We start from the raw sequence: 52,516 nt of genomic DNA, 5'->3' as shown, positions 1-52,516 counted from the left end.
TTCTAATTTGTTCCACATTTTGTCATCAATAACAAATCTTGACATCCATTTGCTCCATTTTCACTATGGAGGCTTTTTATCAGATTTTTAATAGTTTGAAAAACTTTAAAAACACGCCCTAAGTTCAACAATAAAGATTCTTATTTGGATCGTTCGGAATATGTCTTGGATTTCTCGGGTTATCATCTTGGATTTCTCGGGTTTTAATATTGGATTTTTCGGGTTATCATTAGCTATTTTTCAAGAGATATTATATATTGACAACATGTTTCCTATTATATGAATTCTAATGTTTGAAAGAAAATTAACCTCTATTACTACTGAGTTACTAACTGAATTCAGAATTGTTTATTTAACCGGACCACGGCAAGCAGGCAAAACAACTTTAACAAAAATAATTGCCCAAAATAGCGGGTTTGAATATATTTCTTTTGATAATCAAACCATTCTCCAATCAGCTCAAAACGATCCAATTGGTTTTATACATTCCTTGCATAATAAAAAAGTCGTTTTGGACGAGTTTCAATATATACCTGAATTAATTCCGGCCATAAAACATGCATCAGATAACCTGCCAGCTAATGTGAAAGGAAAATTCCTATTAACCGGATCAGCAGATATTTTTCGCTCAGGGAAAACACAAGAAGCCTTACCTGGACATATGGCGAGATTAGAACTATATCCACTCTCATTATCAGAAAAATACAAAACTGATTATAATATTGTCGATTTATTATGTAATGAAAATTTTAACTTAAATAACCTAACGCTACTTACCCGCGCCGACTTAGCCAATTTTATTCTCGAAGGTGGGTATCCCGAAGTTCAAGATAAAAGCTCAAGAGCAAAACAAATATGGTACAAATCTTATATAGAAGGTCGTCTTTTTAAAGATTTCGAGACTCTATATCATGCTAAAGGTAACTATCGTTCTAAACTTGAAGCCCTTATTCCTTATTTAGCGGGAATCTCGGGCAATCTACTTAAATATTCAAATATTTCAAACGACTTAGGCGAAGATGATAAACTGGTCAAAGCATATATCGAAGTTTTAGAATTGATGTTTATTATTAAAAGAGTCCCTGCTTATTTAAAAAATAAAGCAAAGCGACAAGCCATTACAATACCCAAAATGCAGACAATAGATACAGGACTTGCCTGTAGCCTTTTAGGTATAAAAAATGAAGAGCAATTACTGAATAGCCCTCATTATGGAGGGCTATTAGAAAATTTAATTTATATGGAGTTGCTCAAACAAAACGGTTGGTCAGAAGAAAAGGTAGAGTTATTACATTTCCGTGATAAATACAAAAATGAAGTGGACATCGTCATGGAAAGGGATAATCATCAGATCATTGGAGTTGAAATCAAAGCATCAGCAACTGTAAACATGCACGACTTTAAAGGATTAATAAAATTGGCAGAATTTAATCCTTCAAAATTCCAATATGGTGTCATATTTTATTCTGGCAAAGAAATATTACCTTTCTCTCAGAATGAAATTAAATTATTCGCCCTACCAATAAGTTTGTTTATCAAATCGGATACAAAGAAAGATGATGTTCAATAAATCAATAATGTATATCTAAAAAAAAGAGCCTCCGAAGAGGCTCTTTGCCCTAGGCTGAGTCCTTGGGGAAGTAGAAACATAATTATACGCATGTATTTGTTAACCATCAAATCACTTCTAAAGAACTGTCGAGTAATTGTCGGTGGTCTTCCTCAGAAGGCTCTATTATTACCTACATTACAAGACATCTGTCTTACTAAAAAATCTGAAATGCGGTGCATTGGCTTCCGTGACCCTGTAAATAATTCTGTGTAACTGGCAAGGGTTAAACAAAATCAATTAATTGCCCTGGACACTCGATCATAAACCGTTTTAAAGCGGCCTTCCAGTTTCTAATGGGCATAGTCCATTTTTTGGAAGCATCTATTATAGCAAGATACACGACTTTTTTAGCGGAGTCGTCAGAAGGAAACAGCTTTCTTTTTTTAATAGCCTTTCGAATCACACTGTTCAATGACTCAATAGCATTTGTTGTATAAATAGCCTTGCGAATGTCCTCTGGATAATTAAACAAGGTATTAAGATTATGCCAGTGACTGCGCCAGGAGCGGCTTATCTGGGGGTATTTATTATCCCAGCGCTCAGAAAACTGCTCTAGGGCCAGCAATGCCTCGTCTTCAGTTACTGATTTGTAGATGAGCTTCAAATCAGCGATGACAGCCTTGTAATCTTTCCAGGGCACATATTTAATGGCGTTGCGCACCATATGGACAATGCAAAGCCGGATTTTTGTTTCCGGAAATACAGTGTTAATAGCATCGGCAAAGCCTTTAAGGCCATCAATACAGGCTATAAGAATATCTTTGACCCCACCATTTTGCAGCTCTGTCAGCACATTAAACCAAAATTTGGCACCTTCATTTTCATGCCCAGAAGTTCTTTCTGACCTTCAAGATTAACACCAAGCGCAAGATAAATGGATTTATTAATAACCTGTTTATCCTGCCGGATTTTAACCACAATGCAGTTCAGATAAACGATGGGATAAACAGCTTCCAAAGGACGAGATTGCCACTCAATAACACGCTCCGTTACCGCATCCGTTACTTTGTATATCAAGGCCGGAGAGACATCAGCATCGTACATTTCTTTGAAGGTTGCAACAATTTCCAGGGTTGTCATGCCCTTGGCATGAAGACTAAGAATCGTATACCCTTATTTTCCTGAACTCATTTACTCTACAAAGGTCGATGAACGGATTCCAAGATATCACCATACATATATGATTCACCATGCTGCAATATTAGGTAACCTATTTTCAGCTAAATTATTATACTGAATTCCGATGGTATTTTTTCCGAAAACAGCAACCTTTGAGAAACTTGCTCCCCGCTAAAGAATTAGGATTTCAATGGATTTCTTATGGAATTTCGGGATAGCGCTTTGGATAATTCGGGAGAACAAACTGGATTTTTCGGAATAAACAACGATATACTTTAACCATAGATAGTAATTATCCTAATTTATCAGGCGATTAAATGTTTGATTTAAAGTTTTTGAAACATTATATGTTGCGCGAGGTGACTATCGTCCCAAGTTGAAATCACTAGGACCGTATCTGGCAGCACTTGCCGGTAATCTTATTAAGTACGCCAACATTTAATGATCTGGCCAAGAAGACAAACTTATAAAAGCATACATTGAAATTCTTGAATTAGTGTTCATCATTAAAATCGTTCCTGCTTACTTAAAAAACAAGGCTAAACGACAAGCGATTACCATGCCAAAACTGCAAATGATTGATACTGGTCTTGCATGTAGTCTTCTCGGCATTAAAAATGAAGATCAATTAATAAATAGTCTTTATTTTGGCGGACTTTTAGAAAATTTGATTTTCATGGAATTATTAAAGGAATAACTTGTGAATTTAAAACGCGCTCTTTATACCATCCTTCTGTGTGGAAATCTTGGTATTGTAAATGCAACTGTTTGTAATGAAGTCCCAGGTGGTGTGACTTGTGGCAAAGGAATAGCTGATAACTTGTACGGAAATGGCATCGTTAATGTTCATGGAACAACTGTAACAGGCCCCACTTCTGTGAACGGATTATTGCACGCAGAAGACGTAAATTTTGCCTCGTTAGACGTAAATGGTAATGTCAAACTTATTCATTGTACCATTAATAAAATCTCCAACATTAAAGGTACTCTTAATGCCACATCTACACAATTTGAAGATTCCTTAGAAATTTATTCCAATTCAACCAAGTTTATTAATAGCAAAGTGAGCAGTAATTTGTATGTGCGCAGAATAGACACTCAAAAACAGATTGTTTACTTGGATAATTTCTCTGAAATCTCTGGAGATATAATTTTTGCAGGCGGACATGGTGAAGTAATCATTCGTGGTAATTCTAAAATTGGTGGGAAGGTCGTTGGTGGAAAAATATTATTTAAATAAGTATCCGTATCGGATGTACGTGCAGGGCAAGCAAGACCATTGCATAGCTGTTTTCCGATCGTTTATTTGGATGGTATTGTTGTTAAAGTAAAGACGGATAAAGGCATTATTAACAAGTGCGTCTATTTAACGTTAGGTGTTTAATACAGACGGCTACAAGGAGCTTCTGGGCATGTGGATTAGTCAAAATGAAGGGGCTAAATTTTGGCTTAATGTACTCACCGATATAAAAAATCGTGGCCTAGATGAGATATTTATTGCATGTATTGATGGACTTACTGGCTTCCCGAAGCCATTGAAATTGATTATGCAAAAATTCATAGGATTTCTAGCGTTCATATGGATTTTTACAAGCCCTATATGTCACATCCAAACAGCTACATTCTGCATGGCACTAAATTCTGTTATAAGTTTGTTGGAAGCCGCTTTGATTCATTAATCGATGAGTTTTAGAGTAAATAATAATCTTTATTATTCAGTGGCAGCTATGAGAATCATGAACAAGTGGCTCTAATTTATTAAGCAATGCCAATGCTGCAAAACGCCCCATTTCTTCCTGCGGATAAAAATCCATGGCGACTGCGAAGCCAATATGCTCCTCTGGGGGTAAAGTTAATTTTTTAGACAAAACAGCCTTAACCTTATTAATCATCGCTTGCATTGCTACATCATCAATTGATGTGAAGTGTAATTTGCGGCTCGATATCATTTCTTTTAACGTAACATGCAACGCATATTTCAACATTTCCATAGCATAAGCAATGATAGGATTTTCATTATTAAGGTGCAGTGGGTTAGGGTTTATCTCATTATATAAATGAGTAAATTCATAGTCATCTGCGGAAAAATCACCGGTAACTAGATCATTTTGTGAGGCATGGATAGATTGGCATCTGAAGAAGAAAAAAGTGATATTTTCTTCGTTCAGCGCCGTTATTTTAATACAACCTTGGAACACAAAAGGTTCTTTCCATACAGCAACCAACACAAGAGTTTCTACATTAATCATATGCTTCTCTGAATAAGATACGCTGCGTAAGCTGTTTTATGTTGTAGGAAAATTTAGCTTTTCATACAACCCATGCAACCATCACTTTCGCACCAAACGTTTATCCATGAATAAACGTTAAGATTACTTACCCGGACAAGCCTTAAAACAACCGGTCTGGTGATCATCCACCATACCGACTGCCTGCATGTAAGCATAGATTATCGTGGAACCGACAAAACTCATCCCGCGTTTTTTCAAGTCTTTGGAAATAGCATCGGAGATTGAAGTACGGGTGGGCACATCCTGCAAACTGACATAGCGATTTATCAGCGGATTGCCGTCTACGAAAGCCCATAAATAGGCAGAAAAAGAACCAAATTCTTGTTGCATGGAGTGGAATATCCGTGCATTTTTACGCGCAGAAAATACTTTTAACCTATTACGGATAATGTCTGCGTTATTTAAAATACTCTCTAATTCTGCATCAGACATTTCCGATACTTTTACTACATCAAAATCCTTAAATGCTGCACGGTATCCCGCGCGCCTTTTCAGTATGGTGTACCAGCTCAAACCGGCTTGTGCGCCCTCAAGAATAAGCATTTCAAAAAGCCGCTTATCATCATGCACGGGCACTCCCCATTCTGTATCGTGATAACAGACATAATCAGGCTTATCCAATGGCACCCAATCGCATCGCTTCCTATCAATAGCCTTTAAAGGTTTTTCCATACATCATTCTCCAAATACATCACCACCCTACAACCTAGGATGGCGGGTTCATTAGCAAGGGATTTTATATGCGAAACCATGAGCAAATATCACAATAATCCCGCGGGTGACGCATAACATTGCCCGCTCAACCAATGACGGACACTAAACAATTTTTATTGCGCAAAAGAAGCCCCAGCTACTCTTTTGGCAAATATACCGCGCTTTTTGAACTGGCTCCGCTATTTCACAAGGGTAAGAACAGCTGCCATCCTTCAATCCATATTGAAAAAACAAATAGGAATTAATTTGTTACAGGATTTAAGATCCATTCATGATCTTCATCCGGGACAAATACAGTCGTAGCGGTTGTACCCCCACCTGTATAAACCAGCCAGCCATGAGGTACGCTTAGCCGATAAAGACCGACTCCCCATGCAGGGCTTGGTATCGCTTCCCATGGGCTGCTTACTACTTCTGATGAGGGTGACTTGGAAAAAGACAACGAGGGCAAGATAAGCAGAATAGCCAATATTTTTTTCATAAAGTTCATTTAAAAATAAAACTTGGCGACGATTATATCGGAGTGGAAATAGGATTCAACATCAGCAAAAATTTACTCAAGCCAATTGTCTTTCTTCCCTGCCAGGTATCCGGAATATGCTTTTAATCAATGGGAGCATACGAATTTCTTTTCAATTTAAGTTGCTCACTTTTTACTTGTTCATTTATTTCAACGCGGATAAGATAATTTTCAGAGTATGAATTAAACGGCGCTCCTGCTCTTACCTGTTCATCCTCCCATTTCAAGGCTGAAATCTTTAATGATAGGGAAATTATTCATCCATATGTTAAAACTCTTCACCATCATGTCCTGCTTATTGCTCAGCGCCTGTATGGTGGGTCCTGATTATAAAGAGCCTAGAAAAAAAATTGCTGGCACATGGCTTCCTGACAAACCGGTCTTTAAAGGGAAACCTCTTCATAATGCCGATTGGTGGAAAACTTTTAAAGACCCCACCCTTACCGCTTTAATCCATAATGGCTATCACAATAATCTATCTTTACAAATTGCAGGAGTGCGGGTTTTACAAGCCCGCGCGAAACTTGCGCAATCCGTTGGGCAACTGTATCCACAACAGCAAGCGTTGATTGGCAATTATACGTATAACCGCATTGGTGGCGGTATGTTGCAAGATGTAATTCCCTCTACTTTTGATACGGCATCTCTGGGCTTTACCGCAAGTTGGGAACTGGATTTTTGGGGAAAATACCGCCGGGCTATTCAAGCCAATGATGCTTCTTTTTTAGCATCCGTTGCGGCTTATGACAATGCCCTGGTCAGCCTCACGGCAGATATCGCAAGTAGCTATGTTAAAATTAGAACGAATGAGCAACTGATTCGGATAACGAGACAAAACCTTGAATTGCAAACTATTTCCTTGCAAATTGCCAAATCACGGTATAAAGGCGGGCAAACCAGTTTATTGGACGTTGAACAAGCTGAAACACAATTAGCTGAAACGCAATCTACCTTGCCGACTTTACTTAGCGATCTTCGCATACAAAAAGATAAGCTTGGGGTTTTGTTGGGTATTACCCCGGATGCTGTGGATAAGCTTTTAGTAAAAAGCCAAGGTATTCCCAAAACCCCAGCCATGGCGGCGGTAGGCATACCCAGAGAAACTCTGGCACAACGCCCAGACATTTACCAAGCCCGCATGGAAGCTATAGCTCAATCAGCCAACATTGGCGTAGTAAAAGCGAGCCTTTACCCAGCTTTTACTCTTGCCGGGACTTTTGTGTTTGCTGCCAACAATATTGATAATAATTCTCTAAGCGATATGTTCAACTGGTCAAATCGCGCGATTACCGCAGGCCCATCTGTTACCTGGCCATTATTGAATTACGGTCAAATTACCAATGCGGTACGCATGCAAGATGCTGCATTTCAACAAGCTTTGTTAAATTACCTGCAGGCAGTCTTAAAAGCACAACAAGAAGTACAAGATAACATCACCCGTTACATCGAAGGACGAAAGACAGAAGCTTATCTCATTAAGGCCAGTCAGTCTGCCACGCAGTCAACCAAACTAGCTTTAATCCGTTATCGTCAAGGAGAAGCGACCTATACCACAGTAGTTGATGTTGAGCGGCAAGAGTTAAGAGTGCAAAGTTCACTTATCAATGCTCGCGGAGAAGTCGCCCAGGCACTCATAGCGCTTTACCGTGCCTTGGGAGGGGGCTGGCAAATTCGCTGTGGCAAGGATGTTATACCGCAACAGGTTAAGGCCGAGATGGCTGCGCGGACAAATTGGGGTAATTTACTGGAACCGCAACATCATCTACCACCGGTTACAAGTTCGCAAAAAATAAAGCAATTGTATTTACCTAATTGGTGAAGCCATGAATTTTAATAAAAAATTGACATTGAAAACGACAGCCGTCATTGGGGTCATCGTGTTGCTGGCGATTTATTTTATGCTTCACCCCAGAAATAAAAATATTGCGCCAACACCCCCTACTGCGGTCGTGGTTGTCAAGAAACCACAATGGCTTAAGCGCACAGAATACATTACCCAAACCGGGAACACCGTGGCTTTTAATTCAGTAAATTTAGTCGCCCGCGTGGAAGGATATTTGGAAGAAGTTAAATTCGTGGATGGAGCAGCGGTTAAAAAAGGCCAAGAATTATTCATCATTGAACAAGAACCCTACAAACAAAAACTGGAAGAAGCGCAAGCGTCAGTCGCAGCGCAAAAAGCAGCATATGCTTATGCCAAAGCTGAATACGAGCGGCAACGCCAAATGTATAAGGAGAATGCAACGTCGCTTAAAAACGTGGAAAAATGGGAAGCTAAAAGCGAAGAATCAAAAGCTGAAGTAGCAAAAGCCGAAGCCAATGCAGAAGTGGCGGCCATCAATTATAGTTATACGCGCATCACCGCACCGTTTGACGGAAGAATTGGCCGGCATCTCATTGACCCTGGAAATTTGGTCGGGCATGGCGAAACGACGAATTTAGCTGTTATCGAACAAATAGACCCGATCTATGTATATTTTAATTTAAATGAACTGGATTTAATTAAGCTGCGCGAAGCGGCGAAAGCCCACGGATTTAAGCCTGCAGAAATTACTAAAATTCCCGTGTATGTAGGCATGCAAAATGAAGCCAATTTTCCCCATCAAGGAAAACTGGATTTCGTAAACACAGGTCTTAATTCCTCTACAGGGACCATTGAATTCCGTGCCTTATTAACGAATAAAAATTATCCTCTTTTGCCAGGTCTTTTTGTGCAGGTGCGAATACCGATTACCAAACCCATGCCACAGTTAACGATACCGGATACGGCTATCCAATATGACCAAATTGGGCCTTATGTGCTCACGGTTAACCAAAACCATGAAGTAATCATGAAACGTGTGGTTTTGGGCAATCTGGATCAGGGAGTGCGCGCCATTTCAAAAGGATTGAACGCCGAGGATAATGTCATTGTGGACGGCATACAAAATGCCGTGCCTGGTTATCCTGTCACACCTAAAACCCAAGCAGAATAAGCCAATACTATGAATGTGGGATAACTGGAAATGATTTCTAAATTTTTTATTGAACGGCCCATACTGGCAAACGTCATCGCCTTGTTACTGGTTTTTCTGGGAGCAATAGCAATCTGGGTTTTACCGGTAGCGCAATATCCAGCCATCGTACCACCCACTATTCAAGTCACCACGACTTATCCGGGTGCAGATGCCAAAACACTCATCAATACCGTAGCTCTTCCCATTGAGCAACAAGTCAATGGGGTTGAGAACATGTTATACATGCAGTCAACCAGTACGAATAGCGGCAACTATAACCTAATTGTAACCTTTGCTATCGGCACCGATTTAAATTTCGCGCAAGTCTTGGTGCAAAATCGGGTGCAAGCTGCCATGGCACAACTACCTGTACCAGTACAAAAACAGGGAGTTTTGGTGCAACAAAAATCAACCGCCATTTTACAATTTATTACCCTCACCGCAGAACATGACGAATATGATGGCTTGTTTTTAAACAGTTACGCAACGATCAACATGCAAGACGAACTGGCGCGCCTTCCTGGTGTGGGGAATGTGGTTATCTTCGGCTCGGGCAATTATGCGATGCGCGTCTGGCTTGACCCAAAGAAAATGTATGCTTTTTCACTAAATCCAAGCGATGTATTAAATGCAATCAGTAAGCAAAACAAGGAAGTTTCCGCTGGCCAAATTTCCGCCCCTCCTACAGTAGGCACCCCATCCTATCAATTGACAGTCAATGTGCCGGGCCAGCTCGCTAACCCGGAACAATTCGGCAATATTATTGTCAAAACGATTGAAACAGGCCCAAACGAGCAAGCCAATGCCAGCAGCAGTGCGCAAATCGTGCGCATCAAAGACATTGGGCGCGTTGAGCTAGGCTCTTCCAGTTATAGTCAGCTGGCAAAATTGAATGGAAAGCCTACGGCAGCCATTGGCATTTTCCAGCTACCGGGTGCCAATGCATTGCAAGTGGCACAAGAAGTGCGAAAAACAGTCGCCAAAATGGCTAAAAAATTTCCACCCGGAATGCAGTATTCCATTCCCTTTGACACCACCATGTTTGTTAAAGCTTCGGTAGATGAAGTGTATAAAACCTTATTTGAGGCAGGAATTCTAGTCTTATTAGTTATTGTGGTTTTCCTGCAAAATTTCCGGGCTACCCTGGTACCAGCAACCACAGTTCCTGTCACCATCATTGGCACATTTTTTGCCATGATGCTCATGGGTTATAGCATTAATTTACTCACCCTGTTTGCTTTGGTATTGGCAATCGGCATTGTGGTTGATGATGCCATTGTGATTGTGGAAGGAGTCACTCAACACATAGAACGCGGCATTCCTCCCAAAGAAGCTTCTATTTTGGCAATGAGAGAATTATTTGGCCCCATCATCGGGATTACTCTGGTATTGATGGCCGTATTTGTACCTGCGGGATTCATGCCTGGTTTAACGGGAGCCATGTATGCACAATTTGCGTTAATTATTGCAGCCACGGCACTCATCAGTGCGATCAATGCGATGACGCTAAAACCCACTCAATGCGCACTATGGCTGAAACCATTTGATGCGAACAAACCAAAAAATCTTTTTTTCAAGACATTTGACAGAATTTACAACCCGCTCGAAGCTCGATACGTACGTTTTATCGACCGCCTCGTCCATCGCAGTTTTCAGGCAGGAATAATCGGAGCCATTTTAATAGCGCTTGCTATTTTTGGGTTAACCCGCATTCCTACTGGTTTTATACCTATGGAAGATCAGGGATATTTAATTATGAATGTATTATTGCCTGATGGAGCCACCTTAAACCGCACTGAAAAAATTCTAGATGAATTGCATAAAAAAGTAGCTGCAATACCAGGAGTCGAAAACGTAATTGCCATCGATGGGATTTCTCTTCTTGATAACAATTCAAGTCTGGCTAATGCGGGTGTTTTATATGTGATATTTAAAGATTGGAGCTTACGAGGTAAGGGGGAAGATTTGCAATCGCTTTACACAAAGTTAAACGATATTGCGCTTCATACCTTGAATGCAAAAGTATTAGTGGTTGTTCCACCCCCTATCCAAGGCTTGGGATTATCGGGAGGCTTTCAAATGCAAGTTGAATTGCAAGATGGAAGTTTCAACTATCAAAAACTGCAGCAAATTACCGATAAAATGATTAACGCCGGTAATGAGCAACCTGCTTTGCAAAGACTGATGACTTCTTTCCGTGCTTCTGTGCCGCAAGTAGCGGCGCCATTTGATCGTTTAAAAGCGGAAGCATTAGGCGTACGCATTGGTGACGCGTTTGACACGCTGCAGACTTATCTAGGCTCTTCTTATGTGAACCTTTTCACTAAATTTGGACAAGTCTTTCAAGTGTACGTGCAAGCCGATGCTTCGTCGCGCACCAGCATCGAAGACATCCGTAACTATTATGTAAAAAATCAAGCTGGCGCCATGGTACCTCTCGGTACCTTAACAGATATTAAGCCGGATGTGGGTCCTGCGATTATCTCACTTTATAATTTGTATCCTTCCAGCAACATTACCGGTGTAGCTGCTGCAGGGTATAGTTCAGGGCAAGCCATGCAAACCATGGAGGAGCTCGCCAAGAAAGTACTGCCACCCGGATTATCCTATGAATGGACAAGTACGGCGTATCAGGAAAAAATTGCCGGAAACATGAGTTATTTTATTTTTTTTCTTTCCCTGATTTTGGTTTATTTAATTTTAGCAGGTCAATATGAAAACTGGCTTACACCTGCCTCAATCATTTTAAGCGTGCCGCTGACTTTAATGGGTACGGTTTTGGCCTTATCAAGCCTTGGACTTGCTAATAATATGTATACCCAGATTGGTTTGCTATTGTTAATTGCACTGGCTGCGAAAAATGCCATTTTAATTGTTGAAATGGCAAATGAACAACGGCAAATACACAATAAAAGCATTCTTGAAGCTGCTGTCATTGGCGCCAAAACGCGTTTTCGCCCCATCCTTATGACTTCTTTTGCATTTATTATGGGTGTACTGCCATTAGTGTTTGCCACAGGAGCAGGGGCGAATGCGCGCCGCTCAATTGGTATTGCAGTATGCAGTGGCATGCTGGCTTCCACCTGCCTTGCGGTTGTATTTGTTCCTATCTTTTACGTTATATTAAAAAGCTGGCAGGAAAAACATCATGCAAAAAAAAGTAAGAGTACTACAGAGAGCATAACTCTTAGACATTAAGTTCAAAGCGGAAGAGGAGCTAGTTACTTAGTCTTCCTGTTAACCAATCACTATAGGTGAGCCATGGGTAAATTCTTAGGGTTACATGAAATCTTAGATTATGACCTTTATCTCCGCGGGATATTCATTACATTGTATGCCATTGTTATTTTCAGAATGAATTTATCCAGACTCTATGGTAATCATACTCCTTTGGATTTCATCATTTACATTATTTTAGGAGCGATATTAGGCGAGGCGATCGTTAACAACCTCCCACTTTTGCCCTCTATCCTAGTATGCAGCTTGATTGTTCTACTTTATCGGGCGCTAGCCTACATCACTTATAAAAGTCATACAATCGGCAAATACATTAAAGGCGACAAAGTTCCCATTATTCGTGATGGCAAATACATAAAAAAGAATTTGCAATGCTGCCGAATTACCCCAAACGATATCCTGCAAGCGTTAAGACTTCAGTATGGAATAAACACTATTAAATCAGTTAAGCATGCCATGCTCGAACGCGGAGGCCAAATTTCTTTTCAAATGAAGCCTACCTCGCATAAAAAATCTAACTCAACCGCTAAATAATTCACCCACATGAATTAAACATAAATTTGAAGGGAAAAAATTGACTACTATTTTTGCAATGGTTGAATATACTGGCATCAAATATGAGCGTTTGCTTAAAAAGCTGACCCAACCCTTGCAACACTTTGGGATTAATTGTTTTTGCTATCAATTTGTCTCTCCTAATGGTGCCTTGACGTGGTCAATGAGGGCACCCCAGTTTAAGCAGCATTCTTTGATTCTTAAGCCCCTATGTTCAAATTCAAATTGATTTGGAAATTTTCTGATTCATGCTCCTTTATCCAGCGAGTAAGCATATTGGCATTAATCGATAGGCTATGGGCTGCTATCTCCAGTTAAGTTAATTACCTCTTAACTGGTATGTCCAAATCCATTTGACCACGCCAGCTCCCAGAAGCGGGAGATTAGGTTTAGTTTTAGGTTTTATATGCTAAAGCAGATTATTGAACAGCTTAAATATTTTGTCATACATTTATAAATGCTACATATTTTATAACATAATTATTTTTCAAATTGTACTATTTTCACCAATTCTTCCCGTAGGGCAAGAATGCAACAATTTTGGATGAATAATGATGTAAAAATGGAAAAAAGGGCACATATCATCTAAATTCCTTTTACTCAGTTCTTTTCTTGTTGCATATAAATTTTCCAGGGACGCTGTTCTTGAGGGTTATCCCCGAGCTTTTGCAGGTATTAAGGACGATTCATGAAAATTTTACAAATTAAGACGTTAAAAGGTCCCAATTATTGGTCTAACTATCGTAAAAAACTCATTGCACTCAAATTGGATCTCGAGGAATATGAAAATTTCCCCACTAATTTATTAAAAGGATTTCCACAAGCCTTGGCAAAACTTCTCCCCTCTTTGTATAGTCACCGCTGTTCGCGGGGGGTAGAGGGAGGATTTTTACAGCGGCTGGAAGAAGGCACCTGGCTTGGGCATGTGGTAGAACATATTGCTTTGGAATTACAGACTCTAGCTGGGATGGATTGTGGCTTCGGTAGAGCTTATGACGCCCATGAACATGGAGTTTATCATGTCATCTTTTCTTATGAGGTTGAAAACGCGGGCCTCTATGCGGCTAATGCAGCCGTCCATATTGCAAACACGCTGGCACAAGGTAAAAAATACACTAAGCTGAATCAAGATTTGCAGGTGTTAAAAAATTTATATGAGCGAGAAAAGTTAGGGCCAAGCACAGAAGCCATCGTCAAAGAAGCTGAAAAAAGGAATATTCCCGCAACTCCGGTACAAGGAGCTATCATTTTGGGTTATGGTTGCCGGCAAAAAAAAATCAATGCCACCTTAACCTCACACACCAGCTCTATTGGAGTAGATATTGCAGCTGATAAAGAATTAACAAAGCAACTTTTACTGTCGCACTTTATTCCTGTTCCCCGCGGCGTATTGATTAGTACGATGGAAGAATTGGATGCAGCGATACGGGAATTGGGTTTCCCTTTAGTTATTAAACCCTTTAATGGGAACCATGGGCGAGGCATCACCAGTAACATCATTGACAAAGAAAAAGCCCTGCTGAGCTTTAATTTAGCGAAGACCTTTTCTGCCAAGATTATCGTAGAGCGCTTTATTGAGGGGAGTGATTATCGCTTCCTGGTGATTAATTACAAAGTGGCGGCCGTCGCCCAACGCACCCCAGCTATGGTCATAGGCACTGGTACGCAAACCATTAAACAATTGATTGATGAAGTCAACAAAGACCCCCGTCGCGGTGAACTACATAGCAATGTCCTAACGCTCATTAAAATTGACAAAACTACCCGAACTATTTTGGCTGAAAAAAATTTGTCCCTGGACTCCATCCTCCCTGCCGGTGAAATTCTTTACTTAAAAGATGCTGCTAATTTAAGTTCAGGGGGTACAGCCACCGATGTTACTGACGATGTGCATGTGGACAATATCAAACTGGCTGAACGCACCGCAAGATTAATGGGCCTTGATATCTGCGGCCTTGATGTCATTGCAAAAGATATAAAATCGCCTATCAACTGGATGAATGGCGCCATCATTGAAGTAAACGCTGCCCCGGGATTGCGCATGCACTTAGCACCCAGCCAGGGGGTCACACGCAATGTAGCTGCTCCTATTATTGACATGCTTTTTCCACAAGGTAAATCCGCACGCATACCACTTATTGCTGTGACTGGGACCAATGGTAAAACTACAGTGGTCCGCTTGATTGCCCATCTGGCAAAACATGCCGGCTATCGGGTTGGCTTTACCACCACCGACGGTATTTATATCAATGATGATTTAATCCATGAGGGCGATTGTAGCGGCCCTTCAAGCGCTGCCACTATTTTGCATGATCCATGGGTTGAATTCGCCGTTCTTGAATGCGCCAGAGGAGGTATTTTACGTTCCGGTTTGGGTTTTGATGAATGTGATGTGAGTGTAATAACAAATATTACAAGCGATCATCTTGGATTAAACGACATCCATACTCTGGAAGAACTGGTGCGAGCTAAAGGAGTCGTCGCGCGCAGCACTAAAAAAGACGGTTATGCCTTGCTCAATGCCGATGACGAGCGGGCGTATCGTATTAAGGAAGAATTAATATGCAATGTGGCGCTCTTCGGTTTGCGCAATACTTCCCGCATTCAATCTCACTGTGAAGCCGGCGGGCTTGCTGCTTACGTTAATAACAATACGATTGTAGTGCAAAAAAATCATGATAAAACCATTATTGCCTCCTTAGCTGACATTCCCATTACCTTTAATGGCAAAGCATCATTCATGGTCCTTAATGTGCTGACTGCAGTTTTGACCGGGATAATTTTTAATATTCCTATACAAGAGATTGGTTCTGCCCTGCAAAAATTTTCCTCTTCTCCGACGAATACCCCGGGGAGAATGAATCTTTTTCAGTTCGACAATTTTCAAGTCTTATTGGATTATGCTCATAATGAGGGGGCTTACATTGAAATCAAGAAATATCTCGATTCGATTAAATGCAACCGTAAAATAGGCATTATCAGCGCTACCGGGGACAGGAGGCCTGAAGACATACAACAACTTGGGTACCAATCAGCGCAAATGTTTGATGAAATCATCATACGCCACAATGTGGATGGGCGCGGCCGAACGAATGAAGAATTAACTGATTTTTTAATGGAAGGGATTGAGCGCTTTAATCCTGATGCCAATGTAAAAATTATCTCGGATGAATTTGAAGCCCTTCATTATGCGATGGATCATGCCACTCCGGGTACATTTATCTTTTATTCCATCGATGATGTTTTAAAAGTAGTAAACTATATGAAGGAGTACTCTGCCAAGTGAGGACTGCTTATCATGATGCCTAAAGCCAAATTGCTTATTATTGGCGGAGCCGAAGATAAAGTCGGCGAGCCGCCGGATATTATTGAAAAACGCAAAGAATTTACGCGCTATGAAATATTGAATGAACTGCTGCCAGGTTCTTCAGATAGAAAAATAGAAATTATTACCACAGGCTCTGAAGTACAGGATGAAGTGAAAAAAATATATCAAAAGGTTTTCCGCAAAATTGGCTATAACAACGTAGGGTTCATGCCGATTAATGATCGCATGGAGGCACGTAAAAAAAATTACTTATCTCGTGCCGAGGATGCAGGTGCCATATTTTTCACGGGCGGTGATCAATTCCGCTTATCCACTATCCTTGGCGGTACCCCTTTCATTGATATCATTCGTGCACGTTATTTTGAAGATTCCGAATTAATTATTGCAGGCACCAGTGCCGGTGCAATGGCAATGTCCACCGTCATGATTATGGAGGGAGGTCTTACCGAAGCCTTGCTTTACCGCAATCTGAGTACTTCAGCCGGACTAGGATTTTTGCCCAATTGCATCATCGATACCCATTTTATTAAACGCGGCCGCTTTGGCCGCTTGGCGCATGCCATCATTATGAACCCTGAAAAACTGGGCATCGGTCTTGGGGAAGATACGGCACTCATTATTAAAAACGGCACGGACACGGAGTGCCGCGGCTCAGGCATGGTGGTCATCATTGATGGGCGTGAAATCTGTCAAACCAATATAACCAGCGTCTCTGAAGGAGAAGCAGTATTTGTGGAAAACCTGCGCGTGCACTTGTTAGTGAAAGGATGTCAGTTTTCCATGGAAACCCGTAAGCTTGCGAATCCTGCGATACCTATACAGCGAGCATGAATTAGATAAGGAAACGTGCTATGAGTAAAATTGCTTTTGCAGTTCACGGCGGGGCCAGTAACAGTTATCCTTTTTTAAAAAAAAATCTCAAAGAATATGAGGAAGGTTTGGCGGAAGCCGCACAGGCTGGATATAAAATTCTTCGCCGCGGCGGCAGTGCCCTAAATGCCGTGGAAGAAGGTGTAAAAGTGCTTGAAGATAATCCTATATTCAACGCAGGACGTGGTTCTGCTTTAAATTGCCAAGGCGAGATAGAAATGGACGCTTCCATTATGGATGGCAAAACCTTAAAAGCGGGAGCTGTATCCATGGTTAGAAGCGTCAAAAACCCTATTTCCCTTGCCCGCATCATCACTTATAAGACGAAGCATGTATTTCTTTCAGGATATGGCGCCTTGGAGGTGGCTAGAAATGAAGGTATTTATCTTGAAGCCGACTCTTATTTTTATACCGATCACATGCAGGAAATTTTCAGAAAACTGAGCAAGCATGAAACCATTCAAAAAATTATGGAAAAAAAAATCTATGGTACCGTAGGCGCTGTTGCACTCGATAGAAGAGGCAATCTTGCGGCTGGCACATCAACTGGTGGTACTAGTAATTGTTTACCGGGAAGAATTGGCGATAGTTGCGTCATTGGTGCAGGTTGTTATGCAAATAATAAAACTTGTGCTGTTTCCGGGACCGGTGAAGGCGAATATTTAATCCGCGGCGTGATTGCACACACAATTTCCATGATGGTGGAATTAAAGCAAATGGGTATGCAGGAAGCTTGTGATTATGTTTTGCATAAGCGGCATAACAATCGAAGAGGACATATCGGTGTCATTGCAATTAATGCTGCCGGAGAAATTGGCATTTCTTTTAACACCCCAATCATGAAAAGAGCCTGGATCTCAGCGGATGAACCGCTGCAAGTGAAAATTTTCCCATAAAGTCAGGTTTATTGCCTCTTGAGGCTGATGATAAGATACAATGACTGGACAGCGGTATTTGGATAAAATTATGAGCAAGCAAGTTGTCAATGAAATAGAAAACATCATGAGTGATTCTGAATTAGGTAAGAAATCGACATACATCGCTACTTATGATCCAACCCGTCTATTCCCTATTTCAAGAGACGAGAAACGTAGAGAAATCGGCATCGATCCAGCCTCCCCTCCTTTTTTTGGTTTTGATTGCTGGAATCATTACGAAGTTTCCTGGCTTAATGAAAAAGGCAAACCCATGGTTGCCTTAGCTGAGCTAGTGTATGACTGCAATTCGCCTAAATTAATAGAATCCAAATCCTTAAAGCTTTATTTTAATTCTTTCAATAACACCAACTTTCGTTCTGTTGCGGAACTTGAAGCAATTATTGCCGAAGATTTAACCAAGAGTATTGGCGCGGAAGTTTTTGTGAAAATTTTTTCATTGGCAGAATCGAAACAGTTTGAGATAAAAGATATTTATTGGGGAGAATTAATTGATGAGCTTGATATTGCCTGCTCCACTTACTCGGTCGAGCCTTCTTTTCTTTCTGTACAAAATGAGATAGTCGAAGAAACCCTTTTTTCCAACCTATTAAAATCAAATTGCCTGGTCACGCACCAACCGGATTGGGGAAGCGTGCAAATCGCCTATAAAGGAAAAAAAATCAACCGGGAAGGTTTATTAAGATACATTGTCTCTTTCAGAAATCACAATGAATTCCATGAGCAATGCATTGAGCGCATTTTTGTGGATATTTTAAATCATTGTAAACCGGATACACTTACTGTATATGGACGTTACACCCGGCGCGGCGGCCTTGATATTAATCCGTTTCGCTCCACCCAAAAAACCAATGCATTGGGAAAAAACATCCGCTTGATTAGGCAATGATAGAAGCGGTGAATATACCGTATACCCAATGGCCTGTTTATGCGGCTGGCTTGTCTATATAGTACAGCTTTTCATATCATTTTTACTATTCTCTCCATCGAAAGCCCCCCTGGGCTCATGAAAGAAACGGTAATGGTGCAAGCCTTGCGGTTCATTTTGGTTAAGTTCTGTAAACATCTGCCAAAGCCAATTGTTTGCTGAATTTTGAGCATTGGCATCAAATAAGCCAACCGCATGACTTATCATGGCAGCATAATCTACACGTGGGTAGGCCGTATAAATTTTTCGAAGAAGCTCCGTGTCTTGAGAAACACATGCTTGCGCCATGAGTTGCACGCCAAGACACGTATTGCAGTAAGGATGAAAAAAATTAATTCCAAATTGCAAAGCCTGCCTCAACCGATTTGCATCTGCCTGCCTTCCCTTTTGCAATTCCATTAAAATTATTTCATGCGCAAACCAGTTTTTTATTTCTTCGCCTAATGGCGATACTAATTGGCTACCTATCTTTTGCACAATGGTGAACCAGTTCACCTGGGAAAAATGATTCATAAGCGTTGCCAGTAATTGAGAATCCCGCACGGTAAAAACCAGAGCTATGAGTTCTTCACCTATGCATGAATTACCCTGATATGGATAATAAAAATCGATTCCCAATTGCACAATAGTTTGCAGGAGCACACGATCTGCATTGGCAGTTTTTTTCAATTCATCTTTTATAATTTCATGGCAAAGTCTATATTTAACCCTGGCTTGCAGTGATGCATCAAATACACGAGTGAATTGCGCAATCAGCGCTGCTGCATCAGTATCCCCATATTTCCTATAGCGTATTATCAGGGTGCAAATTGCCTCGCATAACGTTTCCAGTGTTTGCTTTTGACTGTTTACATTCATCGCCTGGATATAAATTTGATATAGGCTCATGGTTTGTTGTAGTAATTGAGCTTCATCTTGACAAGCAATTCCAAATTGAATTTGCAAGAGATTACTTTTCATAATTTCCTGGGAAAGCCAATGAGCGACCTCCGTTGCAAAAAACTTGCCAAAACTACTAGCTATTCGCGGAATTACCATTGCATAATCCACATTGGGATATTTTGCCTTCATTACGGAAATAATGTTCGTGTCTTTACATAGAAATGCTTGTGCTAAAGCCTGTTCGCCCAAATATAAAACCTGGTCATAGGGTTCAAAAAAATCCAATTCCTCGGCTAATAACCCGAGTACCAATTCCATGTTGACATTGACTGTCTTTTTAAGCTCAATTTTCAAAAACTCTTGATAAAACCATACCCTGAGCATAGTTTTCACTAGCGGCGAAAAGTCCTTGAGGGCATTTTCAATTACAGCGAAATAATTAAGATTCGGATTTTGCATGCTTATTTCTTGAAGAATGCGCGGCTCTTTGCAGATATAGGCTTGCAGTAATGCCCGCTCCCCCAAATTTAAGGCATATTTGTAAGGGTGAAAAAAATTTATCCCTGCACGCAACGCAGCTAAAATAACAGCTAAATCGCCCCCATCTTCTTTTTCAAATTCACACGTTAATATTTCTTGATAGAGCCATTTTTTAGCGAAAGCTTGTGAGGAAGGAGAAAATTGCAGTACGGTATTTTCAACAGCTTGAATATAGTTGACGTGGGGATTTTTTTCATAAAAAGCAGAAACCAGGCGCGGATTTTGAAAGACGCAAGCATATGCGAATGTGTTTTCCCCAAAAGTACTTGTTTCATTAAAACGATGGTTAAAATCCACCCCGTTTTGAATGGCAGACATTATTGTTTCCATATTAAGGTAAATGTTTTTTTTAAGTTCATTACGCATGACTTCCTGATAAAGCCATTTTTTAACTTGCGGCTTTTCAGCACTATCAAACTTATGGGCTAATTGCTCAATCAAAGCCACATAATTTACCTTAGGATATTTTTGAAAGATGCTGGCAAATAAATCTGCGTTTTTCTGCTCAATGCATTGTCGGATAAGCTCTATGTCTTTTGAATTATTAATCAATAAAGTATCCACGCGTTCTTCAATAATTTTCTGATTTTCAAATTCAACCAAGAGCAGGATTTCAGGTAAAAATCCTGTTAGCTGACGCTCATTGTGCCTAATCAAAATAGCATCCCTTCCAAAAGCTGGGTTAATTATTTGTAATAATTTCCCTTCATTTTTTAACTGTAAGGTTGGATGTTGCCTAGCCTGTATGGCGGATAGCAATCCAGAATCCAAATTAAGCAGGGAAAGAGGGATAGGATTCATATAATTGGGATCCACGTGCCATGCTAATGGCACAATAAGTGAATCATCATGGATGGAAATAGAATTGGATGAGATAATTTGATCCACATATTTTGGCAATAATTGCGAGTCGCTGGAGCTTCTTGTCAGCTTTGAAATTAAAGAATCTTTTACTCTTTTGAAGCGATGGTCTAAACATAATTCCAATGATTGTAAATAAACTGCATTCCCTTTCGTCCTCACTTCAAAAAAATTACTATTGGTTACTGGAATAGTTGCTGCATTATCTCCTGCTACAAAATCGCTAAGAGATTTCATGCCGCCATAACACACTCCTTGCGAAAAATTTTTCATTTGCTCATAAGTAACATCTACCGTTGAAGCAAACGATTTGCTAATAACTCTTGTTTTAGATATCAATCCCCCTTCCACGTAAAGAGCTGTATTAAGAATTTCATTTTGCTCATTAACCACTGCAAAAGAACTTAGCAAAAGATGAACATTATCCAGCAATTTTTTAGATATTTGTTCTATTCCAGCACAAATAATTTTAAACTGCTGTTGGCTCAACGGCTGATTTGTATAAAGAGAAAATTCATTGAGCGACAGCCGGGTAATCTTATTCAGGCAATCATCTTTTAATACGTGTTCGCCGTTTTCAGCCAAGGTGCAGTAACTGTTTTGATGAATGCTGTTGGTTAGCTCTGCCAAAAGTGCAATATGAGCCAACAGACGTGGCGCCGGATCATCAATCGTGCTTTTGTCAATGGCAGCACTTTTTGCTTCGCCATAAGAATCTGCGGCATAAACCACCACTTCCTGAATAAAAACGGGAGTCATTTCTTCATTATTTTTACGCAATCGCTTAAGCAAAAATTGGCGCAATTCGTTCGCTTGTTCTTCTAAAGGAAAGTTGTTTTGATTTTGATTTTTCATCACTCAGTATAATTTATTAAAAAAAATTCCATTTATTATAAATTAAGTTCGATAAAAAAACATAAATTTTGATCATCTTGCGTTTTAATATAACAAGCAATATTTTTTTTATAAAATTGCACAGGATGCGTTGCGCATGGATTCAAAGGAAGGTGATGCTGCAACAGCAAAAATACTGTTTTTTTGCAAAGGAGTTTTAGCTAGAGGATACATAGCAGGCATACAGATTACTTTTGCTTCCTCGGGATGATCGTAAGCTGCTTGCAACCAAAAATCAGCCCAAGCCAAACTGGGCGGCATACGTAAAGACTCAGGAATTTCTTCATTGCATTGCCGGCAGGCATTATGGATTATCGCTAAAACAAATTCGTGGCAGCTTATTTTCTTAATGGTTTCTGGTGCAGCATCAAAATCACACACGTTAAATCCAGCGGCTAAATTCTTTAATGCGATGCTTAGCATTTTTTCGCGGTAGGGTAATGATTTTATATGCTGATCTTTAATAATGTGTTTAGTAATAACAAATTGCTTCGACTGTAATGCTTGTTGCACCAAATCGACAATCTTGGCCCTTACCTGCTCACTGAACTGATAATGAATCAAAAATAAATCTTTGCCACGATTTAATGTTTCACTTATTAATCCCGGAAGATTATTTTTATTATGGAATGTCATATGCGCGACGATGGGATACCCTTCCTTCACGCCCAAAACAAGCATTACGTGATGCCTTGTATTGAAAGTTTCGCTCTCAGGATACCACCCACGCATATCAATTTTTAGGAGTACATCTCCCGGTGAATAAACCACACGGTCAGTAAGCATACAAAATCCATTTTGTTCGTTACCCAAAACACGCGCATAGAATCTTTCCTGTTATGCACAAGAAGCTGGACTAATCCCTTGCCCTGCATGCGGCTCCTCCTCGACGTTCACTTGCGCTTGCGCTAAAGCCAGTTGCAAATCATGTTGATGCACGTGCACATCGGAGCGGTTTAAAAGCGCGCTTAATGATTCTAAGTTAATGCATTGGTAAGAATTTAACCTTCTAGCATCCCTAATCGTCATCCAGCCCCGCTGAATCCAAGGAGTAGCTGCTTTTACCCCGCGGCATTCGGCAACCGATAATGCTTTGGCTTCTTCGATGCTGATATGGCCTGATAAAATCAACTCCGTAACATCTCTTAAATTCCAAGCCTCTTGTGCAATTTTAAACTGTTTAATTTCATCGAGAGAAATTTTTTCATGCATATATAAGTCGCCTAGGTTTTCCAAATACCAACAAACCTTTGCATCAAGCCCTCTGTCTTTATGTAAATTAATTTCTATTTCAATTAAGTGAGGGGCCCTGTTATCTTTTAAAAGTTGCGGCATAAAGGCTTTGACATTTTGTCTTTGGCTATCCGTATATCGCAATGCCTCAGCTAAAGATAATTTTTTCTGACAAATCAAAGGGTTTAAACTTTGTAAATTTTGAATTTGCGTAAAAGTTAATTTTAATGCGCGGGCTTCCTCAATTGACAAGATTTTTTCTTTAACCAGCATAAAAGCAGCCTGCAGGACCATGCATTCATCCAGGTTTAAATAGGCTATTTCTCCTTTATGCAAAAAAAGGTGGAGCACCAAATCGATTACATATTCCAAGTTTCTTGAAACCGGTAATGGTAACCTCTTCCCCTCTTCCAGCGTGAAAATTTGCGCCATGATCAAAGGAGCGCACAATTTCAAATCGTTGCTTTCCTCCAGAGTTAATTTTTTAGCCTCTTCCAGGGAAATAAGTTTGGCACCAATCAATTGCGCGACATTGTTTACAATATCACATTCTTTTGGGCTAAGTTTTTCCAACTCATCTTCCAACAAAATGCTTTTCTGCACCAAAGCTAACTTTGTCGCCAGTTCCTTGCGCTTTTCAATCGATATATCATTATCTTGTATAATAATATCCGCTAGCTGCTGTGCCTTATACTTAGCAAACCATTCGCGACCGTGTGCATCAATTTGCACGTTTTTGCTACGCAGCTCAGGATGTTTTTTAAATCGTTGTATTGCAGATTCCTGAGGTCTTTCCGATTCTGACTCTATGGCAAAATTGGGTTCTGGATCATTGCTGGGTGAGTAATCAGAACTGTATACACGGAAATCCTCTGCGAGAAATTGATTCCAGATTCTGTTGGAATCAGCCAGTTTTTTTACTTGCTTCGTTGAAAGACGGGGAACATTAAGCTCTTGGGGCTGCAAGAAGGTCAAACTTAAAATTGCAACATCTTTTTTTTGAAAAAAATTCATCAGTTCTCCTTTTGTTTCTTACAACGGGTAAAAATTGATGTTCTTCCTAACCGCCTCGGTTGCGGTAAATTTAATTCATGTTGCAGAACAAACAGTTTAACTAAGAAACAACTTAATAAACCTAAAAGATCAAATAAATATCCACAGATTACATGAGGATTTTAACGAGGAAATTCGATACTAGCAAAATACCCACTTAAAAAATACCCTTCTTTAGTTCTGTCAAAGTCAATTTTCTCCAACTGATGACACCGGAGTGAATGATCCGCTTATCGGCTATACACGCCAGCTGGTGAATCGGTTTCGCGATCCTTAATTGTAAAATGGTATTTTGCTCATCTTTTACACTGATTAACCAATGGTGGCTGGAGAATTCACTGGAATTTTGCTGGATGGATAAACAGGGGTAACTTCCTAAATCCACTAAAGCATAAACATAAGAATGCCCGGCCAGCTTATATATACAGCCATGATTATTTTCTAAAAGCAAAGCCAGAGCCCTCACATCATCCCCTTGCACCACACAAGAATCGTTAATGGCTTTGCTTGATAAACCCAAATTACGCGCAGCAGCTTCTAATGCATACAAATCATGGTGGCTTTTAATTCGCGAGGCGCTTGTTTTTGCATACAATTGTATTTCCTGCAGCATCCATAAAACGAAGCCCGTAAGTAGCAGCAACAGGCTAATGGTAGTAAGCAAGACTATTCCCTCATTATGTGCGCACCGTGGTTTGCAGGATGATCCGCTTCCCATTGTTAAGCTCCAGGTCGGTTTGCAATAAGATTTGCTCAAAATTTTCCTGCACGGAAAAATGAATTTTTTTTACCGCTGTCGTCAATTCGTCGGTATGTTTTAATCGATACAACAAGGAAGTTTTTTGCGGTTTATTTTGTATAAAAAATTTTTCTTGCAGCCATTCTCCAACATATACGGGCGAATGGTAAGTAAACATCAATGGTTCTTTAAGCACGATTGTTTGATGTTTACCTTGTGTTCTTAAAGATTGCACTTGCTTCACTTCGCCATAATAACAGTCTGCAATTAATACAAATTGTTGCGGTTTTATATTTAGAGAACGCACCTTGATTTCCGTAGGAGTTAAAATTTCCTCCACCACACCAAAATACTCGCTCATGCGGTTTACTTGCAAAGTATGTGGATCGACAAGCTGTAAGGGGCGTAAACCTGGATGGGCAGTCGTGAGATAATCTACTCGAAGACAAGGCGTAAAACCTGCCTTACGCACACTCCCCTGGATCAAATCGGTTATTAATAGCATTTCAAATGCATCTTCCAACTCGGCTTGCAATCGTATGAATTGTTGTTTGCTTCCCAGATAATAAGTTAAAAGCGCAGCTAGAATAAAACTGGATAGCAATAATCCCAGCAAAATTTCAGTCAAACTAAAACCGGAACTTTTTTTCATTGCAAGCTTAGGTCACGTTGTAACGAAAACGCCTTCGCCTCAATGGGATCTTGCCATTGGAGATATAATCGCTGCGTGTCAGACAGCATTTTTTTTGTGAATTGAAATGGCTTGCCTGGCAATGGTGTGGGTTGTTGATAAGCCAACAACTGCTCAGAAAGATTATCAAGTTCAATTAATGCCTGGGCGCGCCAATGAAGCTGATTAAACAATTGCTGGATCTGCCATTGCTGTTTTAATAAAGCCAAAGCAATTGTAGTAAGCAAAAACAGTGAAATTAACACTTCGGTTAAAGAAAATCCGTTCATATTTTTATCCTGAGGTTGGCTTAAAAAGCGTACGCTCGAATAAATTAGTTTGCAAGTGATTGAATATTTTATTTTTTAATGAAGCTTGGCTAAGATAAAAATTCCATAATAAAAAGGAGCTTGTATGCCTTGCGATTATCATTTGCTTCCCCATGAAGGAATTCAAACCTTATCCCCCTATATCCCTGGCAAATCAGCAGAAGAATTGGCAAGAGAACAACATTTGCACAACATTATAAAATTGGCGAGCAATGAAAATCCTCTCGGCTGCAGCCCAAATGTAATCAAAGCCTTAGCTGAACTGTCCGGACACCAATTAGCTACTTATCCCGCACCAGCCACACATCCTTTAAGAAAAAAGATCGCACAAAAATTAGGGCTTGATGCTGAAATGATTATTTTGGGAAATGGTACCGATTTGTTATTTCCCCTCATGTTAACTTGCTTCGCCCTACATAGGGATAAGCATCTGTTATTACATCAATATGCGTTTATTTCCTATGCAATTCATGCAAAAACCCAAGGCATACCGGTGCATCAAGTTGAATTAAAAGAAAATTGGGAAGTTGATATCAAGGCGTTTATTAAAAATTGTACCGAGGACACAGCGCTTATTTTTCTTGCCAACCCAAACAACCCGACAGGCTCCATGGTAAGCAGCAAAGACATTAAATTTTTACTGGAAAATATTCCTGAATCGACAATCCTGGTTCTCGATGAAGCTTATTACGAATACGTAAGCCAGACGCATAACCACGATTCACTGCATTTGTTGTCTGCTCATTCGAACCTCATCATTACCCGCACGTTCTCTAAAGCCTACGGTTTGGCCGGCCTTCGCATCGGTTATGCAATAGCGCACCCAGATATTATCAGTATATTGCTTAAAGCCATGCCGCCTTTTACCGTCAGTCAAACCGCGCTGGTTGCGGCTGCGGCGGCTTTAGATGATGATGTGTTTATTAAAGAAAGCGTATTAAATAATACTTTAGGACTTGAACAAATGATTCAAGGTTTAAAGCATTTGAATTTAAGTTATCTGCCGCCTGCCGGAAATTTCATTACCATAAATTGCACAACGGATGCTGCAGCGATTTACCAAGCTCTGCAGCGCCATGGAATTATTGTCCGTCCTTTGCACCCTTACGGGCTGAATCATTACTTGCGGGTAACTATTGGCACAGCCGAGCAAAATGAACGGTTTCTTGCTACACTTGCGCTTTGTATGGCAGAAAGTAAGGAATTTAAACTATGAAAAGCGATCTTAGCAGTAAACATTGCGAAGCATGTGAAGGTATTGGTTCATCCTTAACTGCGGAGCAAATTCAAAATTTAATGCCACAATTGGCAGAGGGTTGGCAAATTTCCCAAGACCATAAAGAAATTCACAAGTCATTTTCCTTCCATAATTTCTATGAAACGATGGCATTCGTGAATGCGATTGCCTGGGTAGCCAATATAGAAAATCATCATCCGGACTTAAAAGTGGGGTATAACTATTGTCACGTGCATTTTACTACCCACGCGTTAAACGGCTTAACCCACAACGATTTTATTTGCGCCGCTAAAATAGATAAATTAATCGAAAATTAAAAAGGGGCTGTAAGCCCCTTTATTTGTTCTTTAAGGTCTATCGTCAATTTCCTTACGCTGGGAAGGCATAAAATCTTTTCTATCCAATCCCATGACCACGGCTAATGCGCCTGCCACATAAATCGATGAATAAGTACCAATCATAATACCGATAATTAAAGCCAGGGAGAAACCACGGATAGTTTCACCGCCATAAACAAACAAAGCCACTACCACCAACAAGGTCAAAACGGAAGTCATGATGGTGCGGGACAAAGTTTGATTTATGGAAATATTCATAATTTCGATGGGGGATAAGCGTCTGATTTTAATAAAATTCTCGCGCACGCGGTCAAATACCACAATCGTATCGTTCAGGGAATACCCAATGACCGCCAGCAATCCTGCCAAAGCTTTCAAATCAAACTCAATGCCAAACATGGCGAATATCCCTAAAATCAATATCGGATCATGAATCAGCGCTACAGCGGAGCTGAACGCCAAACGATATTCAAAGCGCATGGCAATATAAATCATCGTTGCCAGCAACGATACTACAATGGCCAAAACGCCTTTTGTTGCCAATTCTTGCCCAACCTGCGGCCCGACGAAGTCGACTCGCTGCTTGACTGCACCCGGCAACTGCTGCATTACTCGCTCAACCAGTAAAGTTTGGTCCAAATCAGCACGTGGGGCAATGCTGATCAATACGTCCTTGGACGTACCATAACTCACCACTTGTGCTTCCTTGAAGCCTACTTTATATAAATTATCGCGAATGGCTTGCAAATCCGCGGCTTGAGGATAGGAAACCTCAATCTGGGTACCGCCAGTGAAATCAAGTCCCCATTTCAAGCCATTTATTGCCAAAGCTACGAGCGAAACTACAAAGATTAATATGGAGAACAAGGCAGTCCATCTTCTCGCCCCCATGAAATCCACTTTTGAATTTGGATTAAAAAATTCCATGCCTACCTCTTTTATGGTTCTGCAGCAGCCGCTGTCTATATACCAATGGATAACTTTTTAACATTGCGGCCACCGTAATACCAATTTACCAGTGCCCGCGTAAAGGTAATCCCAGTGATCATCGATGTCAGCAAGCCTAACGACAAAATAATTGCAAATCCGCGAACAGGCCCCGTCCCAATGGAAAAAAGCACAATGCCGACGATTAGCGTGGTCAGGTTTGCATCAATGATGGTGGCAAATGCCCGATCATAGCCAGCATGAATAGCGGCTTGCGGCGACATGCCGTTACGCAGCTCTTCACGAATACGCTCATAGATTAATACGTTGGCATCAATCGCCATGCCCACGGTCAATACGATGCCCGCAATGCCTGGCAAAGTGAGTGTGGTACCAATAATAGACAATAATGCCCCCAGCAAAACCAGATTCAACAACAGCGCAATGTCTGCGACCAAGCCGAAAAATTGGTAATAAAACAGCATGAGGATTAAAACCAATCCCATTCCTACTTCCAGAGAAATCATGCCGCGGCGAATATTTTCCTTGCCAAGCGTTGGCCCTACTGTACGCTCTTCAATTGGATAAATTGCCGCTGGTAAGGCGCCAGCACGCAGCAATAGCGCCAGATTACTTGCTTCTTTGCTGTCTGCCAAACCGGTAATCTGGAAATTATTCCCCAACGCATTTTGAATGACTGGCGCGCTAATCACCCGTTCTTCGCGTTTAGTAACCCGCTTGCTGGTCCCATCAACATTCTCCATGGTGGTTTTCGTTTCAACGAAAACGATCGCCATGCGTTTGCCAATGTTTTCCCGGGTGACCTTGGTAAAAAAGGATTCCCCACCGCCGCCAAGCTGCACTTGCACCGCAGGGGAAGCTGTTTGCTGGTCAAAGCTGGATACAGCACTGGTGATCGAATCGCCGCTTAAAACCACTTGCCGTTTAAGCAACAGCGGCTGACCTTCCATCATATATAATTTACTATTGATGGGAATCGCACCCGTTTGCTTGGCAATTTGCGCATCATTCTCGTGATCCACCAAATGGAATTGCAAGGTTGCCGTTCCGCCAAGGATTTGCTTGGCGCGTGCAGCATCCTGAATACCAGGTAAATCCACAGCAATGCGGGTTGCACCCTGTTGCTGGACTACCGCTTCACCAACGCCCAATTCATTTACCCGATTGCGTAAAATCCCCATGGTTTGTTCAATGGTATTTTGACGAATGGTATTTAATTCGCTGGGGGACAAAGCAGCATTTAAACTATTAGTCACCTTGGATTTTGTAAAAACCAACCCGGGTGATTTTTGCTTGAGTTCAGCTAAAGCATCTTCCATCAGTTGTGCGGAACGAAAGCGGATATCGATGCCTTTATCCACGACATAGCGCATACCCGCATAGCGCATATTTGCATCGCGTAAATCTTGGCTGATATTTTTCATCAAGCCTTCATAGCGGCGATTAATTACGCTATCCACATCCACTTCTAAAAGAAAATGCACTCCACCGCGCAAATCCAAACCTTGCTTCATGGGCTCCGCTCCAATAGCAAGCAACCACTCAGGCGTAGAAGTAGCCAAATTCAAAGCCACCGTGTACTGTTTATCAAGGCCATTGCGAATGGCATCACGGGCAAGCAATTGGGTGTCCGTAGAAGCAAAGTGAATTTCCAAAGTTTCCCTGTTGGTTCTCATTGATTCATACGGAATATTCGCCTTATCCAATATGTTCTTGACTTCCTGCTCCAGTTCTTGCGGTTCCACAGGCGCTTGCGAAGAAACTTGCACAACAGGCTCTTCCGTGTACAAATTTGGAATTGCGTAGATTAATCCAACTACGGTAACTGCAATAAGTAGCAGATTTTTCCAAAGAGGGTATTTATTTTGCATTTGCATGGTCTCTATGGCTTAAAGTGATTTTAAAGTACCTTTAGGCAAAACTGTGCTTACAGCATGACGTTGCAAACTGATTTCAATTCCTTCGGCCACACTAACTTTAATGTATTGCTCGCCTATTTCCGTAACTTTTGCAAGCATGCCGCCGGAGGTAATGATTTCATCGCCTTTTTTCAGTTTGTTAATTAACTCGCGGTGTTCCTTGGCTCTCTTGTTTTGCGGACGAATGAGCATAAAATAAAAAAGTACAAAAATAGCCACAATCATGATTAATGAAAATGTGCCATCTTGTGCTGGTGGTGTCGCCGCCGCAGCCATTGCATCACGAATAAAAAAACTCATTTTTTTCTCCTAAATTACATAATGCGCCTTGTGCCAACCCTAAACAGAGTCAGAGCAAGTTAATGGTATAAATTTGCGTGACATAATATCGGTATTTTGCGTTGCCGTAAATGAAGTCGCGGGAAATTCACTTAAGGCACCATTTGGATCCATCAGAAATCAGCCATCCAAATGCTGATTTATAAAAAACACATTATGCTGTAGCAAAAATCGTTGGCATAAAAGTGGGGTATGGGCGAAGAGATGATGCAAATAAGCGCGCGTGTACTTACTTTTGCAAGTTGGGCAACAGCAATCTTTACTGATTGGCGCAAAATCCAGCGCGTAGCGGCTGTCTGTTAATAAAAAAGGCCCTGAAGAATCATAAACGCGCCCTGCAAATGCATCAGCGGCAGGATGATCCGACTCAATCAAGTCAACAGCATGTTTAAGGCTTGCAATGGATGCGAAATCTAATTCACCGGCGATGTAACGTAATTTATTCTTATGGGCACTAAAATCAGGTAATGGTTTATTCACATCTTCCTGTACCGCATAAACTCCGAATTCCCTGTCATCGTTTTGTGGTAAATCAGTAATAGGAAATAAAGGAACTATGTGCCCATGCAAAATTTTTAAGATATCTATGCCTGTTGCCTTCATGCCTGCAGGCAACAAAACAAATTTCGGCCGCAGATGATTGATTAAATCGAACAACTCCTGCACAGAAATCCTCACATGGCTGCCATCGTAAGGAGAGCGTAAATTGAACAAACCCTCTTTAGCGGGTGGCAGAATGGCATTAAGCACAAATTCACCTTGCCAGCCGGTGTATTCACCTAAGGCAGATAATTCTCTTAATAAGCGATAACCAGGCTTATATAAAAGAGAAGCGAGTGAATACGAAACCGTTTTAATACCGATTTCCTGCCAATTCGCAGCGGTTAAAGAATTCCCGGCTGCTGTAGTTAAAATAGGAATCATGGGAACCTGCAATCAGAATACTCAAGAAAAAATCTGCATTATAACAGCAAGCATGCATCGCCATAACTAAAGAAACGATAGCGGCTCTCGACTGCGACGCGATACAGTTCCATGGTTTGCGCATGACCTATAAAAGCAGAAACCAGCATCAACAAAGTGGATTCCGGCAAATGAAAATTGGTAATCAGCCCATCGCATACCTGAAATTGATAGCCAGGGTATATAAAAATGTCGGTATCACCGCTGCACGGCTTAAGCTCGCCTCCTTGTACGGCGCTTTCAAGACTGCGTAAGGCGGTTGTTCCCACGGCAACCACCCGTTTCCCTGCCGCACGCGTCGCCCGTACTGCGGCACAGAGTGTTTCACTGACCGTGAAAAATTCCCGATGCATTTTATGTTCAAGCACATTGTCAACGCGCACAGGCCTAAATGTACCAGCGCCTACGTGCAGCGTTGAATAAGCAAATTGAATTCCTTTCGCTTTCAAGCGAGCCAGCACTTCTTCATCAAAGTGTAACCCGGCAGTAGGAGCAGCCACTGACCCTTTATGTTCTGCATAGACGGTTTGATAACGATTTAAATCCAGAGCTTCATCGGTTCTCGCAATATAGGGAGGGAGAGGAATATGGCCAATTTCATGCAACATGGCGTCTACATCCCCATTTACCTTGCAGCAAAACAAATCATCGTTACGCTCAGTAATTTCTATTTGCCAATTGTTTTGCAACATGATTAAACTGGACGGTTTAGGAGCTTTACTTGCCTTGATGTGAGCCCAAAAAGAATCAGTGCCAAGAATTCGCTCGACTAATAATTCAACTTTACCACCACTCTTTTTATTCCCATACAATCGGGCAGGAATAACTTTACTGTTATTCATCACTAAAAGATCGCCTACTTCAAGAAAATCAGCAATTTGCTTAAATTGATGGTGCCCGCAATGCTTGGCATCACGGCGGTAATACAGAAGGCGCGAATCGCTGCGCTTCTCTAAGGGGTACTGAGCGATTAATTCAGAGGGTAGGTCAAAATGAAAATCTTGTCGTTTCACAGGTCTTGCTCGCAATTATTACAGCTTGGCACAGGACATATACCATAAATTATTAATTTGCCAATATGAGCTACAAATCATCTGATTATAGCCGATTAATTCTTGCGCCTCTATGCCGAATTTGCAGTTTTCATAGTTAAGGATTGCTGCCTGCTTCATATACCTTTATATTAATGGGGATTATTTGCGCAATTTTATTCTTATGGAGAGCATCATATGCACCGCTTTTTAAAAATTTTTACAGCAGCCGCCTTGAGCGTGACCGCAACCGCCGCTTTGGCAGCCCCGCAAAAACTGATTACCCATAACACCACTTCGGTGGAATCAAATGCTTATGTTGCAGGCGTTGTGCCTTCCACCCATCCTACCCGCGCAAAGAGCGATGGCGTAGTTTCTTGGGTCGAAGTAAGAATGGCATGCTTTGGACATAACGCCGGCGGTAAATGTTCAGCATTGGTTAAAATGGAAACCAATACGCCGCATCCCGTGGATCTGGGCTGGGTTACCATGGATTTGAGCACAGGAGAAATTTCACCCAAGGTGGTGAAAGGAAACGGCTACACCCTAACCGTAAATAATATTGGCGAAGTTACCTTAACAAAAGATTGACTACAGCCTTAAAGTGCTGCTGTTGCTTAACACAGCGATAGTCAAGAGTCATATCCCGGATACCATGTCGTTATCCGGGACACTGCAACTTGAATTATTTAGTTTCTTTATCGATAGTCCAAACCGCTTGCAAGCCCACTAATTGAGCGTGAGCATTCGCCCGGGCATTAACGGTATAGGATGAGCTTCCCAGAGCATCCGTCTTATTAATCGGGATATCATCTTGCCCAAATAAATAAGCATAACCTGCGTCAATTCCAACTGCTGGCCACATCTGGTAATGTGCGCCGATTGCCAATGCCCAACGATTGCCATCAGGCAAACGAATATCGCGTTGACCATCAATGGTTGGTGTCTGCTCATAACCACCGCCGACTCGCAACATCCATTTCTCATTAAAGTGATAGTTTGCCCCAACTGAGAAACGCCAAGCATTGCGATAATCCTGCACGCTGGTTGAATTAACCACCACACTGCCGGCTAGCGGGGAAAAAGCGGCCACATTATTCAATTGAATAATGTTAAAAACATCCCAGCCGGTATACACCACCGATCCTAACAAAGCCAGCTTGTCAGTAATATCCTGATAAGCGCTCAAGGTCACAATATCCGGAAACTCAATATCATTACTAAAAAGTGAATCGCTGCGGAAAACACCCAATTGGTTAAACGTGGCTGGATCAGCCAGCGGCCCGGTTAATTTGCTGTAACCGTGGAAGGTGTGTTTGATTTTAGATTGATAATTCAAACCAATGCGCGTGTGATTATCATTAAACATACCCATCACACCGGCATGAAAACCTAAACCAAATGAATGACCCTTGTTATAACTTAAAGAATCAAACAAAGTTGGATCCAAGCCACCGGCTTGCAGTAAGGTAGGTGCACCCAGCATACGGTTGAATTTGACTTGCGACCACTGCAAATCAAGCGCACCGCCAATCGCGAAATTATCCGTTAATCTTCCGGCTATTTCAGGTGATACATTTATCGTCAAAAGTTCAGTAAAGGTAGCGGAATAACGGACGGGAGAAACTGTTGAGTATTCGGTCGACAAACCAAATGGAGAAACAATGCTCAAACCAAATGCTGAATTTTCACCCAGCGGCAAAGCATAGTGCACAGAAGGAACGAACCCATTTTTTGCAGCTTGCAGATCGCTGAAATTCTGCACATAAGAAGGTAATCCCTCAGTCGCAAACGTTGTAGTACCGGTAAGCTTTGAGCTTGGAAAAACTCCGACGCCGCTGAATACTGCTTGTTGTTTGCCCAGTAATACCAACCCTGCCGGGTTATACCAACCAATAGAAGCATCGGCAGCTTCCGCAGCCACACCGGCCGCATAATTTCCGACGGCAGCAGCACTTCCTTCCGTATACAGAGAAAAGCCACCTGCATACACATTACTGGCTAACAAAGTACTGATGGCAGCACTAATAACCGTCCTCCGGGGACTTTGCATGTTTTTCACTCCCTACTCCTCATTCCGACCATTGCAAAATAAATCGATGATAAAGGAATGCAGATTTTTTTTAAATAATTAATTAAATTTCAATGCTATTGGGGTACAAACTTGCAATAACATGCTCATAAAATAATTACCCTATCGTCAAAAAATACAGAGTGAATGAACAGCAAACATGCAAACCAATTGGACACTGCGATTAATGCCATGTATTTCTGGTAAATCTTGTCTGTCCCCTTCGCTCCATGGTAATGTGCTCTTTTTTTGCCCGAGACTCTTTATGCAACAAATCATCAGCAAATTTGGCGGCACCAGCGTTTCTTCCCGAGAAAACTGGGAGTACATCACGGCAATTACACAAAAACATATACAAAATGGTGAGCAACCCATTATCGTTTGTTCTGCCCTTGCCGACGCTTCAAATAAATTAGAAAAAGCAATAGACGCGGCCTTGCTGCATGAACATCAAGGCATCGAAGCACAAATTTGTACAGGTTATCTGGAATTGGCAAGTGCCCTGGAAGTAAACGCCGATCTCATCCACCCTGAATTGCAACAATTGCAGCAGTGGTTAACAGGCATCGCTTTGCTAAAAGAAGCATCCCCGAAAACACGCGCACAAATCTTGAGCCTGGGCGAATTAATGATGACTCGCCTGGGTCACGCTTTTTTGCGGAAAAAAGGGATAAATTGTCACTGGTTTGATGTCCGTGAAGCATTGAATCCCATACCAGTTGCAGGCGGTGATGCGGTTAATTACCTGGCTGCACGTTGCAGCAGCGATGCCAATCCAAAATTGGCCAGCCAACTTTTACAAACAGGAGCTGCTGCTATTATTACCCAGGGATTTATTGCCGCAAATCAGCAGGGAGAAACAGTACTGTTAGGCCGCGGCGGCTCAGATACATCTGCCGCATTGCTTGCCGCCATCCTGCAAGCCAAAGCTTGCGAAATTTGGACGGATGTACCCGGCATTTATACGGCAAACCCTCACCAACTTCCCAATGCCCGTCTATTGAAACAATTGAATTACGACGAAGCCCAGGAAATTGCCAGTATGGGGGCGAAAGTTCTGCATCCAAATTGTTTGCCGCCTGTGCGCAAAGCCGCGATTCCAATGGTTGTAAAATACACACGCATGCCTGAGCATTCTGGAACGCGGATTTCCAGAGAAAGCGATGACACAGCACCACCTATCAAATCCATTCAGGTTAAACATAATATTATTTTGATATCGATTGACACACTTCATATGTGGCAGCAAGTCGGTTTTCTGGCGGATGTGTTTACAACATTTAAAATGCATGGTTTTTCAGTGGATTTGCTATCTTCCTCCGAATTTAACGTCACTGTCTCCTTGGATGCCAGCGCCAAATTGCGCAACCGCATGGCTTTAGAAGCACTGCTTGCCGCTTTAAACCAATTTGGACGGGCCAAAATTATTGAGCCCTGCAGCGCTGTGAGTTTGGTCGGGCATCATATTCGTACAGTGTTACCGCAATTAGGACCGGCCCTGGAGGTATTTGATTCTCAGCAAATTTATTTAATGTCGCTTGCATCGAACGATCTGAATTTGACCTTTGTTGTGGATGAGGTGCAAGCCGATAAATTGTGTCAGAAACTTCATGCCTTGCTCATTGAAAATAATCCGCAAAGTTTTTACTACTCCAAAAGTTGGCAAGAAGAATTTGGAAGTAAAGAAAATCGCATGATCCCCTGGTGGGAAGAAGAACAACAAGCTTTGCTGCAGTTAGCTGAAACTCAGTCCCCTTGTTACGTATACAATTGCCGCATAATTGCTGAGAAGGCGAAAGACTTGCAGAGCTTGCAAGCCATTGACAAGCTTTTCTATGCCATTAAAGCCAATCCGCACCCAGATATTTTGCATACTCTTTATACAAAAGACATTGGTTTTGAATGTGTTTCCTTACCCGAATTACAGCACGTATTTAAATTATTCCCAGACATTTCTACAGATCAGGTACTGTTTACCCCGAATTTTTCCAGCAAGTTGGAATATGAACACGCTCTTGCCCTTAACTGCTACGTCACGATAGACAACATCCATCCTTTGGCACAATGGCCTGAATTATTTCGCGGAAAATCAATCCTGCTACGCATTGATACCGGGTGCGGCACCGGCCACCACCGTTATGTTTGCACAGGTGGCAACGAATCAAAATTCGGCATACCGCTTGCAGAACTTAAGCGCGTTACGGAATTTACGGAGCAGTATGATATTAACGTGATAGGACTTCACGCCCATTCAGGAAGTGGGATTTTGCTTCCCGATCTTTGGCAGCAAACTGCTTTAACCTTGACCAGCTTGCTTGGCCAATTCCCGCATGTACGCATCATTAACCTGGGAGGCGGGTTGGGCGTAGCAGAAAAACCAGGCCAACGCGCCCTGGATCTCGGCTCGCTTGATGCCTCCTTGCTTGCTGTAAAATCACGCCATCCAGAAATCGCATTCTGGCTCGAGCCCGGACGTTTCTTTGTTTCTGAAAGCGGAGTACTTTTAGCTAAAGTTACGCAATGCAAGGAAAAAGGCAAGGTGCGTTTCATTGGAATTGAAACCGGCATGAATTCTCTGCTGCGCCCGGCGCTGTACGGAGCGTATCATGAAATCGTTAATTTAACCCGGCTTAGTGAAGAAAAAGCAATGTTTGCACACGTTGTTGGCCCCATTTGTGAAACAGGGGATACCCTGGGATATGATCGCCTCCTGCCGCACACCTTTGAACAAGATGTCATGTTGATTGCCAATGCCGGAGCTTACGGGTATTGCATGGGTTCTTCTTATAACTTAAGACCGCCTGCACAAGAAATCATTTTTACAGCAAGCAAAGCTTATGTTAAATGACAGCGGACAACGGCTGCGGGCAACGAACCCGGAAGAATCCTATATTGTGCAAGCCCCGGCGGGCTCAGGCAAAACGGAAATTCTAACGCAGCGTTATTTAAGATTGCTGACGCGGGTGAGTGCCCCAGAGCAGATTGTTGCACTCACGTTTACCCGTAAAGCTGCCAGTGAAATGCGCGAGCGCATCTTAATGGCCTTGCAACGGGCAGCCCAAGGGATACCTCCCGGCAGTGAGCATCAGCAACTCACTCAAAATTATGCAACCGCCGCGCTAAAGCAAGATCAGGCATGCAATTGGCAATTATTAAACAATCCAGGCAGCCTGCGCATCTTCACCATTGATTCGTTATGTCAAAAGCTTGCTCAAGCTATCCCGTTGCACGAGAAGCACGTTCCTTACGCCAAAATTACTGAACACGCGCAACAACTTTATTTAAATGCCGCGAAAGCATGCCTGCAACATACCCTGCACGATGCACAGTATCAGCCCGCCCTAAAAAAATTGCTGCATCACGTCGATAACCGCCAGGATACCTTGCTTGAACTGCTTGCCGAACTACTGGCCAATCGCGATCAATGGATGGAATTGGTACTTAAAGCTCGTGCACAAAATCGCGAACATTTTGAACAAGCTTTAGCCTGGATAGAAGCACATGAAGTATCCCGCTTTTGTCAAAGTATTTCTAAAGAATTGGCGGACGAGTTGCTGATGCTGGTAAAGCAACTCGTCTACCTTGATGCCCAAGTCGGATCTCCTTTTTTCCCTTTGCGCGCATGGGAGCATTTTACCCAATTAGACAGTGCCTTGTGCGCCGCTTTAGCCTCCCTGCTGCTTACCTCGCAAAATACCTTGCGAAAAAGCTTTGATCACCATGTGGGGCTAAAAAAAGGAAGTTGCACCGATGCAGAATATAAACATTTAAAAGAAGCGAGCAAAAATTTACTCAGTAAATTAAACGAAACTCAGGAGTTCCTGGATGCTTTACTGCGCGTAAAAAATTTACCGCCCCCTCAATATGAATTGGAACAATGGCAAGTCTTGCAAGCTTTGTTCACCCTTCTGCCCTTACTGGCAGCCCATCTGCATCTGGTATTTACGGAGCAAAATGCAGTTGATTTTACTGCGATCGCCCAACAAGCTTTGCATGCATTAGGTGAAGAAGATAATCCTACGGAATTAGCTCTTTATCTTGATCATCAAATTCATCATTTACTAATCGATGAATTCCAGGATACCTCAATATCCCAATTTCAACTGCTGGAGCGCCTGGTGCAAGGGTGGCAGCCCAACGATGGAAAAACTTTATTTGTAGTGGGCGATCCCATGCAATCCATTTACCGGTTCCGCTCTGCAGAGGTCGGGCTTTTCCTGCGAGCGCAACAACAAGGGGTTGGTACGGTGCGCCTTACTCCTTTGCAATTGACAAGTAATTTTCGCTCATCTTCTACCCTGGTTAATTGGGTCAATGAGCAATTTAAAATAATTTTTCCGCCTGTGGATGATATCGAATCTGGGGCAATCTCATTTCATGCATCGACTCCCACCCAACCTGCAACTCCCGGGAGTTTTTTGACCGCATGCGAATTTGCCGACGCAGCCGCAGAGGCTGCTGCCGTTTTGGACATTATTAAAAATGAAATGGAAACATTTCCTCACGATGAAATAGCACTTCTGGTGCGTTCACGCACCCAACTTCGGGAAATCATTCCGTTATTGCGTAAAAACCACATCCCTTTTCGCGGTGTCGATATCGATCTCTTAACACATCTTCCCCATTTAAGCGATGTTTGGTCTATTACACAAGTTTTACTGAAACCTGCCAATCGTTTGGTATGGTTGGAATTGCTCCGCAGTCCCTGGTGTGGCTTGGCTTTGCATGATATTCACTGCATCGCCAATTTTGATAAAAGAAAATCCATTTATTTCGCCTTAAGCCGCCTTCAGGAAATTGCGGGATTAAGTGAAGACGGCCGCCTTCGCGCTCGCTTTATTTACCATGTCTTGCATAATGCACTTGCTGTACGCCATCAATTGCCCCTGACAGATTGGATTATCAATACGTTAAAAGCCTTGCAACTGGATTATATCCTAAGCGCTGATGAGCAAGCTGATCTTGAGCAATATTGGGTTTTACTAGAGCAACACATGGAGCGGGGCTTGCTTGCTGATGAACGGCAGTTTATCGCAGAGCTTAATAAGCTGTATTCCCAACGCGTCAGTTCTTCCCGTTTGCACATAATGACTATTCATAAATCGAAAGGCTTGGAGTTTGATTGCGTTATTTTGCCAGGCTTAGGCACAAAACCGGCAAATAGAGATCTGCCCCTGCTTCGCTGGCTTAAACTTCCCAGTCGCGAGCAAGACTTATTATTGGTATCCCCGATGAAAGCGGCACATCAAGAGCAATGCGTGCTTTATGATTATCTGGGGAAACTTGACGCACAAAAAAATGTTTACGAACAACAGCGCTTACTGTATGTAGCGGTAACCCGCGCTAAAAAACGACTCTATCTGACTGATGGCTCTGAAAAAGCCATACGCGGCACGTTTCGTGATTTATTGCACAAGCAAGAATTTACTAATCCATCTGCAGTCTTAGAAAAAAAAGCAATGGATGAAGTCGCGGTTTTCCCAACACTTCTTCAACTTCCAGTCGCTTATTACGAGCAGGCGCCGGTGCTTAACGTAAATTCAACAAATACTCAATTATTTACTTCCGATTATACGAAGGCTCGCAGCATGGGTATAATCGCGCATGAATTATTGCAATGGATTTGTACGCATCACCCGCAGCAGTATGACGAGATTCCTTGGGGATTGGCAGAAACACAGTTAGTGAGCCTGGGATTTACGGGAGCAACATTGGAAAATGCTTTGCACATTATTAAGCAGCAAATAAACAAATTGTTTGACGATCCCATTGGCCAATGGCTAATAAAGCCCCATGAAAACGAACAAAACGAATATGAATTGCTAGCTTATCAAAACGGCGAAATCATCACGCAAATTATTGATAGGACATTTTGTGAGCAGGGCGTACGCTGGGTTATTGATTTTAAGACGGGCAGCATGGAAGCAGATGCACAAACACAGCATCGCAAACAAGTCGATCAATATGCTGAATTTTTATATAAAAAACATCAGGAACCCGTTCGTTGCGGTTTATATTATCTGGCTTACTCATCTTGGGTAGACTGGGACTATAATCCTGTGAATGAATATGCAAATATGCTCGTAAAATAGAAGCGCAGGGAGTATGATTTCTTCTTTTTTACCAAAAATGCCATGAAACCCGAAAAGATAATTACCAACATTCTTAGCCAAACGATTGATCCATTGTTGGGGTTAAGCCTGTCAGATTTACCCATTAAACCTTTAATCACTCTGGAACAAAACCAATTATCCCTGAATTTATGCGCCGGTTTTCCTACCCATTTTTTACAAGATACCCTGCTCGCAACCGTACAGACTGCATTACAACAAGCACTGCCAGATTACGAAATTCAAGTCACTCTTGATCAGTTCATCAAGGCGCACCGTACGCAATTGCCAGGTAAAGGATTGCGTGGGGTTAAAAATACAATCGCCATAGCTTCCGGCAAAGGAGGGGTGGGCAAATCGACGGTAGCGGTTAATTTAGCCATTGCTCTGGCGCGCGCAGGAGCACGGGTAGGCATTCTGGATGCAGATATTTATGGCCCAAGTATCCCCCTGATGTTGGGCAAAGCTCCAGCCGTGCAAGTGCAAGGCGAGCATTATCTCCCGGTCATCGCGCACGGTGTGCAAGCCATGTCTATCGGCTACCTAACGGAAGGAGAACCTGCGCTGATATGGCGGGGCCCAATGCTTGCCAAATCGTTACTGCAAATGCTTGATATCACGCAATGGGATGAGCTTGATTATTTGTTTATTGATTTACCCCCAGGCACAGGCGATATTCAGCTTAGTTTGGTGCAAAAAATTCCCTTAAGCGGTGCAGTGATTGTAACTACTCCGCAAACGGTAGCGACGCTTGACGCCCAAAAAGCCATGAAAATGTTTGAAAAAACAAACATTGATGTGTTAGGAATTATAGAAAACATGGCGCTTCACATTTGCAGCCGCTGCCATCATCAAGAACATATTTTCGGCACGGGCGGCGCGCAGAAACTTTGTGAACAGCACCATTGCAAATTCTTAGGCCAACTTCCTTTAGATAGCCGCATTGGGTTGGATTGCGACCAGGGCGCTCCCACTGCTGCAGCAAATCGTGACGAACTTTCTAAAGTCTTTGTTAAAACCGCCTTGCTAACCGCTATTGAATTAGCTAGAAAACCATTAAATTATGCCGATGTATTTCCGCCAATCGTCGTAGAATAAACTGCTGGCTCAACTACTTAAAAACCGACGATGTTGCAGGAAGAAAATCCTCATGCGAAGATCATGCCGCAAAGCATGAGGATTCATCATTTAAGGATGAACTATGAAACAGCATTCTCCGCAATTTTTAAAAATAGTAAATGAAGCCAAGGGGCGCATTAAAGAAATAACTCCCGCCACGCTTAAGAAAAAAATAGACAACCAAGAATCCTTTCATCTCATCGATGTGCGGGAAGACAACGAGTGGCAAACTGGCCATATTCCTAATGCTATTCACTTGAGTAAAGGGATTATCGAACGTGATATTGAAAAGAAAATTCCAGATCCGCTCGCCGAAATTGTTGTGTATTGCAGCGGCGGCTTCCGTTGCGCCCTGGTTGCCAATAGTTTACAAAACATGGGCTATCAAAATGTCTATTCTTTACAGACTGGCTCGCAAGGTTGGCTAGACGCAGGCTATGCTTTACTTAAATGATCCTTAAATGATCACTGAGTATTTGTTACTCAAGCAATTAAATTCACCCAAGAACTGCCGTTTCATCCAAAATTTCATCAACAGCAAGAATGGAATTATTAATTTTTTTCTCTGTATCCGTTGCAAAAAAAGTATGCGCTATGTTCATGCTTTTTTGCACCACATAAGTGATTGGATAAAATATCACTAAACTGGCAAGAATGGTTAGTAACGTATCAATATACCCTAATATCCCGCGGTGAGTGGCGTAAAGAATGTAATTTTCCTGCCTATGCCGCTGCAGGGTATTCTGTATTCCTTTAAAATCAATTTTATTTTTATCTGGCGTTAAAATGGTTTGCTGTAAAGCTATAAACAATTCATTGAGTTTGCCATAAACTTCCTTATTCGTCGTTTTAAATCGATAGCGCTTTTCGTTTAACTCGGCGAACGTGCGGTATAATTTACAAAATCCATTCATACAATTTTGTTTTTTAGCTAATTCAAATGCCATACCCCAAACATCATTCACCAATGCATCAAAGTAATGCTCAGGCTTAGAGCGAAGTGCATATAAATCGTCAAAAAGAAGTACCTCTGCAGGGCCTACATGGTTTTTTTGCAAATAATCACGTAATCTTTTCTGATTTTCTTTATTATCGGTAGCTAATAATTGCATTTCCTTGCCCAGTTTAAGGGGCACGCGACTTCTGTACTCATTCTCAAATTCTTCTATGGTCTTTGCTTCAGTGACAAATACTACTGGAAACGGCTTGGCAATTAATTCATCTTGCTCATCGTAACGAATGAATTCTTCGTCACGAGCATCCAATAATGCCTTACATAATGCAATTCTATTTTGCAATGCTTCTATATGAGACAATACTTTGCTGTGAAAATTCTCAAAATCAGGAAAAACATTTAACAATACTTCAGCCTTGCTTTGGGCACGCATGTAGCTTTGGTAATACCTTTCAAGATAATATGCGAAAGAATAAGATGGGTGATTAGTAAATAAATACCCCCCTATTTCTTCATAAAACACTTCCCCTGATTCAGGTTTTTGCGAGCTAAAAAAATGATAATCACGTTTGGCTGCAAAATTATCCTCCCCGCAAGGATTTCTTTTAATTTTTTCCTGATAACCTTTAGGGATTTTAATAAAGTCCAAGAGTTTGTTGATATTCTCAAATGATGGTGAATTATAAATTTCCTCCATATTAAATTGCGTTTTCTTAAGCTTTTCCAAAAAAGCCTCAAAAGAAAAGAAATGTTCTATGTAGTCGCCCGCTGCATAGTCACCCTGCAAATCATTTTCCTTTTTAAACTCATCTATTGCCGCCCCATGGATATAGATATGTTTTTGCACGCACATTAAAAAATAATAAAATTGTACGGTAGCGTGCAAACGCTCTCTCAATGTGTTTATTTCATCTGCGGGGACTACGTCTGTTATGTTTACGCCAAACTGCCGTAACCGGACCAGATAAATCATGAGTAAATTTAAATCGCTAAATGCTGATTTATGTGTGGATTTTAGAAAATTTTTGAAGTATTCCTGACAAACCTGCAAATTTGTGTCATTGGGATTTTTAGCATAATTTCCAACCACTTTATCAAGATCATAATGAGTATGCTCAATACGGCCGAAGGCTGGGGCTCCAGTAATGGTATCAAGATTGGAGCCATGACCTATGATGGAAAATCCCCCTTGCGTCAGTTCCCCTACCATCGGAGCTACTTTAAAATTATTTAACATTGCAACGATGGGCATAAGCTGAAAATCAGTATGCTGCATCATGCTTAAGGTTTGCGAGGAAGTACCGTGGATAAAGGGATTAAAAGGCATGAGAAATCGTGGTCCAGGCAAATAATGTTTGCATTATACCAAGGCATACCGGAAAACATAATGAAAAAATATAGAACATATTATCTATGCCTAAAACTGAACCGTATAACCCGTGTTAATTATTGAAGTTGCGACGTGTTAAGCACGCACCAGCTTACTTGCTGATAAAAGTGTGCATTTTAAAATCCAAGGCAAATCTAGCTGCACACCCATACCAGCATCGATGCAACAAGCAAACCTAATAGCAAGTTAATTATCCAGAAACCATAACTTGCTATTAGGGACAGGTAAGCGTATCAGTGAAACGAATGCTGTTTCGGTTCTTTCACCCAATACAATAAAATCGTTCCAATCAATAAATAAATTGGCAATAATGATAAGGCCAAATGATAGCTTGGGAGGGAAAATTGCTGGATGCCATCCACCATACGGCCATCCCACTGCACATCTAAAACTTTCCCTATCAGCGGTTCAGTCAGTGCATCAAAAATCGCATCGCTGGTATTAAACATTGCAATAACTGTGGCGGTAAGGGCTAGCGGATTCATTTCTTTTCCCATGGCAAAAACCAGCATGAATGCTCCCAATCCAAAACCAAAGAAAAATAACAATAGGCTCAAAATCTGAATAGACCATGTATTGCAATATAACAGCAAGCTCAGCGCTACAGTTGATCCCAGCGTACTAATCAACATCACATAACGTCTATTCCCAAGCCGATCGGAGAGGGCCCCAAGAATTGGACTTCCTAACCCCAAACCTACAAATACCAACGAAGTCAGCGAAGCTGCTTGCGTTTTGCTTAACTGATAAGCTTGTTCCAAAAATGGATTGCCCCACAACCCACCAAATACAGCTACTGGCGAGAAAGCAAAACCACTATATAAGGTCAGTAACCAATTTTGCTTATTCTTTAAAACTGCAATTAAATCTTTAATTGAAATCGAAGCAACCTTATCTTGTTTCCTGCTCGTACCGGGCGCATCGCGTACGATTAGAAAAAAAAGACAAGCTAAAGCCAAACCTATAATGCCAACACCAGATAAACATTGACGCCATCCCCAATGCTCCACCAGCCAGGCTAACGGCGCCTGCCCAAATACAGCGCCAGCCATTGCAGCAGTTGCCAAAAGACCGCTTACCAAAGCATAGTGCTTTGCAGCAAACCAGTTTGCTGCAAGTTTCATATAAGAAACGGTAGCAAACGCAACGCCAACACCCATCAGTGCCCGCGACACGCTGGCAACAAAAAGAGTTTCTGCCCTGGAAAATAGGATAACACCAAGCGCACAGCAAAAAATTGCCATTGAAGTCAGGCGCTGCGTGCTGTATTTATCGAGAAGAATGCCTACCAATAACTGCGTAACCATATAAGAATAATAAAAGGTTGCAGCCAAACTTCCGAGCCCTGCACCCGTTAAGTGAAATTGTTTCATTAAAGGTGCCGTGATGATGCTCGGAAAAATTTGTAAGACGTATTTATAAAATAAGAAGCAAGCCGCCAGGCTGATGACTAAAATCGGGTAGGCAAACATTTTTTTATTTTTTAAAGGCATTAACATGATTCATCTCTCATTACGGTTAGAAGACTAGCGAAGACGCATTGAGCGAGCATGGTCTTTGAGAGATCGCCCTGCCTTAACGGGCGTAGAATCCGCTCACCGTTAAGACAGGCGAATAATGCTGATAATAATGGTGGCGAAAAACGAAGGAATTACAGATGCAACCGTACACCAACTTAAGTTGATAGCAAAAAATGGTGAGGTACTGTTTCTTTGCATCATTGGAGATTTTTGACCGAATACAGAAAATACACAACTTATCTTAACATAGGATTAATAATTTACAAAAGTTATTTTATAAACACATTGTAAATAATTATAATTACAGCCAAATTCAAGCAAACTATTTATAAAAATAAAGTTGTTCGTCAAGTCTTTTTTTTAGAAATTTATCTTGCTAAGATGCGCATTTCTCTAAAAAAAGATCCTCAGCTTTCCTGTGGATATCTTTTATATATTTCCTCTTCTCCCTCTTACCAACCCTATTCCAAAAGTAATAAAGCCCAATAACTACAAGCACTTATGAGCCATCGGCATTCTCAAGCAAGTTAGAGCTTATCCACAAATTCTGTGCATAACTCTGTGAGTAGCTTATTAAAAACCTTGTGAAAGAACCCTTTGATAAGATGAACAAAAATCATCCATTTCATTTCAAGCAGGCAAGGATAATGGCTTTGCATTGATAAATTCTTTAAAGTCATGCCAATATAAATAACAAACCACCAATATGGTTATTTTTTGACCTTTTTATTCGCGGTTAACCTACTAAAATACTTCTTTTTCATGGTAAACTGGCAGCAATTTATTGCAATTTATTGATTGAGTTTTAGCCATATGTCTGAACACTATACTGCCGAAGCAATTGAAGTCCTAAATGGCCTTGAACCTGTTCAACGTCGTCCCGGCATGTATACGGATACCACCCGCCCAAATCATTTGGCGCAGGAAGTGATTGATAATAGTGTGGATGAAGTTCTCGCAGGCTTCGCAAGTCACATTATGGTTACCCTGCATGAAGACGGTTCTGTCGAAGTTGAAGATAATGGCCGCGGCATGCCGGTTGATATCCATCCACAGTTAGGGTTGAGCGGCGTTGAGGTGATCATGACCCGTTTGCATGCGGGCGGTAAATTTTCCAATAAAAGCTATACGTTTTCCGGCGGATTGCATGGTGTCGGGGTATCCGTGGTGAACGCTTTATCGCAACGCCTTGAAGTCACCATCAAACGCAATGGGATTGTTTATCAAATGTCTTTCGCCAATGGGCACAAACAAAGCGAACTAATTGAAACCGGCACAACAAAAAAACGGGATACTGGCACCATAATTCGTTTTTGGCCCAACACAACGTATTTTGATAATACCCGGATTTCAATCAAACAATTAACCCATTCCCTACGCGCTAAAGCAGTACTTTGTCCTGGCTTGTCCATGACATTTATCAATAAGTTGACTCATGAAGAAATAAACTGGTGCTATGAAAAAGGATTGGTCAATTATTTAAACCAATCTTTAGCCGCTGACTATCTTCCGGAAGAACCATTTTGTGGCGAATTCACGAGCGAAGAAGCTACGGTGGATTGGGCACTCGTCTGGACACCTGCTGCTGCCACGCTGGTAAATGAAAGCTATGTCAATTTAATCCCTACCATTCAAGGTGGTACCCACGTCAATGGTTTGCGCTCCGGTCTTTTTGAAGCATTGGCTGCATTTTGTGAATTACGTAATTTACTCCCCCGCGGCATAAAATTAGCAGCCGATGATTTATGGGAACCTTGTCAATATGTTTTATCAATTAAAATGAAAGAGCCCCAATTTGCCGGGCAAACCAAAGAAAGACTGAGTTCACGGCAAATTGCAAGTTTTGTAAGCAACATCATCAAAGACTCTTTCGCACTTTGGCTGAATGAACATCGAACGCAAGGAGAGGCGATTGCAGTTCTAGCGATTGAGCGGGCGCAAAAGCGTCTGCGGCAATCCAAACAAGTGGCTCGTAAACGCGTGCAGCAAGGACCCGCATTGCCAGGTAAATTAGCTGATTGTCTGCAACAAGATTTAAGCCAAGCGGAGTTATTTTTAGTAGAAGGCGACTCAGCCGGTGGCTCTGCCAAACAAGCTCGCAATAAAGATTATCAAGCCATTCTACCTTTGCGGGGCAAAATATTGAATGCATGGGAAGTTGACTCCTCGCAAGTGCTTGCTTCACAAGAAATCCATGACATTTCCGTAGCAATTGGTGTTGATCCAGGCAGTGATGATTTAAACGGCTTGCGTTATGGAAAAATCTGCATTCTAGCGGATGCAGATTCTGATGGCGCTCACATTGCCACCTTGATTTGCGCCCTTTTTCTTAGGCATTTTAAACCTTTGGTCAAAGCGGGACACATCTTTGTCGCCATGCCCCCACTTTATCGTATAGACGCTGGGAAAGCAGTGCATTATGCTCTCGATGATGAAGAAAAAGACAAAGTAATTGCACAGTTAAGCAAAGGCAAGATAAAACCTAATGTCCAACGTTTCAAGGGTTTAGGTGAAATGAATCCCTTACAGCTGCGCGAAACGACCATGGATCCCAATACCAGGCGCTTGGTGCAACTAACCCTGGAAGATGAAGCATCAACCTTTGCAATAATGGATATGATGTTAGCAAAAAAACGCGCAAGTGATCGCAAAGCCTGGCTTGAATGCAAAGGAAATTTAGCTTCTGTCTAATCTTTGCTTACAATTATATAGGGGGCCCTTGGATCTTTTAGCTGGTGTAAGAGGGAGAATCTAGAAAAGTGTCACTGGGTGAATTGGAAGAAGAGATAATTTCTGCAGATTTTTTAAAGAAAAAGCCTATTTTATTTGCTTTATTGGCATGAATGATGCCAGGAATTGTTGGTTTGAATTCTTGCAGATGCGGCAGATCAACTGCTTCATCTTTTAATTCATGCTCCAAATTTGGCTCAGGGAATTGACTTTCTAAAGTCGTGAATTGCTGCTCAAGCTTATCGCGCATCAAGTTTTCTTGCAAGGTTTGGGCCACTGAACTTGCTAAATAAACCAACCCCAGAGCCATCAATCCTAATAAGCCTGGCAGTATACCTGCTGGTATAAAGCACCAAGTTGCAACCACTCCGGTAGCTGCTATTGCTGTTACTAAATTAATAATGATTTTATTACGATGTTTTGTGTATTCGTATGCCAAGCGTATTCCTTGCTGTTGGCTTGCCAGTGGGTCCATTTCACTTATGTCATTATTTTTTTTCCATTCCCGTAAAAATTGTACCGCGCTCACTATTTCTTTCAGCACGCGGATTAAGGAAGATAAAATAAATAAAAAGGAAGTCACAGGTGACAAAGTAGCTGCCGTACCAATAACAATTCCATAAGCAGCAATATTAACTACCGAGCTTACAAAAAGAAAAAAATTGTCTTGAAAAAAATCCCGTGCTGATAATTTTGGGTTGAACAAACTTTGAAAAAAAAGATAGCTGCCGGATGCTAAAGTGTACAGGATTCCAGCGCTGGGGAAAAACACGCCCATGATCAAGAGCTGTTGTATTGCAGTAAAACCGCTTAATAAAAAAGGCGAGAGCGCAGAAAAACCGAGCACAGCCAGTACAACCCCTGTCCCTATCTTAATTTTCTTGCCAATATCGCCCTCATCAACCCTATACAATAATTCCTGTATTGCTGCATTTTGGGGATGATCTTCAATTAATTCACTCAATTCAACTAAAAAATCATATACCTTTATGGGAGTATTAAGAAAACGTCCCCAATAAAGACGAGAGACACCAAGCGAGGACAGCACACGTTCAGCAGCATTCTTGATTTCGACATTGCTATTGATGCCAGTGGTGAGAAATTCTTTATAATCAATGGTTAAATTTGGATATTTATGAGTAAATTCCTGCAAAGAATGCTGACTATTTTCTTGCAAATAGTCACAAAAGCAATTCAACACACTGACTACATGTAAAGCCATTAGATTTAAATAAAATCATTAAAACCGCATTATATAGTGTTATCCTTTTGTATGCATTAAAGATTAGAACTTCAGCAAGGGAAGAATAGTTGAATAATCATCAGTCCAGGTGACGTTTTCTGGTTCCTCTACAAACCGCCATTCTTTTTTTAATAAATCAAACGCGAGCGTCGTATCAAATGTCAGCAAAGCCCATTCTGAAGCCACCTGCCCCAACCGGGGATCTCCTGGATGCTGTAAGTGCAAAACGATCATTTCAAGCTGCCGGCCTGCAGCTGCCACTATAGGTAAAATCCTTAAATGCCGGTTGCTGATGTTAACGAGTATCACTCCGTGCCGCTTTAATCTACTGCGATACGATGAAAAGGCTTCTGTACTCAATAGATGCACCGGTATGGCATCAGAAGTAAATGCATCGATGACCAGTAAATCCAGAGAAGCACGCTTCATTTCTTTGAGCGCCAAACGACCATCGCTACGCAGGAGCGTCAACTGCGAATTACAATCGCGAAGGTAGGTAAACAAGGTTGGATCTTGGGCAATTTGCATAACCTGGGCGTCGATTTCAACCATAGTTAATTTATCTCTTTCGCGAAACTGGCAAACCATAATGCCTGTCCCCAATCCAATAACAACCGCAGAAAGACTTAAGGATTTGCGCTGCATTTCCCTAATTACCGGCAAAACAGCGCCATAATAAGCTTGAATACCCTCTCGCGAATTTGGATCATTTAAAAGTTGGAAACCATGTAAGGTACTTTGGCTCATTAGCACGTGTGCGCCCGGTTGCGCATGCACTTCCTTTATCCCATAAAAATTTCTCTGTTGCGCCAGTAACTTAGTAGATTTTTGGCCGGCAATAAAAATAAAGATAAGCAAGAGAGCCAGGCACAGTAAAAGCGTACGTTGATTTTTAGAAAAAATAAATGCTGCAGCCAATGCCACGACCTCAATGACATGCGATGATTTTACCCATTTAAGCCACTGCTGTGCTGGAAGAAAAAAATTTATTAGCAATAGGGATAAGATAAGCACCGGCAATAGCCAGTCGCTTGTTTTTTCCCTGGCAGGAATGGCTAGTAAGGATAAAAGCAAAATCAGGGGATATTCATAAGCGCCATTAAATAAAACAGGCGCCAGCAAACCATTAAAAATACCTGCCAGCACACCTCCCACCGCTATACAGAAATAAAAACTTGTTAAATGGATGGGAGAGGGGCGCGTTTCAGCCAACTCACCATGACAGAGCAGCGCAAACACAAAAAAATTGGCCAAGTGCACTAAAATGCTTTGCCATGCCGGAATTTTATGAATACCAAGTACAAAACCTAAAACAGGAAAAATTAAAAAGAATATCGCGTTTTTAATAATCCATGCATGAGAAATGATTTTTTTCTGCGCAAACGTTAATACATAAGATAATAAATAAAGTGCGAGTGGGATAACCCACAACAAGGGGGTGGCGGCTACATCTGTGGTGATATAAAAAGTCACTCCCAACATCAAACTGCAAGGAATAAAACTCAAAAATATCCAGCATAATCTCCTTTTCCAACTCAAGGCAGTTTGCTCTTTATAACGGACGATATGCGGTTGGTAAGGAAAATAAAACAATAAACTCCACAAGAAAATCATATAAATCACATAAAAACCATTCCAGTAATAAAACTGCTCACTGATCTTGAAGAACCGTTCAATTAGCCAGGGATAACAAAGTAAAGCCAATAAACTGCCGCTGTTACTCGCTGCATATAAAAAATATGGATCACGTCTTCTTTTGCTTTTAATTTGACTAAATGTATACTGCAATAAAGGCGCAGAAGCCGCTACAACCAAGAGTGGTAAGCCAAGCTGGAACGTTATCTGTACAAGAATTGCGCGTTCAGGAAAATCTGCATTTGCAAGCGCAGTAAATTGAACTGGCAGGAACAAAAGGCTTAAAAAACAAACGCTAAAATGAATTATTTTCCAGCTATGCGGATGCTGCAAACGACTTAAAAACCAGGCGTATGCGTAGGCCAAAAGCAAGAGCGCCTGGAAAAACAACATACATACTGTCCATACGGCGGGAGTCCCACCGTAAACTGGCAAAAGAACTTTGGCCACCATGGGTTGGATAACAAACAACAAGGCGGCACTCAGAAAAAGAGTAAGTGAGAAAGAAAACTGCACCTGGGTTATCCAACACTGGCGAACTATTAGGCAACGTCCCTAAAGTTTTTTAGCCAAGATTTCATCTTAAATTGAGCACAAATTTTTCTATTTCACTTCGATCTACCCCCTCTCCCACGATAGGAGTTTTGATAGTATGATGATGC

General features: G+C 41.5%; 38 protein-coding genes and 2 pseudogenes. 20 read left to right on the top strand and 20 right to left on the bottom strand.

Annotated elements, in window-relative coordinates; translation table 11 throughout:
• Positions 1-289: 289 nt before the first annotated feature.
• Positions 290-1,570, top strand: a complete 1,281-nt coding sequence (locus ELY11_RS07210; protein ID WP_127032835.1) for an ATP-binding protein — start codon at positions 290-292, stop codon at positions 1,568-1,570.
• Between the two features lie 265 nt (positions 1,571-1,835).
• Here the strand turns inward: ELY11_RS07210 and ELY11_RS07205 are convergent.
• Positions 1,836-2,716, bottom strand: a pseudogene (locus tag ELY11_RS07205) (IS256 family transposase); the annotation flags it as partial.
• Positions 2,717-3,197: 481 nt separating this feature from the next.
• On the opposite strand from ELY11_RS07205, the gene ELY11_RS12605 reads away from it, so the two are divergent.
• The 3 genes and pseudogenes from ELY11_RS12605 to ELY11_RS12600 form a co-directional block, all read left to right on the top strand.
• On the top strand, positions 3,198-3,428 hold the full coding sequence (locus ELY11_RS12605; protein ID WP_325049663.1) for a DUF4143 domain-containing protein: 231 nt from the start codon (positions 3,198-3,200) through the stop codon (positions 3,426-3,428).
• A 3-nt stretch (positions 3,429-3,431) separates the two neighbouring features.
• On the top strand, positions 3,432-3,971 hold the full coding sequence (locus ELY11_RS07195; RefSeq protein WP_127032833.1) for a hypothetical protein: 540 nt from the start codon (positions 3,432-3,434) through the stop codon (positions 3,969-3,971).
• A 27-nt stretch (positions 3,972-3,998) separates the two neighbouring features.
• A pseudogene (locus ELY11_RS12600) lies at positions 3,999-4,278 on the top strand (transposase); the annotation flags it as partial.
• A 168-nt stretch (positions 4,279-4,446) separates the two neighbouring features.
• Here the strand turns inward: ELY11_RS12600 and ELY11_RS07180 are convergent.
• The 3 genes from ELY11_RS07180 to ELY11_RS07170 all read right to left on the bottom strand — a co-directional run bounded on the left by ELY11_RS07180 (position 4,447) and on the right by ELY11_RS07170 (position 6,217).
• Entirely contained in the window at positions 4,447-4,980 is a 534-nt protein-coding gene (locus tag ELY11_RS07180; RefSeq protein ID WP_127032828.1) for a hypothetical protein, read from the bottom strand.
• A gap of 123 nt (positions 4,981-5,103) precedes the next feature.
• Positions 5,104-5,694, bottom strand: a complete 591-nt coding sequence (locus tag ELY11_RS07175) for a DNA-3-methyladenine glycosylase I (RefSeq protein WP_127032826.1) — start codon at positions 5,692-5,694, stop codon at positions 5,104-5,106.
• 283 nt (positions 5,695-5,977) lie between these two features.
• Positions 5,978-6,217, bottom strand: coding sequence for a hypothetical protein (locus tag ELY11_RS07170; RefSeq protein ID WP_126953660.1), 240 nt, complete (start codon positions 6,215-6,217; stop codon positions 5,978-5,980).
• A gap of 304 nt (positions 6,218-6,521) precedes the next feature.
• Between ELY11_RS07170 and ELY11_RS07165 the strand changes: the two genes are divergently transcribed.
• The 8 genes from ELY11_RS07165 to queF all read left to right on the top strand — a co-directional run bounded on the left by ELY11_RS07165 (position 6,522) and on the right by queF (position 19,066).
• Positions 6,522-8,075, top strand: coding sequence for an efflux transporter outer membrane subunit (locus tag ELY11_RS07165; protein ID WP_127032839.1), 1,554 nt, complete (start codon positions 6,522-6,524; stop codon positions 8,073-8,075).
• A gap of 4 nt (positions 8,076-8,079) precedes the next feature.
• The gene (locus ELY11_RS07160; RefSeq protein ID WP_126953659.1) at positions 8,080-9,231 is read left to right on the top strand and encodes an efflux RND transporter periplasmic adaptor subunit; all 1,152 of its coding nucleotides are present in this window, start codon (positions 8,080-8,082) and stop codon (positions 9,229-9,231) included.
• A gap of 30 nt (positions 9,232-9,261) precedes the next feature.
• Positions 9,262-12,450, top strand: coding sequence for an efflux RND transporter permease subunit (locus tag ELY11_RS07155; RefSeq protein WP_127032824.1), 3,189 nt, complete (start codon positions 9,262-9,264; stop codon positions 12,448-12,450).
• Positions 12,451-12,513: 63 nt separating this feature from the next.
• Positions 12,514-13,023, top strand: a complete 510-nt coding sequence (locus ELY11_RS07150) for a DUF421 domain-containing protein (protein ID WP_126953657.1) — start codon at positions 12,514-12,516, stop codon at positions 13,021-13,023.
• A gap of 709 nt (positions 13,024-13,732) precedes the next feature.
• Entirely contained in the window at positions 13,733-16,330 is a 2,598-nt protein-coding gene (cphA, locus tag ELY11_RS07145) for a cyanophycin synthetase (protein WP_127032822.1), read from the top strand.
• Between the two features lie 12 nt (positions 16,331-16,342).
• Positions 16,343-17,203, top strand: a complete 861-nt coding sequence (locus tag ELY11_RS07140) for a cyanophycinase (RefSeq protein ID WP_126953655.1) — start codon at positions 16,343-16,345, stop codon at positions 17,201-17,203.
• A 20-nt stretch (positions 17,204-17,223) separates the two neighbouring features.
• Complete coding sequence (locus ELY11_RS07135) at positions 17,224-18,138, top strand: isoaspartyl peptidase/L-asparaginase family protein (protein ID WP_126953654.1); 915 nt, start codon at positions 17,224-17,226, stop codon at positions 18,136-18,138.
• Between the two features lie 70 nt (positions 18,139-18,208).
• Positions 18,209-19,066, top strand: coding sequence for an NADPH-dependent 7-cyano-7-deazaguanine reductase QueF (gene queF / locus ELY11_RS07130; RefSeq protein WP_127032820.1), 858 nt, complete (start codon positions 18,209-18,211; stop codon positions 19,064-19,066).
• Positions 19,067-19,120: 54 nt separating this feature from the next.
• On the opposite strand, the gene ELY11_RS07125 is transcribed toward queF, so the two are convergent.
• The 6 genes from ELY11_RS07125 to ELY11_RS07100 all read right to left on the bottom strand — a co-directional run bounded on the left by ELY11_RS07125 (position 19,121) and on the right by ELY11_RS07100 (position 26,267).
• Entirely contained in the window at positions 19,121-22,243 is a 3,123-nt protein-coding gene (locus ELY11_RS07125) for a hypothetical protein (RefSeq protein WP_127032818.1), read from the bottom strand.
• A 108-nt stretch (positions 22,244-22,351) separates the two neighbouring features.
• Positions 22,352-23,068, bottom strand: coding sequence for a hypothetical protein (locus ELY11_RS07120; RefSeq protein WP_127032816.1), 717 nt, complete (start codon positions 23,066-23,068; stop codon positions 22,352-22,354).
• A 51-nt stretch (positions 23,069-23,119) separates the two neighbouring features.
• On the bottom strand, positions 23,120-24,529 hold the full coding sequence (locus ELY11_RS07115; protein ID WP_127032814.1) for a hypothetical protein: 1,410 nt from the start codon (positions 24,527-24,529) through the stop codon (positions 23,120-23,122).
• A gap of 196 nt (positions 24,530-24,725) precedes the next feature.
• Positions 24,726-25,232, bottom strand: coding sequence for a hypothetical protein (locus ELY11_RS07110; RefSeq protein WP_127032812.1), 507 nt, complete (start codon positions 25,230-25,232; stop codon positions 24,726-24,728).
• A gap of 13 nt (positions 25,233-25,245) precedes the next feature.
• On the bottom strand, positions 25,246-25,959 hold the full coding sequence (locus tag ELY11_RS07105) for a hypothetical protein (protein WP_126953648.1): 714 nt from the start codon (positions 25,957-25,959) through the stop codon (positions 25,246-25,248).
• On the bottom strand, positions 25,956-26,267 hold the full coding sequence (locus tag ELY11_RS07100) for a prepilin-type cleavage/methylation domain-containing protein (protein ID WP_127032810.1): 312 nt from the start codon (positions 26,265-26,267) through the stop codon (positions 25,956-25,958). The genes ELY11_RS07105 and ELY11_RS07100 overlap by 4 nt, the downstream gene beginning before the upstream one ends.
• Before the next feature lie 124 nt (positions 26,268-26,391).
• Here ELY11_RS07100 and hisC point away from each other — a divergent pair, with 124 nt between their 5' ends.
• Together hisC and ELY11_RS07090 are read left to right on the top strand one after the other, a co-directional pair.
• Positions 26,392-27,522 carry a histidinol-phosphate transaminase gene (gene hisC / locus ELY11_RS07095; protein ID WP_126953646.1) on the top strand — a complete coding sequence of 377 codons (1,131 nt, stop codon included), beginning with the start codon at positions 26,392-26,394 and terminating at the stop codon, positions 27,520-27,522.
• Complete coding sequence (locus ELY11_RS07090) at positions 27,519-27,860, top strand: 4a-hydroxytetrahydrobiopterin dehydratase (protein ID WP_127032808.1); 342 nt, start codon at positions 27,519-27,521, stop codon at positions 27,858-27,860. The genes hisC and ELY11_RS07090 overlap by 4 nt, the downstream gene beginning before the upstream one ends.
• A 30-nt stretch (positions 27,861-27,890) precedes the next feature.
• Here the strand turns inward: ELY11_RS07090 and secF are convergent, their stop codons facing one another.
• The 5 genes from secF to queA form a co-directional block, all read right to left on the bottom strand.
• Positions 27,891-28,808, bottom strand: coding sequence for a protein translocase subunit SecF (gene secF, locus ELY11_RS07085; RefSeq protein ID WP_127032806.1), 918 nt, complete (start codon positions 28,806-28,808; stop codon positions 27,891-27,893).
• A 35-nt stretch (positions 28,809-28,843) separates the two neighbouring features.
• Positions 28,844-30,700 (bottom strand): protein translocase subunit SecD, encoded by a 1,857-nt coding sequence (secD, locus tag ELY11_RS07080; RefSeq protein WP_126953643.1) that lies wholly within the window; start codon positions 30,698-30,700, stop codon positions 28,844-28,846.
• An 18-nt stretch (positions 30,701-30,718) separates the two neighbouring features.
• Positions 30,719-31,048, bottom strand: coding sequence for a preprotein translocase subunit YajC (gene yajC, locus ELY11_RS07075; RefSeq protein ID WP_126953642.1), 330 nt, complete (start codon positions 31,046-31,048; stop codon positions 30,719-30,721).
• A 159-nt stretch (positions 31,049-31,207) separates the two neighbouring features.
• Positions 31,208-32,011, bottom strand: a complete 804-nt coding sequence (locus ELY11_RS07070) for a tRNA guanosine transglycosylase family protein (protein WP_126953641.1) — start codon at positions 32,009-32,011, stop codon at positions 31,208-31,210.
• A gap of 38 nt (positions 32,012-32,049) precedes the next feature.
• Complete coding sequence (queA, locus tag ELY11_RS07065; RefSeq protein WP_127032804.1) at positions 32,050-33,063, bottom strand: tRNA preQ1(34) S-adenosylmethionine ribosyltransferase-isomerase QueA; 1,014 nt, start codon at positions 33,061-33,063, stop codon at positions 32,050-32,052.
• 216 nt (positions 33,064-33,279) lie between these two features.
• Between queA and ELY11_RS07060 the strand changes: the two genes are divergently transcribed.
• On the top strand, positions 33,280-33,672 hold the full coding sequence (locus tag ELY11_RS07060) for a hypothetical protein (protein ID WP_127032802.1): 393 nt from the start codon (positions 33,280-33,282) through the stop codon (positions 33,670-33,672).
• Between the two features lie 94 nt (positions 33,673-33,766).
• On the opposite strand, the gene ELY11_RS07055 is transcribed toward ELY11_RS07060, so the two are convergent.
• Positions 33,767-35,143, bottom strand: a complete 1,377-nt coding sequence (locus tag ELY11_RS07055) for an OmpP1/FadL family transporter (RefSeq protein WP_407656435.1) — start codon at positions 35,141-35,143, stop codon at positions 33,767-33,769.
• A 274-nt stretch (positions 35,144-35,417) separates the two neighbouring features.
• Between ELY11_RS07055 and ELY11_RS07050 the strand changes: the two genes are divergently transcribed.
• From ELY11_RS07050 to ELY11_RS07035, 4 genes are all read left to right on the top strand, one after another.
• Positions 35,418-38,000: a bifunctional aspartate kinase/diaminopimelate decarboxylase gene (locus tag ELY11_RS07050; RefSeq protein ID WP_127032798.1), complete on the top strand. Its 2,583-nt coding sequence runs from the start codon at positions 35,418-35,420 to the stop codon at positions 37,998-38,000.
• Positions 37,990-41,244, top strand: coding sequence for a UvrD-helicase domain-containing protein (locus ELY11_RS07045; RefSeq protein ID WP_127032796.1), 3,255 nt, complete (start codon positions 37,990-37,992; stop codon positions 41,242-41,244). The genes ELY11_RS07050 and ELY11_RS07045 overlap by 11 nt, the downstream gene beginning before the upstream one ends.
• Before the next feature lie 42 nt (positions 41,245-41,286).
• A complete protein-coding gene (apbC, locus tag ELY11_RS07040; RefSeq protein ID WP_127032794.1) occupies positions 41,287-42,360 on the top strand; it encodes an iron-sulfur cluster carrier protein ApbC in 1,074 nt (357 codons plus the stop codon).
• A 103-nt stretch (positions 42,361-42,463) separates the two neighbouring features.
• Complete coding sequence (locus ELY11_RS07035) at positions 42,464-42,835, top strand: rhodanese-like domain-containing protein (RefSeq protein ID WP_126953634.1); 372 nt, start codon at positions 42,464-42,466, stop codon at positions 42,833-42,835.
• 43 nt (positions 42,836-42,878) lie between these two features.
• On the opposite strand, the gene ELY11_RS07030 is transcribed toward ELY11_RS07035, so the two are convergent.
• Entirely contained in the window at positions 42,879-44,663 is a 1,785-nt protein-coding gene (locus ELY11_RS07030) for a hypothetical protein (protein WP_127032792.1), read from the bottom strand.
• Positions 44,664-44,959: 296 nt separating this feature from the next.
• Entirely contained in the window at positions 44,960-46,225 is a 1,266-nt protein-coding gene (locus tag ELY11_RS07025) for an MFS transporter (protein WP_233579725.1), read from the bottom strand.
• Positions 46,226-47,059: 834 nt separating this feature from the next.
• Between ELY11_RS07025 and parE the strand changes: the two genes are divergently transcribed.
• Complete coding sequence (gene parE, locus ELY11_RS07020; RefSeq protein ID WP_127032790.1) at positions 47,060-48,937, top strand: DNA topoisomerase IV subunit B; 1,878 nt, start codon at positions 47,060-47,062, stop codon at positions 48,935-48,937.
• A 37-nt stretch (positions 48,938-48,974) separates the two neighbouring features.
• Here the strand turns inward: parE and ELY11_RS07015 are convergent, their stop codons facing one another.
• On the bottom strand, positions 48,975-50,198 hold the full coding sequence (locus ELY11_RS07015) for a hypothetical protein (RefSeq protein WP_126953631.1): 1,224 nt from the start codon (positions 50,196-50,198) through the stop codon (positions 48,975-48,977).
• Positions 50,199-50,261: 63 nt separating this feature from the next.
• A complete protein-coding gene (locus tag ELY11_RS07010) occupies positions 50,262-52,370 on the bottom strand; it encodes a spermidine synthase (RefSeq protein ID WP_127032788.1) in 2,109 nt (702 codons plus the stop codon).
• Positions 52,371-52,516: the final 146 nt, after the last annotated feature.

Source organism: Legionella septentrionalis (assembly GCF_003989745.1).
GTDB classification, from domain to species: domain Bacteria; phylum Pseudomonadota; class Gammaproteobacteria; order Legionellales; family Legionellaceae; genus Legionella_A; species Legionella_A septentrionalis.
Note: the sequence above shows the minus strand (reverse complement) of the source record. Positions and strands in the feature narration are given on the sequence as shown.

Bases quoted from the DNA above. Each gene is read 5' to 3' on its own strand.
- yajC (WP_126953642.1), bottom strand. From the start codon at position 31,048: ATGAGTTTTTTTATTCGTGATGCAATGGCTGCGGCGGCGACACCACCA.
- ELY11_RS07115 (WP_127032814.1), bottom strand. From the start codon at position 24,529: ATGAATTTTTTTCAAAAAAAAGATGTTGCAATTTTAAGTTTGACCTTC.
- ELY11_RS07125 (WP_127032818.1), bottom strand. From the start codon at position 22,243: ATGAAAAATCAAAATCAAAACAACTTTCCTTTAGAAGAACAAGCGAAC.
- ELY11_RS07140 (WP_126953655.1), top strand. From the start codon at position 16,343: ATGATGCCTAAAGCCAAATTGCTTATTATTGGCGGAGCCGAAGATAAA.
- ELY11_RS07015 (WP_126953631.1), bottom strand. From the start codon at position 50,198: ATGGCTTTACATGTAGTCAGTGTGTTGAATTGCTTTTGTGACTATTTG.
- apbC (WP_127032794.1), top strand. From the start codon at position 41,287: ATGAAACCCGAAAAGATAATTACCAACATTCTTAGCCAAACGATTGAT.
- ELY11_RS07105 (WP_126953648.1), bottom strand. From the start codon at position 25,959: ATGAAAAAAAGTTCCGGTTTTAGTTTGACTGAAATTTTGCTGGGATTA.
- secF (WP_127032806.1), bottom strand. From the start codon at position 28,808: ATGGAATTTTTTAATCCAAATTCAAAAGTGGATTTCATGGGGGCGAGA.
- ELY11_RS07150 (WP_126953657.1), top strand. From the start codon at position 12,514: ATGGGTAAATTCTTAGGGTTACATGAAATCTTAGATTATGACCTTTAT.
- ELY11_RS07180 (WP_127032828.1), bottom strand. From the start codon at position 4,980: ATGATTAATGTAGAAACTCTTGTGTTGGTTGCTGTATGGAAAGAACCT.
- ELY11_RS07100 (WP_127032810.1), bottom strand. From the start codon at position 26,267: ATGAACGGATTTTCTTTAACCGAAGTGTTAATTTCACTGTTTTTGCTT.
- ELY11_RS07060 (WP_127032802.1), top strand. From the start codon at position 33,280: ATGCACCGCTTTTTAAAAATTTTTACAGCAGCCGCCTTGAGCGTGACC.
- ELY11_RS07030 (WP_127032792.1), bottom strand. From the start codon at position 44,663: ATGCCTTTTAATCCCTTTATCCACGGTACTTCCTCGCAAACCTTAAGC.
- hisC (WP_126953646.1), top strand. From the start codon at position 26,392: ATGCCTTGCGATTATCATTTGCTTCCCCATGAAGGAATTCAAACCTTA.
- ELY11_RS07120 (WP_127032816.1), bottom strand. From the start codon at position 23,068: ATGCTTACTGACCGTGTGGTTTATTCACCGGGAGATGTACTCCTAAAA.
- ELY11_RS07165 (WP_127032839.1), top strand. From the start codon at position 6,522: ATGTTAAAACTCTTCACCATCATGTCCTGCTTATTGCTCAGCGCCTGT.
- ELY11_RS07035 (WP_126953634.1), top strand. From the start codon at position 42,464: ATGAAACAGCATTCTCCGCAATTTTTAAAAATAGTAAATGAAGCCAAG.
- queF (WP_127032820.1), top strand. From the start codon at position 18,209: ATGAGCAAGCAAGTTGTCAATGAAATAGAAAACATCATGAGTGATTCT.
- ELY11_RS07175 (WP_127032826.1), bottom strand. From the start codon at position 5,694: ATGGAAAAACCTTTAAAGGCTATTGATAGGAAGCGATGCGATTGGGTG.
- ELY11_RS07090 (WP_127032808.1), top strand. From the start codon at position 27,519: ATGAAAAGCGATCTTAGCAGTAAACATTGCGAAGCATGTGAAGGTATT.
- ELY11_RS07025 (WP_233579725.1), bottom strand. From the start codon at position 46,225: ATGTTAATGCCTTTAAAAAATAAAAAAATGTTTGCCTACCCGATTTTA.
- ELY11_RS07050 (WP_127032798.1), top strand. From the start codon at position 35,418: ATGCAACAAATCATCAGCAAATTTGGCGGCACCAGCGTTTCTTCCCGA.
- ELY11_RS07135 (WP_126953654.1), top strand. From the start codon at position 17,224: ATGAGTAAAATTGCTTTTGCAGTTCACGGCGGGGCCAGTAACAGTTAT.
- ELY11_RS07155 (WP_127032824.1), top strand. From the start codon at position 9,262: ATGATTTCTAAATTTTTTATTGAACGGCCCATACTGGCAAACGTCATC.
- ELY11_RS07210 (WP_127032835.1), top strand. From the start codon at position 290: ATGTTTGAAAGAAAATTAACCTCTATTACTACTGAGTTACTAACTGAA.
- parE (WP_127032790.1), top strand. From the start codon at position 47,060: ATGTCTGAACACTATACTGCCGAAGCAATTGAAGTCCTAAATGGCCTT.
- ELY11_RS07045 (WP_127032796.1), top strand. From the start codon at position 37,990: ATGTTAAATGACAGCGGACAACGGCTGCGGGCAACGAACCCGGAAGAA.
- cphA (WP_127032822.1), top strand. From the start codon at position 13,733: ATGAAAATTTTACAAATTAAGACGTTAAAAGGTCCCAATTATTGGTCT.
- ELY11_RS07170 (WP_126953660.1), bottom strand. From the start codon at position 6,217: ATGAAAAAAATATTGGCTATTCTGCTTATCTTGCCCTCGTTGTCTTTT.
- secD (WP_126953643.1), bottom strand. From the start codon at position 30,700: ATGCAAAATAAATACCCTCTTTGGAAAAATCTGCTACTTATTGCAGTT.
- ELY11_RS07070 (WP_126953641.1), bottom strand. From the start codon at position 32,011: ATGATTCCTATTTTAACTACAGCAGCCGGGAATTCTTTAACCGCTGCG.
- ELY11_RS07160 (WP_126953659.1), top strand. From the start codon at position 8,080: ATGAATTTTAATAAAAAATTGACATTGAAAACGACAGCCGTCATTGGG.